Annotated in this window: 49 protein-coding genes (1 of these 49 only partly in view); 26 read left to right on the top strand and 23 right to left on the bottom strand. The window is 36.4% G+C overall.

Features of this window, described 5'->3' with window-relative positions:
• The 4 genes in view from L1967_RS09605 to L1967_RS09590 are tightly spaced (at most 25 nt apart) and all read right to left on the bottom strand, a layout consistent with a single transcriptional unit that may run on beyond the window.
• Nucleotides 1-235: the 5' end (the start) of a Maf-like protein gene (locus tag L1967_RS09605; RefSeq protein ID WP_249601446.1), read on the bottom strand. Its footprint begins 365 nt before the window's first position; the window shows 235 of its 600 coding nt (coding positions 1-235); the start codon lies at nt 233-235; its stop codon lies beyond the left edge, outside the window.
• Nucleotides 236-241: 6 nt separating this feature from the next.
• Nucleotides 242-1,153 carry a geranylgeranylglycerol-phosphate geranylgeranyltransferase gene (locus L1967_RS09600; RefSeq protein WP_249601445.1) on the bottom strand — a complete coding sequence of 304 codons (912 nt, stop codon included), beginning with the start codon at nt 1,151-1,153 and terminating at the stop codon, nt 242-244.
• Nucleotides 1,154-1,178: 25 nt separating this feature from the next.
• Nucleotides 1,179-1,688: a KdsC family phosphatase gene (locus L1967_RS09595; RefSeq protein ID WP_249601444.1), complete on the bottom strand. Its 510-nt coding sequence runs from the start codon at nt 1,686-1,688 to the stop codon at nt 1,179-1,181.
• Nucleotides 1,672-2,433, bottom strand: coding sequence for a Rossmann-like and DUF2520 domain-containing protein (locus L1967_RS09590; protein ID WP_249601443.1), 762 nt, complete (start codon nt 2,431-2,433; stop codon nt 1,672-1,674). The genes L1967_RS09595 and L1967_RS09590 overlap by 17 nt, the downstream gene beginning before the upstream one ends.
• A gap of 127 nt (nt 2,434-2,560) precedes the next feature.
• Here L1967_RS09590 and L1967_RS09585 point away from each other — a divergent pair, with 127 nt between their 5' ends.
• Complete coding sequence (locus tag L1967_RS09585; RefSeq protein WP_249601442.1) at nt 2,561-5,758, top strand: cytochrome c biogenesis protein CcsA; 3,198 nt, start codon at nt 2,561-2,563, stop codon at nt 5,756-5,758.
• Nucleotides 5,759-5,975: 217 nt separating this feature from the next.
• Here the strand turns inward: L1967_RS09585 and fumC are convergent, their stop codons facing one another.
• Nucleotides 5,976-7,373 carry a class II fumarate hydratase gene (fumC, locus tag L1967_RS09580; RefSeq protein WP_249601441.1) on the bottom strand — a complete coding sequence of 466 codons (1,398 nt, stop codon included), beginning with the start codon at nt 7,371-7,373 and terminating at the stop codon, nt 5,976-5,978.
• Nucleotides 7,374-7,558: 185 nt separating this feature from the next.
• On the opposite strand from fumC, the gene L1967_RS09575 reads away from it, so the two are divergent.
• Nucleotides 7,559-7,738 (top strand): hypothetical protein, encoded by a 180-nt coding sequence (locus L1967_RS09575; protein WP_249601475.1) that lies wholly within the window; start codon nt 7,559-7,561, stop codon nt 7,736-7,738.
• A 67-nt stretch (nt 7,739-7,805) separates the two neighbouring features.
• Here L1967_RS09575 and L1967_RS09570 read toward each other — a convergent pair whose 3' ends face one another.
• From L1967_RS09570 to L1967_RS09540, 7 genes are all read right to left on the bottom strand, one after another.
• Nucleotides 7,806-10,334 carry a TonB-dependent receptor gene (locus tag L1967_RS09570; protein WP_249601440.1) on the bottom strand — a complete coding sequence of 843 codons (2,529 nt, stop codon included), beginning with the start codon at nt 10,332-10,334 and terminating at the stop codon, nt 7,806-7,808.
• A 121-nt stretch (nt 10,335-10,455) separates the two neighbouring features.
• Complete coding sequence (locus L1967_RS09565; protein WP_249601439.1) at nt 10,456-10,830, bottom strand: hypothetical protein; 375 nt, start codon at nt 10,828-10,830, stop codon at nt 10,456-10,458.
• Between the two features lie 31 nt (nt 10,831-10,861).
• Nucleotides 10,862-11,203 (bottom strand): arsenate reductase (glutaredoxin), encoded by a 342-nt coding sequence (gene arsC / locus L1967_RS09560; protein ID WP_249601438.1) that lies wholly within the window; start codon nt 11,201-11,203, stop codon nt 10,862-10,864.
• A 101-nt stretch (nt 11,204-11,304) separates the two neighbouring features.
• Nucleotides 11,305-12,402: a peptide chain release factor 2 gene (prfB, locus tag L1967_RS09555; RefSeq protein WP_249601437.1), complete on the bottom strand. Its 1,098-nt coding sequence runs from the start codon at nt 12,400-12,402 to the stop codon at nt 11,305-11,307.
• A 63-nt stretch (nt 12,403-12,465) separates the two neighbouring features.
• Complete coding sequence (locus L1967_RS09550) at nt 12,466-13,329, bottom strand: transglutaminase-like domain-containing protein (protein WP_249601436.1); 864 nt, start codon at nt 13,327-13,329, stop codon at nt 12,466-12,468.
• A 44-nt stretch (nt 13,330-13,373) separates the two neighbouring features.
• Nucleotides 13,374-14,318, bottom strand: coding sequence for an alpha-E domain-containing protein (locus L1967_RS09545; protein ID WP_249601435.1), 945 nt, complete (start codon nt 14,316-14,318; stop codon nt 13,374-13,376).
• Nucleotides 14,319-14,328: 10 nt separating this feature from the next.
• Nucleotides 14,329-15,795 carry a circularly permuted type 2 ATP-grasp protein gene (locus L1967_RS09540; RefSeq protein ID WP_249601434.1) on the bottom strand — a complete coding sequence of 489 codons (1,467 nt, stop codon included), beginning with the start codon at nt 15,793-15,795 and terminating at the stop codon, nt 14,329-14,331.
• A gap of 200 nt (nt 15,796-15,995) precedes the next feature.
• Here L1967_RS09540 and L1967_RS09535 point away from each other — a divergent pair, with 200 nt between their 5' ends.
• The 3 genes from L1967_RS09535 to L1967_RS09525 all read left to right on the top strand — a co-directional run bounded on the left by L1967_RS09535 (nt 15,996) and on the right by L1967_RS09525 (nt 20,045).
• Nucleotides 15,996-18,395: a zinc-dependent metalloprotease gene (locus tag L1967_RS09535; RefSeq protein WP_249601433.1), complete on the top strand. Its 2,400-nt coding sequence runs from the start codon at nt 15,996-15,998 to the stop codon at nt 18,393-18,395.
• An 18-nt stretch (nt 18,396-18,413) separates the two neighbouring features.
• Nucleotides 18,414-19,442 (top strand): threonine aldolase family protein, encoded by a 1,029-nt coding sequence (locus tag L1967_RS09530; RefSeq protein ID WP_249601432.1) that lies wholly within the window; start codon nt 18,414-18,416, stop codon nt 19,440-19,442.
• A gap of 87 nt (nt 19,443-19,529) precedes the next feature.
• The gene (locus L1967_RS09525; RefSeq protein ID WP_249601431.1) at nt 19,530-20,045 is read left to right on the top strand and encodes a redoxin domain-containing protein; all 516 of its coding nucleotides are present in this window, start codon (nt 19,530-19,532) and stop codon (nt 20,043-20,045) included.
• 237 nt (nt 20,046-20,282) lie between these two features.
• Here the strand turns inward: L1967_RS09525 and L1967_RS09520 are convergent, their stop codons facing one another.
• A complete protein-coding gene (locus L1967_RS09520) occupies nt 20,283-20,609 on the bottom strand; it encodes a YbaB/EbfC family nucleoid-associated protein (RefSeq protein WP_249601430.1) in 327 nt (108 codons plus the stop codon).
• A 147-nt stretch (nt 20,610-20,756) separates the two neighbouring features.
• On the opposite strand from L1967_RS09520, the gene L1967_RS09515 reads away from it, so the two are divergent.
• The 3 genes from L1967_RS09515 to capB all read left to right on the top strand — a co-directional run bounded on the left by L1967_RS09515 (nt 20,757) and on the right by capB (nt 25,340).
• On the top strand, nt 20,757-22,805 hold the full coding sequence (locus tag L1967_RS09515; RefSeq protein ID WP_249601429.1) for a S9 family peptidase: 2,049 nt from the start codon (nt 20,757-20,759) through the stop codon (nt 22,803-22,805).
• Between the two features lie 89 nt (nt 22,806-22,894).
• The gene (gene capA, locus L1967_RS09510; RefSeq protein WP_249601428.1) at nt 22,895-23,935 is read left to right on the top strand and encodes a cysteate synthase; all 1,041 of its coding nucleotides are present in this window, start codon (nt 22,895-22,897) and stop codon (nt 23,933-23,935) included.
• A gap of 139 nt (nt 23,936-24,074) precedes the next feature.
• On the top strand, nt 24,075-25,340 hold the full coding sequence (gene capB, locus L1967_RS09505; protein ID WP_249601427.1) for a cysteate-C-fatty acyltransferase: 1,266 nt from the start codon (nt 24,075-24,077) through the stop codon (nt 25,338-25,340).
• A gap of 70 nt (nt 25,341-25,410) precedes the next feature.
• On the opposite strand, the gene L1967_RS09500 is transcribed toward capB, so the two are convergent.
• Entirely contained in the window at nt 25,411-26,352 is a 942-nt protein-coding gene (locus tag L1967_RS09500; protein ID WP_249601426.1) for a transporter, read from the bottom strand.
• 206 nt (nt 26,353-26,558) lie between these two features.
• On the opposite strand from L1967_RS09500, the gene L1967_RS09495 reads away from it, so the two are divergent.
• The 4 genes from L1967_RS09495 to L1967_RS09480 are packed head-to-tail and all read left to right on the top strand — an operon-like array spanning nt 26,559 to nt 32,076.
• A complete protein-coding gene (locus tag L1967_RS09495) occupies nt 26,559-26,855 on the top strand; it encodes a DUF4834 family protein (RefSeq protein WP_249601425.1) in 297 nt (98 codons plus the stop codon).
• Nucleotides 26,856-26,913: 58 nt separating this feature from the next.
• On the top strand, nt 26,914-29,328 hold the full coding sequence (locus L1967_RS09490; RefSeq protein WP_249601424.1) for a YfhO family protein: 2,415 nt from the start codon (nt 26,914-26,916) through the stop codon (nt 29,326-29,328).
• A gap of 3 nt (nt 29,329-29,331) precedes the next feature.
• Nucleotides 29,332-30,612, top strand: a complete 1,281-nt coding sequence (locus tag L1967_RS09485) for a glycosyltransferase family protein (protein ID WP_249601423.1) — start codon at nt 29,332-29,334, stop codon at nt 30,610-30,612.
• 3 nt (nt 30,613-30,615) lie between these two features.
• Nucleotides 30,616-32,076 (top strand): oligosaccharide flippase family protein, encoded by a 1,461-nt coding sequence (locus L1967_RS09480; RefSeq protein ID WP_249601422.1) that lies wholly within the window; start codon nt 30,616-30,618, stop codon nt 32,074-32,076.
• A 98-nt stretch (nt 32,077-32,174) separates the two neighbouring features.
• On the opposite strand, the gene L1967_RS09475 is transcribed toward L1967_RS09480, so the two are convergent.
• Together L1967_RS09475 and uvrA are read right to left on the bottom strand one after the other, a co-directional pair.
• Nucleotides 32,175-33,398: a hypothetical protein gene (locus L1967_RS09475; protein WP_249601421.1), complete on the bottom strand. Its 1,224-nt coding sequence runs from the start codon at nt 33,396-33,398 to the stop codon at nt 32,175-32,177.
• A 171-nt stretch (nt 33,399-33,569) separates the two neighbouring features.
• Nucleotides 33,570-36,359: an excinuclease ABC subunit UvrA gene (gene uvrA / locus L1967_RS09470; RefSeq protein ID WP_249601420.1), complete on the bottom strand. Its 2,790-nt coding sequence runs from the start codon at nt 36,357-36,359 to the stop codon at nt 33,570-33,572.
• A 228-nt stretch (nt 36,360-36,587) separates the two neighbouring features.
• On the opposite strand from uvrA, the gene L1967_RS09465 reads away from it, so the two are divergent.
• The 3 genes from L1967_RS09465 to wrbA all read left to right on the top strand — a co-directional run bounded on the left by L1967_RS09465 (nt 36,588) and on the right by wrbA (nt 38,218).
• Nucleotides 36,588-37,172, top strand: a complete 585-nt coding sequence (locus tag L1967_RS09465; protein ID WP_249601419.1) for an RNA polymerase sigma factor — start codon at nt 36,588-36,590, stop codon at nt 37,170-37,172.
• A 61-nt stretch (nt 37,173-37,233) separates the two neighbouring features.
• Nucleotides 37,234-37,386: a hypothetical protein gene (locus L1967_RS09460; RefSeq protein WP_249601418.1), complete on the top strand. Its 153-nt coding sequence runs from the start codon at nt 37,234-37,236 to the stop codon at nt 37,384-37,386.
• A gap of 232 nt (nt 37,387-37,618) precedes the next feature.
• Nucleotides 37,619-38,218 (top strand): NAD(P)H:quinone oxidoreductase, encoded by a 600-nt coding sequence (gene wrbA / locus L1967_RS09455; protein ID WP_249601417.1) that lies wholly within the window; start codon nt 37,619-37,621, stop codon nt 38,216-38,218.
• A gap of 140 nt (nt 38,219-38,358) precedes the next feature.
• On the opposite strand, the gene L1967_RS09450 is transcribed toward wrbA, so the two are convergent.
• Nucleotides 38,359-39,027, bottom strand: coding sequence for an endonuclease III domain-containing protein (locus L1967_RS09450; protein ID WP_249601416.1), 669 nt, complete (start codon nt 39,025-39,027; stop codon nt 38,359-38,361).
• Between the two features lie 31 nt (nt 39,028-39,058).
• Between L1967_RS09450 and bcp the strand changes: the two genes are divergently transcribed.
• Nucleotides 39,059-39,508 (top strand): thioredoxin-dependent thiol peroxidase, encoded by a 450-nt coding sequence (gene bcp / locus L1967_RS09445; protein WP_249601415.1) that lies wholly within the window; start codon nt 39,059-39,061, stop codon nt 39,506-39,508.
• Between the two features lie 194 nt (nt 39,509-39,702).
• On the opposite strand, the gene L1967_RS09440 is transcribed toward bcp, so the two are convergent.
• From L1967_RS09440 to porX, 6 genes are all read right to left on the bottom strand, one after another.
• A complete protein-coding gene (locus L1967_RS09440) occupies nt 39,703-40,083 on the bottom strand; it encodes a hypothetical protein (protein WP_249601414.1) in 381 nt (126 codons plus the stop codon).
• Between the two features lie 28 nt (nt 40,084-40,111).
• The gene (locus L1967_RS09435; RefSeq protein ID WP_249601413.1) at nt 40,112-41,311 is read right to left on the bottom strand and encodes an alanine dehydrogenase; all 1,200 of its coding nucleotides are present in this window, start codon (nt 41,309-41,311) and stop codon (nt 40,112-40,114) included.
• 67 nt (nt 41,312-41,378) lie between these two features.
• Complete coding sequence (locus L1967_RS09430) at nt 41,379-41,738, bottom strand: hypothetical protein (RefSeq protein ID WP_249601412.1); 360 nt, start codon at nt 41,736-41,738, stop codon at nt 41,379-41,381.
• A 160-nt stretch (nt 41,739-41,898) separates the two neighbouring features.
• Nucleotides 41,899-42,045, bottom strand: a complete 147-nt coding sequence (locus L1967_RS09425; protein WP_013071785.1) for a hypothetical protein — start codon at nt 42,043-42,045, stop codon at nt 41,899-41,901.
• Between the two features lie 297 nt (nt 42,046-42,342).
• A complete protein-coding gene (gene tsaE / locus L1967_RS09420) occupies nt 42,343-42,747 on the bottom strand; it encodes a tRNA (adenosine(37)-N6)-threonylcarbamoyltransferase complex ATPase subunit type 1 TsaE (protein ID WP_249601411.1) in 405 nt (134 codons plus the stop codon).
• A gap of 114 nt (nt 42,748-42,861) precedes the next feature.
• On the bottom strand, nt 42,862-44,412 hold the full coding sequence (gene porX, locus L1967_RS09415; RefSeq protein WP_249601410.1) for a T9SS response regulator signal transducer PorX: 1,551 nt from the start codon (nt 44,410-44,412) through the stop codon (nt 42,862-42,864).
• A gap of 124 nt (nt 44,413-44,536) precedes the next feature.
• Here porX and L1967_RS09410 point away from each other — a divergent pair, with 124 nt between their 5' ends.
• The 10 genes from L1967_RS09410 to L1967_RS09365 all read left to right on the top strand — a co-directional run bounded on the left by L1967_RS09410 (nt 44,537) and on the right by L1967_RS09365 (nt 57,607).
• Nucleotides 44,537-45,766 carry an HD domain-containing protein gene (locus L1967_RS09410; protein WP_249601409.1) on the top strand — a complete coding sequence of 410 codons (1,230 nt, stop codon included), beginning with the start codon at nt 44,537-44,539 and terminating at the stop codon, nt 45,764-45,766.
• Nucleotides 45,767-45,790: 24 nt separating this feature from the next.
• Nucleotides 45,791-46,819 carry a UDP-3-O-(3-hydroxymyristoyl)glucosamine N-acyltransferase gene (gene lpxD, locus L1967_RS09405; RefSeq protein WP_249601408.1) on the top strand — a complete coding sequence of 343 codons (1,029 nt, stop codon included), beginning with the start codon at nt 45,791-45,793 and terminating at the stop codon, nt 46,817-46,819.
• On the top strand, nt 46,812-48,212 hold the full coding sequence (locus L1967_RS09400; protein WP_249601407.1) for a bifunctional UDP-3-O-[3-hydroxymyristoyl] N-acetylglucosamine deacetylase/3-hydroxyacyl-ACP dehydratase: 1,401 nt from the start codon (nt 46,812-46,814) through the stop codon (nt 48,210-48,212). The genes lpxD and L1967_RS09400 overlap by 8 nt, the downstream gene beginning before the upstream one ends.
• Nucleotides 48,213-48,218: 6 nt before the next feature.
• Entirely contained in the window at nt 48,219-49,004 is a 786-nt protein-coding gene (gene lpxA / locus L1967_RS09395; RefSeq protein WP_249601406.1) for an acyl-ACP--UDP-N-acetylglucosamine O-acyltransferase, read from the top strand.
• A 12-nt stretch (nt 49,005-49,016) separates the two neighbouring features.
• Entirely contained in the window at nt 49,017-49,583 is a 567-nt protein-coding gene (efp, locus tag L1967_RS09390) for an elongation factor P (RefSeq protein WP_013071792.1), read from the top strand.
• A gap of 67 nt (nt 49,584-49,650) precedes the next feature.
• Nucleotides 49,651-50,586 carry a UDP-3-O-(3-hydroxymyristoyl)glucosamine N-acyltransferase gene (locus L1967_RS09385; protein WP_249601405.1) on the top strand — a complete coding sequence of 312 codons (936 nt, stop codon included), beginning with the start codon at nt 49,651-49,653 and terminating at the stop codon, nt 50,584-50,586.
• Between the two features lie 397 nt (nt 50,587-50,983).
• Entirely contained in the window at nt 50,984-51,349 is a 366-nt protein-coding gene (locus L1967_RS09380; protein ID WP_249601404.1) for a BlaI/MecI/CopY family transcriptional regulator, read from the top strand.
• 3 nt (nt 51,350-51,352) lie between these two features.
• Nucleotides 51,353-53,059, top strand: a complete 1,707-nt coding sequence (locus L1967_RS09375; protein WP_249601403.1) for a M56 family metallopeptidase — start codon at nt 51,353-51,355, stop codon at nt 53,057-53,059.
• Nucleotides 53,060-53,668: 609 nt separating this feature from the next.
• On the top strand, nt 53,669-54,541 hold the full coding sequence (gene sucD / locus L1967_RS09370; protein WP_013071799.1) for a succinate--CoA ligase subunit alpha: 873 nt from the start codon (nt 53,669-53,671) through the stop codon (nt 54,539-54,541).
• Nucleotides 54,542-54,643: 102 nt separating this feature from the next.
• Nucleotides 54,644-57,607 (top strand): M16 family metallopeptidase, encoded by a 2,964-nt coding sequence (locus L1967_RS09365; RefSeq protein ID WP_249601402.1) that lies wholly within the window; start codon nt 54,644-54,646, stop codon nt 57,605-57,607.
• Nucleotides 57,608-57,671 lie beyond the last annotated feature (64 nt).

Genomic DNA, 57,671 nt, shown 5'->3' with positions numbered 1-57,671 from the left:
CAATGGTATCACTGGTGATAACAATCTGATTTTCGATAAGATCGTCGAAAGCTTCGGCTTTAAGTTTCGCCAGATAATCGGTAATTTCAGTACCTTTTAAATGTTGGGGATAAACTTCGTTAACCGGCCTTACATCTGCAATAAAAGGAATATGCAAATCCTTAAAAAACTCCTGTCTTCGAGGGGAACCCGAAGCCAAAATAATCTGTTTGTTTTTTAAAATTTCATTCAGCATAAAAAATCAGGACATTAAATATTCTGGAAATCCTAAAGAGAGCAGTCCAAAAAATAACATGAACTTTAAAATAAGGCTAAATTTTGAGTAATCTTTCTTAGAATTTGCTTTTAAAATTCCGGCGACCAAAGCGAGTAGGGGAGCAATAATAAAAACCAATGCATACACCACAGCTTTAGTACTACGGTATAGATCATCTCCTAAAAAAATGATGCTAAAAATCAGCAAAATAAGGCAAAAAATAAAAACAAACATATTGGTTCTCTTTTGGCCAATGAGCAAAGGGAGCGTGTTACTTTGTGTTTTATAGTCGCCATTAATATCTTCCTGATCTTTAATGATTTCTCGTACAAAATTCAACAATGTGGCATACAACGAATAATATACCAGCGTATTAAAAAGCATGCGCTGATTTTTAATATTTTCAGAAGTAATTTCTGGATACAAATCAAAAATCACCGGTAATAAAACAACCAGTCCAACCAGCATGCTTATCACCAGGTTCCCGGCAATAGCAATATGTTTTAAATAGGTGGCATAAAGGTAAAGTAGGGCAGAAGTAAGGATAAAAATAGCAGAAAATGCCGGAGTATCGATTTTGTTGGCAATATAAAAGCCTAGCCCTACCCCCATAATATTAAGTGCAAAAAATAAGTTATAGGCCGATTTTTCACTGATTTTTTCCCTAATGACAAGTCGTTTGGGGGCGTTAATACGATCGGCTTCGTAATCTAAAATATTATTGATCACATAGCCCGATGCTGCAATACAAACCACTGCGATAATCAACAAAATAAATTCTATATCGCTAAGCGCTGTGCTGGCATCGAATTGCTTAAAAAAGCCAAACCTAATTAACAGCAGGCACAAAGCTATAAATAGCAAATTGCCATATCGTACCAGTTTTAAATATGGCATATAGTATTTTGTTTTTTCAGCCTTTTTATTTTTCTATCCATTTCCCCTGAACTTTCATTACCTGCTCGATAACATCCCGAACGCAGCCATCACCACCGTTTTTATGAGAAATGTACTTAGAAACATCTTTAACTTCAGGTACGGCATCTTGTGGGCAGGTAGGTAAACCAATCAATTTCATAGGGTACATATCGGGAATATCATCGCCCATATAAAGCACATTTTCTGCCTTGATATCGTAAATATCAAAAAACTCATCCAGTTGTTCTACCTTATCATCTATTCCTAAATAAATGTCTGTAATCCCCAAATCTCTTAAGCGGGTACGTACGCCTTCGTTTTTACCTCCAGAAATGATACAAACGGTATACCCTGCTTTCACCGCCTGTTTTAATGCATAACCATCTTTAACGCTCATGCTTCTTAATAAATCACCATCTGCGGTGACGTGAACAGATCCGTTGGTTAAAACGCCATCAACATCAAAAACAAAAGTGGTGATGTTGTTTAAGTACTCTTTATAACTCTTTTCCATAGCTTTTTAGTATTGCTTCAGATATTGTTTTATATAATTTTTGCTGGTCTTCATCTAAGTATTCTAAATGTGCCACCATCGTTTTTTTATCATTACGACGGGCAGGGCCGGTTTGCGCTTCTTTAGGAGAAACTTTTTTGATTTTCTGAAAAGTTTCCTCGATTAAAGGTTTTAAAATGTCAAACGGGATTTCGTGCTTCTCGCAAATTTCAGAAGCTTTTGAGAGCATAAAATTACTGAAGTTATTTGCAAAAACCGCAGCCACATGAGATATTCTGCGTTGTTTAGATGAAATATTATAAACCGATGCTGAAATCTGTAAAGCCAGTTGCCTTATTTTTTTAAAGTTTTCTTCAGAATTTGCCTCAATGCAAATAGGAATTTGGCTAAAATCGACTTCTTTTTCTTTAGAAAAGCTCTGTAAAGGGTAAAAAACACCAAAATTAGAATGCTTCGCTAAAATGTTGATGTCTACCGCGCCTGAAGTATGTAAAACAATATTTTTGTTTGCCTGTAATTGTGAAGAAACTTCAGCAATAGCATCATCTTTTACCGAGATTAGATAAAAATCGGCTTCTTTTATTTCAGAAATCAAAGTAGTCGTAGCAACTTTATCTGCAAAGGCCTTTAATTTTTTCTCGTGATGATTAAAAACCTGAACGATTTCTATCCCTGTACTGGCTTCAAAAACCTTAAACAGGTGATGAGCAAGATTTCCGGCGCCAAGAAGTACCACTTTTATCATTGCGCTAAATTATTAAAAAAATAACTCAGGCAAAATTAACATTTGAAACCAGATATTGCTTGGATTTAAGACTTATTAACTAATACAAAATCCTTAAATTTGCAGCCATTTCAAAGATTATCTTTTCATGCAAAAAAAAATTGCTTCTGTCATATTTTCCACTCGTATAATGGCAGTGTTGTTCGTCGTTTTTGCCATTGCAATGGCACTAGGAACATTTATCGAAAACTGGTATAGTATAGAGACAGCGCGTTTAATGATTTATAATACCTGGTGGTTTGAAGCCATAATGGTATTTTTTCTTATTAACTTTTTAGGGAATATTAAACGTTACAATCTGCATAAGAAGGAAAAGTGGTCTTCCCTTTTATTGCACCTTTCTTTTATTCTTATTTTAATTGGTGCGTTTGTGACCAGATATATTAGTTACGAAGGCGTAATGCCCATTCAGGAAGGAGAAACTACTAATAAATTTCTTTCAGAAAAAACCTATTTTACCTTTTTTATTGATGGTGAAATTAATGGTGAACCCAGACGTAGAGTACTACAGGAACCTGTGCTTTTTGGGCCAGAGTACGATAATGAATATGTACTGAATACCGATTATAACGGGCAGCCGGTAAAATTTGAACTTACAAATTTTATTTATGGTGCCGAAGAGAAATTGATTGAAAACCCTAATGGTGATAATTATCTAAAAATAGTGGAAGCCGGCGGAGGTTCACGACATGATCATTACCTTAAAGAAGGGGAAGTAAGCAGTATTCATAATGTGCTGTTCTCCTTAAATAAACCTACCGAAGGCGCTATAAACATACAACTTACTCAGGATGGTGAATATTTAATCGAGTCGCCTTTTGAAGCCGATTATATGCGCATGGCCGATCAAAAAAAGGGAAGTCTGGTGGCCGATTCTATTCAGCCTTTAATGCTGAGATCGCTTTACACCATGGGAAATATGCAATTTGTAATCCCAGATCCCGTCGTGAAAGGAAGTTATGATGTTGTAGCCACTCCACAAAAAGAAAAAAGTCAGCCAGATGCGGTTGACCTTAAAATCAGCAGTAACGGTGAAACTAAAAGTGTGACCTTGATGGGCGGTAAGGGGCTTGCCTCTGAGCCGGAAAAAATCTCGTTAGGAGGGCTTGATATTTTTCTTAATTATGGTTCTAAAGAAATGGAACTTCCTTTTTCGTTAAAATTGGAGGATTTTGTTGCTGAAAAATATCCGGGTACCAAAAATAGCTATTCTTCATTTAAAAGTAAGATCGAAATTATCGAGGATGGCAAAGAGCCAAGGCCTTACGAAATTTATATGAACCATGTTTTAGATTTACACGGCTATCGTTTTTTCCAGTCCAGTTTTATGCCCGATGAAAGCGGAACGGTACTTTCGGTAAACCATGATTTTTGGGGAACCTGGATTACTTACATAGGTTACTTTTTATTGTATACTGGCTTAATGTGGATCATGTTTGCTAAAGGTTCACGTTTTGGGAAAGTAAAAGTGATGCTGGATAAAGTTAAAGCAAAACAAAAATCGCTAGCGGTCCTTTTAGCGATTTTAGGGACTACTTTTGGTGCTTTTGCTCAGGAAACTCAGGATGATCATGCACATATTCAGACTACCCAGGAGCAGCTGGATTCTGTGATTATGGCCAATGCCGTAAGCAAAGAACACGCGGCAAAGTTTGGACGTTTAATTATCCAGGATGCCGGGGGGCGAATGAAACCCGCCAATACTTTTTCTTCGGAATTACTAAGAAAGCTAAGTAAGAAAGACGATTACAATGGGCTTAATTCAGATCAGGTATTTTTATCGATGTCAGAAAGTCCGTTTTACTGGTACGATATTCCGCTGATTTATGTGAAAAAATATAATGATAGTATTCATCATATTACCGGAGTTCCTGAAGGTAAAAAGTATTTGAGTCTGCTTGATTTTATGGATGAGGAAGGTAATTATAAACTTTCGCCATTTTTAGAGAAAGCCTATAGAGCGCCTGTGCCTAACCAGTTTCAGAAAGATTTTATTGAAGCCGATAAGCGTGTAAATCTTTTATGGCAGGCCTTAGATGGTAATATTCTAAGGGTTTTTCCTATACCGGGAGACGAAAATAATAAGTGGGTTTCTCATAAAGAAGCTCAGGATGCTAATTTAAAAGGAATGGATTCGGTGTACACACGGCAAATTATTCCGTTGTATATGAATGCCTTAAAATTGGCAAGACAAACCAATGATTACGAGCAGGCTAACAAGTATTTGCAAAGTATAAAGGATTATCAGCAAAAGTTCGGCGAAGAAGTAATGCCTTCTGAAAGAAAGATAAAAGCTGAAATTCTATATAATAAGTACGATATTTTTAGAAACCTGTTCTGGATGTATATGCTTACAGGTTTGGTAATGCTAGTTTTTGTTGTTGTACAAATTTTTAAAGATCGAAAAGCCATTCGATTAATTATTAATATTTGTACAGTAGCGATTATTATTTTATTTGTGCTGCATACCGCAGGATTAGGCTTTAGATGGTATATCTCTGGGCACGCGCCCTGGAGTGACGCTTATGAGTCGATGATCTATGTAGGCTGGGCGACCATGTTCTTTGGGTTGGCGTTTGGTAAGAAAAGTAACTTAACCATAGCTTCTACAGCTTTTGTAGCTTCTATGATCTTAATGGTAGCGCATTGGAACTGGATGGATCCCGCAATTGCGAATTTAGTACCAGTACTTAATTCCTATTGGTTAATGATCCACGTATCGGTTATTGTAGGAAGTTATGGGCCATTCACTTTGGGAATGATCCTGGGGGTGGTTTCCCTGCTTTTGATGATTATGACCACCGAAAAGAACAAAAAACGAATAGAATTAAGTATTCGAGAAATCACCATAATTACTGAAATGGCATTAACCGTGGGATTAGTGATGCTTACCATTGGAAACTTTTTGGGTGGCCAGTGGGCTAACGAAAGTTGGGGTCGCTACTGGGGTTGGGATCCTAAAGAAACCTGGGCTCTAATTAGTATTATGGTGTATGCTTTTGTAATCCACATGCGTTTAGTTCCTGGTTTGAGAGGACGATGGACCTTCAATTTTATGGCTGTGGTAGCGTATGCATCGATTATGATGACGTATTTTGGAGTGAATTTCTACCTAACAGGGCTGCATTCTTATGCTAGCGGAGATAAAGTGATTACGCCAACATTCGTATATTATTCGGTAGTAGTGGTGGCTATTTTAGGAGCAGTTTCCTATTGGAGATATAGCATTCATTATAAGAAAAAAGCCAAAAAAGAGATTAAAGCGAAAAAAGAGGAAAGAATCTAAACTCTAAACTAATCGTTTTTTGTTCGTAATAGAATATAAAAAAGAGGCTGTCTAAAAACTCAATTTTAGTCAACCTGTTCCGATAGCTATCGGAATTATTTCAGGTTCTCATAACGATTTTTAAATCAATAAGATGAGATTCTGAAACATGTTCAGAATGACGTTTTTGGATGTTTTTAGACAGCCTTTTGATTTTGTACAAAACGAAGCTTCGTTTTTATTTTAAGCTTCCTACCATATCTTTTGGTTGTACCCATTCGTCGAATTCTTCAGCGCTTAGGTATCCAAGGTTTACCGCTTCTTCTTTAAGTGTCGTTCCGTTTTTATGAGCGGTATTGGCAATTTCAGCAGCTTTATAATAGCCAATTTTGGTATTTAAAGCAGTTACCAGCATTAAAGAATTATTTAAGTGCTCCTGAATTCTTGCATGGTTGGGTTCGATTCCCTGAGCACAATGTTCATCAAAAGAAACACAAACATCACCAATCAATTGTGCACTTTGCAATAGGTTAGCGGCCATAACCGGTTTAAAAACGTTAAGTTCAAATTGTCCCTGCATTCCACCAGCGCTAACAGTCACATCGTTCCCAATTACCTGTGCGCAAACCATAGTTAAAGCTTCACATTGCGTAGGGTTTACTTTTCCTGGCATAATAGAAGAACCAGGCTCGTTTGCCGGAATATTGATTTCTCCGATTCCACTTCTTGGGCCACTGGCGATCATTCTAATATCGTTCCCAATTTTATTTAAGGAAACCGCTAATTGTTTTAAGGCACCATGTGTTTCTACTAAAGCATCGTGAGCTGCAAGCGCTTCAAATTTATTAGCTGCCGTGGTGAATGGTAAGCCTGTAAATTCAGCGATTTGTTCAGCTACTTTTACTGCGTAACCTTCAGGAGTATTCAATCCTGTTCCTACGGCAGTTCCCCCTAAAGCCAATTCGCCAAGATGCGGAAGTGTATTTTCCAGGGCTTTAATTCCGTAGTCTAATTGCGCCGCATAACCGCTAAATTCCTGTCCCAGGGTTAGGGGAGTGGCGTCCATAAAATGGGTACGCCCAATTTTTACAACTTCTTTAAATTCTTCAGATTTCTTCTTTAAAGTATCGCGAAGCTGTTTTACTCCTGGCAGGGTTACTTCAACCACTTTTTTATAAGCAGCGATATGCATTCCGGTAGGGAAAGTATCATTAGAAGATTGTGATTTGTTTACATCGTCGTTTGGCTGCAAGGTTTTATCTCCTTCACCTATGGTTTTCCCTGCAAGCTGGTGGGCACGGTTGGCGATCACCTCGTTAACATTCATATTAGATTGGGTACCACTACCTGTTTGCCAGATCACCAATGGGAATTGATCATCGTGTTTACCCTTTAAGATTTCGTCGCAAACCTGAGCGATGAGGTCTCTTTTTTCTTCTGGAAGAACACCTAGCTCGCAGTTGGTATAGGCAGCCGCTTTTTTTAGGTAAGCAAAGCCATATACAATTTCTAGGGGCATGCTTGCCGCAGGGCCAATTTTAAAGTTATTACGGGAACGCTCTGTTTGTGCGCCCCAAAGTTTGTCTGAAGGAACTTTTACTTCCCCCATGGTATCTTTTTCTATTCTAAAGTCCATAATGATAATATTGATTGTTACACAAATTTAAGGTTTCAGCCTCTTTTTAGGTATAAAAAAGCTTTAAAATTGGTTCAAATACATTGAGATTCTACATTGTTGATATATTGTTTAAAAAGTATAAATTAAATTGTGATAAGCTTTATAATGTTTTTATCTTTGTATTCCAAATACTGAAAATTATGATGTTCGAATTCGGTCAATTTCTAGGTTTTTTGGCATTTTTAGCAATCCTTACGATGGGATTCTGGCTAATGATATTCCTAACAACGGTGATCGTTCCTTATTGGTTGGGAGGTTCTATTATGGATCTTTTAAAAGAAAAGAAAGCCAAGAGGGAAGCTGCCAAAGAACAAAAAGCATAAAAAAAGGGACTTTACTAAGTCCCTTTTTTTATGCTTTTTGTTGACAGAAGAGGAAAGGAAGAGTTGATTAAAACTCTCCTTCCATATCTTCATTTTGCATTTCTCTGTTTTCTTTTCTTTGCTGATTCTTTTGTTGATTGAATCTATAAATTAAAGACACATTAACCTGACGTTGTCTCCACTGGAATTCGCTATACTGCTCAAAACGATCTGTTATAGTTGTTCCCTTTCTTTTTCTGGAATTTAACAGGTCTCTTGCATTTACCGAAATTGTTGCATTCTCATTAAAAATATCTTTACTCAATGCAAGGTCGATGGATAAGATACCATCATTTCTACCCTGAATATCCTCTGAAGCTCCGCGGTAAAATGCATTGGTTTGCCAATCTATTGATGCCGGTAAAGTGACTTTAGAACTGAACCTGGCAAACCAGCTGGTATTTTTCTGGCTATAATTGATCCCGTTGTATTCTCCATTAATATCAAACTGAAAAAAGTTTACACTACCGTTTAATCGCAGCCATTTTGCTGGATTATATAATAACCCAAGTTCTGCACCAATACGATCATTAGTTCCTAAGTTTATGGGTAATGTTCTAATCACATCCACTTCGGTATCATTTGGTCCCGGAATGGTAATATTATCCTGTACTCTCTGAAAAGCATCGGTTTCTCTTTGAAAATAAACAGAAGAGGTTAAAGTTAATTTTTCCCATCTTTTTAAATATCCCAAATCAAAAGCGTTAGAATAAGCGGGTTGTAAATTGGGATTTCCCTGAAATATATTTGTTCTACTGTTTCTTGAAGGAAAAGGGTTAATAAACCATCCCCATGGGCGATTAATCCTACGATTATATCCTAATGTGATATTTTCTTCTTTTCCAAGCTCGTAAATTAAATTAACTGTAGGGAAAAGGCCTAAATAATTATTATCGAAATTGGTATTGATTTGGAACCCAAATTCCTCTCTTAATTCCTCTTCGGTTAATTCAGATTCAATTTTACCTTTAAGATGGGTGTTTTCTAATCGTAGTCCTAAAAGAAAGCTGAAATCGCCAAATTTCGATCCGTATTGCGTGTAAAGCGCCTGTACATTTTCGGTATAATCAAAAATGTTGGTTTGGTTTTCATTTACCGCTAAAATACCTTCTTCATTTTCCTGGCGTAATTCATAATCGGTAACCGTGTTTTCAAAATTACCACGATATCCGGCTTCAAATTGAGATCCTTCTCCAATCGGTAAGACATAATCAGCCTGAACTAAATATTCCTTTTGGTCTTCTTTGGTGTTGGTTTCTTCACGCGGAATGCGAATGTTGTCTTTATCAGTATTGTTATAATCTACTAATTCTGAAATAAAAGCGGCCTTTTCCTCTTTATCCATTTCATATTGAAAATCTGCCGTTAATTGGTGTCCCTTATCATTAAATTTATTAATATAGTTTACGGCAAATTGGTAGCTTTCGTCATCTTCGGTCTCTAACTCAGATCTTGTGGTGCCCAGTTGGTCTGCGCCATTTAGAAAGTACTCATTGATGTTGGTTGTAAGGTCTTCATCATCACCTTTTCTATAAAAAATGGAACCTGTGATCGAAGATTGGTCGTTTATATAATACTCTAAACCTATATTGGTATTAAAACCTTTATTTTCACGATCCATATCGCGATCCTCGATGTTACGATCGTAATTAATATCTTCTAAAAGAGGGACTGCTCTTTCTTCAAAATATTTGGTGTCGAAATAACCATTTCCGGGACTTTTTCTATAACGATATCCGGTAGTGTTAAATAGGTTATATTTTTCTGTACGGTAATTAATATTTGCAGAGGCACCGGCATTTGCAGGATCTCCACCGGTTAACGTAAGCGAACCGTTAAAACCTAAGGTTTTCTCTTTTCTAAGAATAATGTTTAAGATCCCGGCAGTTCCTTCAGCGTCGTATCTGGCAGAAGGGGAGGTGATCACCTCTACACGCTCTATAGCATCGGCAGGAAGCTGACTTAAAACATTGGTAGAACCAAATCCGGCCATTGCAGAGGGTTTACCGTTTATTAAGATCTTTACATTTTCGTTACCTCTTAAGCTAATTCCGCCTTCGATATCTACAGAGACAGAGGGAACATTGTTTAGTGCATCACTCACGGTCCCACCAGAGGTAGTAAGGTCTTTACCAATATTGTATATTTTTTTATCTAATCTTACATCAACCTGGGTGGTCTCGGCACGTACAACTACTTCATCAAGACTTGCAGAGCTTACTCCCAGGGCAATCGTGCCTAGGCTAAGATCTGAGTTTACTGTTCTATTATTAAAGACTTTACTTTCGTAGGAGATAAATTCTACTTTGATATTGTATGTCCCTTTGGCAACATCGATAGAAAATTTACCGTTAACATCGGTAACGCCTCCGGTTACTTTACTGGGATCGTTTGTGTTGGTAATACTTACCGTAGCGTATTCTAACGGAACTTTTAAATCATTGTCTATAACTTTACCCGTTATGGTATAATCTGCACCTTGTGCGAAAAGAGTGATGTTTAGGCTTAAAAAAAATAAAAGCACTAAACTGTGTCTAAAATTAAATTTGGCGGTCATTAAAACTTTTTCTTTTATGACCGCCTTTTATCAAAAAGGTTTAACGCGTATTGGTTAAACTTGCGTTAAAGAAGCCTGTGGCGCTTGTTAAAACCACGTCTTATAGATTGAACTTCAGTTACTAAGATTTTTTCCGAATTTCTTTATTTATGTTAAGATATTTTTCGAATTGATCTTTAGAGAGTACTTTCCCCAGATTACGATGCTCGGCTTTTTGAATACTTTTAAGTTTTCTTACCTGCGCAATAGGATTCATACTACTGTTAATAATCTCGTTTTTCTTCAGGGTATATTCGATAATAAGATCTTCCATTTTAATGGTTTGCTCTTCATCTAAAAATAACCGCTCTTTCCATAATAAGGCCAGTTCTTCTGCAATTTCCTTTATTTCTTCCCGGCTTTTTCTATTCATGTAAATTTGTGAGACCACAAATCCTGCAACAAGCATTCCTGCCAGGCTTATTAAAGATATTCTTTGGTTAAGTGTAAGTTTCATGTTTTTAATTTTTAGCAAGGAATAACTCTTGTTAAACTACGTTGTTTATATCTTCAGGAGGTCTTCCTACAACAGCTTTCGTTTCATTTTCTACAATTGGTCGTTCTATTAACTTAGGGTTTTCTACCATAATTCGTACCAATTCGTTTTCACTAAGATCTTTATCTTTAAAATTTTCTTTCCATACTTTTTCATTTTTTCTAACCAACTGAATCGCTGTCATATTTAGTTTTGTTAGTAAAGATTTTAGTTCGTCCTCAGATAGTGGGTCTTTTAAATATTCCCTTATTTTATATTCTTTGCCCGAATTTTCTACAATTTCTAAACCTTCCCTCGATTTTTTACATCGGGTATTGTGATAAATGGTAATCATTTTTTCTTTTTCTTTAAAATAAACAATTTTAGCTTTTAAGTCCTCCTAGTTTTAAAAAGCTAACATTTTTTTATATAAAATACTGTTATTTTCTAACAATATCAATCGTCATTTTTTTGTCCCATCATCATAAGATAGGCTTTTAAAAACGGATCTATATGCCCATCCATTACGCTGTCTACATTTCCGGTTTCTTCAGCGGTTCTAACATCTTTTACCAGTTTGTAAGGATGCATCACGTAATTTCTTATTTGGGATCCCCATTCGATTTTCTTTTTGCTGGCTTCGATATCCTCCCGTTGTTCCCGTTGTTTTTCTAGTTCAATTTCATATAATTGCGATTTAAGCATTTGCATTGCACGATCCCGGTTGTCGTGCTGCGAACGGGTCTCAGAACATGAAATTTGAATTCCGGTAGGGTGATGCACTAATTGCACTTTTGTTTCTACCTTATTTACATTTTGCCCACCGGCACCACTAGACCTTGCTGTGGTAATTTCGATATCGGCAGGATTTATTTCGATCTCTATCGTATCATCTACCAGTGGATAAACATACACCGAAGCAAAAGAGGTATGTCTTTTGGCATTACTGTCAAATGGTGAAATTCGTACTAATCGATGTACGCCATTTTCCCCTTTAAGCCATCCAAAAGCATAATCACCTTCAATCTCCAGGGTCACTGTTTTTATTCCCGCAACATCACCTTCCTGATAGTTAAGTTCTTTTATTTTGAAACCTTGCTTCTCTGCCCACATCAAATACATTCGCATGAGCATTTGGGCCCAATCACAACTTTCAGTACCACCTGCGCCGGCGGTAATTTGTAATACGGCGCTTAAATCGTCACCTTCTTCAGAGAGCATATTTTTAAATTCCAGTTCTTCAACGATATTCAGTATTTTTTGATATTGTTTTACAACATCCTCTTCTTCAGCTTCATCTTCGTTATAAAACTCGAGTAACACCTGCAATTCTTCTAATCCGCTTTTGGCTGCATTATAGTCATTCACCCATTTTTTCTTTCCTTTTAGGGTTTTCATAAACACTTCCGCTTCAGATGGGTTATCCCAAAAGCTGGGGTCGAAGGTTTTTTCTTCTTCGTTCTGAATTTCAATTTGTTTCTGTTCAATATTTAAATGAACTTTTAAATTATCTATTCTTGCTGTTATATCTTTTACCTGATCGGTAGTTATCATAAACCTTAATTTAGTGCAGTATAATTCTTTTTGGGTAATTAAAATTTGAAGAATTTGTTAATTCTATTGTTGGGCGTTTTGCTGAGCATTTACTTCTACACTATATGTTGTTTGGTTGGTGCCTGAAGTATAAACAATCCCTTTAATTGGTGGGCAATCTGAATAATCTTTGCCATGTGCCACTTTTATATGATTCTCTGCAGCAATCAGATTGTTTGTGGGATCAAAACCAATCCATCCACATCCCGGGATAAAAACTTCTGCCCAGGCATGCATTTGCGAATCGCCAAAATAACCATTGCCCTGATGTAAGTAACCCGAAACATAACGCGCTGGGATGTTGTGGGAACGGGCAATCGCACAAAATAAATGGGTGAAATCCTGGCAAACCCCTTGTTTTTCCTCTAAAATGATATCCAGATCGGTATCAACATCGGTTACATCAGTTTTAAAACTAAAACCATCAAAAATCCATAAATTCAGATTTTTCATGTTTTCGAAAATGGATACTTCTTCGGAATAAATAAAATCTATTTCGTGCCATTTAGGAAGCTTGGTAAGCGCTGTTGATTTTAAGAATGTAGCGTGCTCTACTTTAAAGTTTAACGAATTAAGTTGAGAAAATTCGTCCTCTAAATTTGAAGCATTCGTTTTTTCGAATGGATTAATATGATCTTTTATTAAATGAAATTCAGCTTCAAAATCGATAGATGTAAAGCTTTTTTTAGGATGGATCCTAAAGGTTTCAAATCCGTATCCATTAATAGATTTTTCTACCGGAATTTGCAGGGAATTCCTAAATTCTGAACTTATTATTTGCTGAGAACCTGAATTTAAAGGAGCAATTAAAAATTGCCATAGGGCTTCACCTACAAGATTTTCGTAGACGTTTGTTGCTGCATATTTTATGACGTAGTTTAGTGCCATGTTATAAAATAAATGCGAATTTAAAGATTCTCGGTTTTAAACATTCATAAAAAATACTCAATTTCTATTTTTTTTGCAATGTCGTTTAAGGTCTTTAGAATTTTTTCGATAAATCCCTGAAGGTCCTCTTCGATTTCTTCTATCGATTTATACTCGTATTCCGCTCGTACTTTTCCCACCAGAAATTCAGCCGAATTTTTATCGGGATTTTTAGAATGAGAAAGATCACTAATGTGTTTACTCACCTGGTTTAAGCTATTCATTATTGATCTTGGGCAGTTTGGATTGAGAATTAAAAACTCCAGTGTGGTTAAGCTACGCGGCGCTTTTTTATAATATCGCCGCATCATATCATAAGATTCGGCACATTTTAGCAGTGTAGTCCATTCATAACTGTTTTTTAGTTGGTCGCCATAGCTGCCACCGGCCAAATTGGCATCGTTATATTTTGCATTGATGATCCTTATAATCTGGGTAGCTCTTTCGATATTTATGCCTAACATAATGATGCTGTACACATCGTCATGCAATAAAGTTCCTCTTACTTTCGCTCTTAAAATCGAGGTAGATTCTGCTACATGAACTGTAAATTCATATAATCCACTTTTCATAAATTTTTCAGGCGGATAATTAAGCGTATAATGATAAAATTTGTTCAGGGATTCATACAATTCCGTAGAAATTAAATCTCTGGCGCTATTAGCATTTTCCCTGGCATATTGCAAATAATTAATAATAGAATCTGGTTTGTCTTTATTAAGTGCAATATCAAAAAGCACCTGACCTTCATCTAATTGAATATTAGGATCTGTAACAGGATCGCTGGCCATAAAGAGCATCGATCTAAGCACAAATTGTCTGGATTGCGAAAGCTCGTTAGGAGCATCCAGTGAAGAAAAGTAGTTTACATTTAAATATCGCGCTACATGTTCAGATCTTTCTATATAGCGCCCCATCCAAAAGAGGTTATTGGCAACTCTTGCTAACATAAATTTTGAATTATTTTTTTAATACCCAGGTGTCTTTAGAACCGCCACCTTGTGAGGAGTTTACAATAAGATTCCCTTTTTTAAGTGCCACGCGGGTTAATCCTCCTTTTAATACAAAGCTTTTATCTTTTCCCAACAGGCAGAAGGTTCTAAGATCTACGTGTCTTGGTTCAAAGCTTTGGCTATCTTCGATATAGGTTGCATGTACAGAAAGTGACATGATAGGCTGGGCAATGTATTTTCTGGGATTTTCTTTGATAACTGTTTTTACCTTCTCGATTTCTTCTTTGGTGAGTTTATTTCCAATAGAAATTCCGTATCCTCCAGCTTCGTCTACGGGTTTTATAACCAGATTTTCAATATTTTCCAGCACATACTTTAGTTCGTCTGGCCGATTGCAATGATAGGTATGTACATTGTTTAAAATGGGTTCTTCTCCCAGATAATATTTAATGATTTGTGGCATATAAGTGTAAATAGCCTTATCGTCTGCAACGCCTGTCCCAGGAGCATTTACAAGACAAACATTGCCTAGTTTATAGGCCGCCAGCAAACCGGGAACACCAAGTGTTGAATCTGGTCTAAATTCCAACGGATCCATAAAAACATCATCGATCCTTCTATAAATAACGTCTACTTTTTGGGCGCCGTTAATGGTGCGCATATACACAAAATCATTTTCTACGAATAAATCCCTCCCTTCAACCAGTTCTACTCCCATTGCTTTGGCTAAATAAGAATGCTCGTAATAAGCAGAATTATAAATACCGGGAGTAATGACTACGCAGGTGGGTACGTCCACACCACGTGGTTTCACCGATTCCATAATTTCTAAAAGATTTTCAGCGTAATCGGTCACCGTATGGGTCTGATAATGGTTAAAAACCCCAAATAAGGCTCTTTTAAGTGCCGTACGATTGCAAATCACATAACTTACCCCAGATGGGCAGCGTATATTATCTTCTAGGACATAATATTTCCCATCAGAATGTTTTATAAGATCGGTACCACTAATATGATTATAAATTCCGCCGGGAGGATTTAAACCTTGCATCTGGTCTAAATAATTTGCCGAAGAATTGATAAGATCTAAAGGAACAATTCCCTGTCTTAAAATCTTTTTATCATGGTAAATATCCCAGAGAAAATGATTAAGCGCTTTGCTACGTTGTAAGACACCTCTCTCGATATGGCTCCATTCTTTATGATCGATAATTCTGGGGAAGAGATCGAATGGAAAAATTTTTTCTTTGGTTTCATGCTCTCCATAAACCTGAAAAGTAATCCCCTGATTAAAAAACGAGGCTTTTGCTTTTTCGTTTAATCTTGCAAAATCCTGAACAGTATGTTCACTGTAAAGGTTTAACAACGTTTTGTAAACCTCTTTAACTTCGTTATTTTCTGAAAAAATTTCGTCGTAAAAATGATTGTCCCTTTGGTAAGACGAAAAGCTTGGTTGATTAGTGTTTAGTTTCATAAGCACTTATTTTCTCTTAAAATACAGAAAATCTTTAGTTTGTCTTCTAAATTATTCATATTAATAACTATTAGATGCTATTATTTTCATAAAAAATAAACTTGTTTTACGTTGAATTACTAGAAATTGGCTCTAAAGCTTGAAAATCCTTTTTTATCGAATTGAAAAAATTAAATTTGAAGAACATCCAAACTACCCTTATGAAAAAATTACTACTATTTGTTTTATTGTTTTCACAGAATATATTCTGTCAATTCCTGGAGAAAAAAGAGGATCTAAAGAAATACGAAGGTTATTTTGATTTCTATTACAATCCAAAGACCGATGAAATCTATCTGGAAGTAGATAAATTAGATAGCTTGTTTTTATATAATCACGCGCTGAGAAGCGGAGTAGGAAGTAACGATATAGGATTAGATCGTGGTCAGTTAGGTGGTGCTGCGGTAGTAAAATTTCAACGAGCCGGTGACAAATTACTGCTGGTAGAACCCAATCAGCGCTACCGGGCGGTTACCGATAACGAACTGGAAAAACAAAGTATAGAGGAGGCCTTTGCAAAATCGGTAATCTATGGTTTTGAAATTAAAGAGGAGAAAGACGATACCTTTATTATCGATCTTACTCCTTTTATTATGGAAGATGCCCACGGTGTCGCCCAGCGATTAAAGCGGGGTAACTACGGAAGTTATAAAATAAGTAAAAACAAAAGCGCTTTACAGTTAGATCGAACCAAGGCCTTTCCTAAAAATGTAGAATTTGAAAGTTTACTGACTTTTGAAGGTACACCGCAGGGCGGAACGGTGAGAAGTGTGGTGCCAGATGCAGCTAATATTAGTGTTATTCAGCATTATTCTTTTGTAGCCTTACCAGATGATGATTATAAAAAACGAATTTTTGATCCTCGAAGTGGTGTAAACTTCATTTCGTATTACGATTATGCGACACCGGTTTATGAACCTATTTTAAAAAGATATGTTGTTCGCCACCGGTTAGAAAAGAAAGATCCGGATGCAGAAGTTAGCGAAGCAGTAGCGCCCATTATTTATTATTTAGATCCCGGTACACCAGAGCCTGTTCGTTCGGCTTTATTAGAGGGGGCAAGCTGGTGGAATCAGGCGTACGAAAGTATTGGCTATAAGAACGCTTTTCAGGTAAAAATGTTACCGGCAGATGCCGATCCTTTAGATGTTCGTTATAATGTAATCCAATGGGTGCATCGTTCTACAAGGGGTTGGAGCTACGGTGCCAGTGTGGTAGATCCAAGAACCGGGGAAATTATTAAAGGGCATGTAAGCTTGGGAAGTTTAAGGATTCGCCAGGATTTTATGATCGCCCAGGCCCTACTAAATAAACCTTTTGCTGAAAGTGACGAAAATCACGAGAAAATGATGGAAATGGCCATTGCCAGGATTCGACAGCTTTCAGCGCACGAGGTTGGTCATACGCTGGGATTTGCTCATAACTTTGCCGCCAGTGTAAGCGATAGAGCTTCGGTAATGGATTATCCGCATCCGCAGTTCCGTATAGAAAACGGCGAAATTACCGCAGCAAATGCCTACGATACCAATATAGGGGAATGGGATAAATTAATCGTAAAATATGCATATTCTGATATTCCGAAGGGAGTTTCAGAAAGAGCTTATTTAAACACAGTAATTCAGGAAGCTTACAATCAGGGCATTCAGTTTATTAGTGATAGTGATGCCCGTGCGCAAGGTGGCGCTCATGTAAATGCGCATTTATGGGATAATGGCAAAGATGTCACGGAAGAATTAAATGAGGTACTCGAAATTCGTAAAAAAGCGATAGCAAATTTTTCTGAAGATAATTTTAGAACCAACGAAGCCTATTCGGTTTTAGAAGATGTATTTGTGCCTTTATATTTCTTTCATCGGTATCAAACCGAAGCGGTAAGTAAATTGATTGGAGGTTTAGATTATAATTATGCGGTAAAAGGCGGAGATGAAAAAGTGGTCGAAACTTTATCGCCAAAACGTCAAAAAGCAGCTTTGGAGGCTTTAATCAAAACTTTAAGAGCAGAAACTTTGGCGATTCCGCAAGAAAAATTAGCGCTTTTCCCGCCAAGAGCTTTTGGCTATGGGAGATCGCGAGAATCCTTTAAGAGTAATACCGGTGTCGCTTTCGACGCTTTGGGAGCACCGGCCACAGCAAGTGATATGACCTTAGGATTATTACTGAATCCGGAGCGTATGGCGAGATTGGTTCAGCAAAAATCATTAGACAAAAAACAATTGGGGCTAGGGGATATGCTTGAAAAATTAATTGCTAAAACCATCCAATATCAACCCAAAGATTCTTATTTACTTGCGGCACAACAGACTATAAATTATAATGTATTACAGCATTTATTTAATTTAGCCGTCAGTAAAAATAGTACAGCATTGGTGAAAGCAGAGGTTAATAAACAGTTAGCCGAATTAGAGGACTGGTTGGACGAAAAAGACGGAGCGATTTATGAGCAAATGTTAGAAGAAATTGAGCTGTTTTTTGATAAACCAGGCGAATTTGAACCCATGCCCGATGCCCCTAAAATTCCGGATGGTTCGCCAATTGGAAGTTTTATGTGCACGGGATTGTAGAAAAACCACATAGATTTTATGAGTGAAATAGATTTAAGAAGTGATACGGTAACCAGGCCTACCAAAGGAATGCTAAAAGCGATGATGAATGCCCAGGTTGGTGACGACGTGTATAAAGAAGATCCTTCGGTGAATGCTTTAGAAGAGAAATTAGCCAGTCTTTTTGGGAAAGATGAAGCTTTGTTTTTTCCTACTGGGAGTATGGCCAATCAGGCAGCGATAAAGTTGCATACGCAACCAGCCGATCAGCTAATTTGTGATAAATGGGCGCATGTTTATAATTATGAAGGTGGTGGTGCGAGTTTTAATAGTGGCGTAAGCTGTAAACTTGTAGATGGTCATCGTGGGATGATCACTGCTGCGCAGGTAGAAGAAAATATAAATCCGCCAGATTTTTATCATAGTCCGCTTACCACTTTGGTATGTTTAGAAAATACGACCAATAAAGGCGGCGGTGCTTGCTATGATCTCGAAGAAATTAAAAAGATTAGAAAAGTTTGTAATACTAACAAGCTTGGGTTGCATTTAGATGGTGCCAGATTATTTAATGCACTGGTGGCAAAAGGAGAATCACCAAAAGATTACGGGAAACTTTTCGATACGATTTCTGTTTGCCTTTCTAAAGGATTGGGAACGCCAATGGGATCGGTTTTGATCGGGAATAAAGATATCATGAAGGGCGCTATGCGCGTTCGTAAAGTTTTAGGAGGCGGAATGCGCCAGGTTGGATTTATGGCCGCAGCAGGAATATATGCTTTAGACCATCATGTTGAACGTTTAGCGGAAGATCATAAAAGAGCTACAGAAATTGCTGAAACCTTGTGTGCACAAGCTTATATTGGCGAAGTAGAACAGGTTGAAACCAATATCATTATTTTTAATCTGAAAGATGCTTCTGCTGAAGATCAATTCAATAAAATTCTTCAGGAGAATAAGATTAGAATTAGTGCGCTGGGAAAAGGAAAATTAAGGATCGTAACGCATTTGGATTATACCGAAGCCATGCACCAAAAATTTCTTTCAGTTTTAAAGAATATCAGCCTTTAGTTAATCTTAACGCAAGCTTACAAAGCTTTTAATACAATTTTCGTCTATTAATCTTTAGCTTGTTGAGAAATAAAAAAGCTATAAAAGATGAAAAATGTATTGCCAGGAAAGCAAGCGCCTCAATTGACTGTTCAGACAACAAAAGGAGTAGAGTGGAACCTTGTTAACGAAAAACCAGAGAATTTTACAATGGTTGTTTTTTATCGTGGTATTCACTGCCCGGTGTGTAAAAAGTATTTAACCGAATTAAATTCAAAAATCGAGGAATTTCGGGACAGAGGAATAGAAGTGATTTGCATAAGTGCGAATACTGAAGAATTAGCGAAAAAAACAGTAGCATCCTGGGATATCGATCAGCTAAATATTGGTTATGGTTTATTAACCGAAGATGCTAGAAAATGGGATTTATATATTTCTGAAGGGATTAATGATAAAGAACCAGAAGCATTTTTTGAACCTGGATTGTTTTTAATTAAACCCGATAATAGCGTTTACGCTGCAAGCATACAATCGATGCCTTTTGCCAGACCAGAGTTTGACGCCATTTTAAAGGCTGTAGATTTTGTGTTAGACAAAAACTATCCGGCTCGCGGGGAAGCTTAATATTCAGAAAAAAAGAAACAAAAAACCTGCAATATCGATGTTGCAGGTTTTTTATGTGATTATCCAGAATTTGCACTCATTTGTTTTTCGTCATTCCGGACCTGCCTGCCGGCGAGGCGGGCTTGATCTGAAATCTCATGCGGTATTGAAAAATGAAAATCTAAGAATGAGACCCTGAATCGAGTTCAGGGTGACGACCACTTATTATTATAGTTTCTCAGATCTAATTTCTAAATATTATTTAAACATATCACCAAGACCAGGAATATCGGGCATTCCGTCTTTAGCCGCAGCGCCAAGCTCTCTTTCGTTAATATCAGATGCTTTTGCGATGGCTTTATTTAGTGTAAGTACCAAATAATCTTCTAATTGTTCTTTATCTTGTAAAAGTTCGTCTGCAATATCGATGCTTTTTACTTCGCGAGCTGCAGATACAGTTACTTTTAATAGTCCGTCGCTAGATTGCTCATCTATAAGTACCGTTTTTAGACGTTCTTTTGTTTTTTCTACATTCTCCTGGGCTTCTTTGATTTTATTCATCATACCCATCATATCTCCAAACATATGCTGTTTCTTTTTAGTTAGAAAAACAAAATTAGTAAAATCTAAGCTGAAGTTGTTCTAAGAAATTGTGAATCTGTGATTACGATTTTAGATTTGAAGCCTTACCTTTGCGCACGTTAAAAAATTGAATTGATTTTGAATAAAAAAATGCAGCCACCAAAGGCTAGAAAAATACCTGCAGAATTAACGATTCATGGGGATGTTAGAGTCGACAATTATTACTGGATGAATGATCGTGAAGATCCAGAAGTGATTGCTTACCTAAATGCCGAAAATGATTATAACGAAAAACAAACTGCTCATACCAAAGAATTTCAGGCAAGTTTGTTCGAGGAAATGAAGGCCAGGATTAAGGAAGACGACCAATCTGTTCCCTATCGTTTAAATGGTTACTGGTATATCATCCGTTTCGAAAAAGGCGGCGATTATCCAATTTATTCAAGAAAAAAAGGAACGCAGGAAGCACCAGAAGAAGTGATGTTTAATGTAAACATCATGGCTGAAGGCTACGAATATTATCGTTTAGGCGGTTTAAATGTAAGTCCTGATAATAAAATGGTCGCTTTTGGAACCGATACGGTAAGCCGTAGAAAATATACCATCCAGATAAAGAATTTGGAGACCGGGGAATTATATCCTGAAAAAATTGAAAATACTACCGGAGGTTCTACCTGGGCAAACGACAATAAAACATTGTATTATACCAAGAAAGATGAGCAGACGTTGCGAAGCTTTCAAATCTATAAGCATATTTTAGGTACAGATCCTGCCAACGATCAATTGATCTATCAGGAAGATGACGAGACCTTTAATACTTATGTTTATAAATCGAAATCCAAAAAATATATCGTAATAGGATCGCATAGCACCTTAACTACCGAATATCGCGTGTTGGAAGCCGATAAACCGGAAGGTGAATTTAATGTGATTCAGCCAAGGGTACGCGGATTGGAATACAGCATTTCTCATTTTGGAGAGCATTTTTATATCCTTACCAATAAAGACGAAGCTTATAATTTTAAGCTGATGAAAACGCCAATTTCTAAAACTGAAAAGGAACATTGGGAAGACGTTATTGCACATCGTGAAGAGGTGCTTCTGGAGGATATCGATATTTTTAAAGACTTTTTGGTCATTGGGGAGCGTAAAAACGGACTCAATGAAATAAGGATTATTCGTTGGGATGGGAGTGATGATTATTTTATTCCGTTTGATAATGAGACGTATACGGCCTTTACTTCAATAAACCCAGATTTTGATACTGAAGTGCTTCGATATACCTACAACTCGATGACTACGCCAACATCTGTAGTCGATTTTAATATGGTTACCAAAGAAAAAACCGTATTAAAAGAACAGGAAGTTTTAGGAGGAAAATTCAAAAAAGAAAACTATACTTCAGAGCGTATTTGGGCTACTGCCGAAGATGGTACTAAAGTTCCGGTTTCGTTGGTATACCGCAAAGGAATTCAAAAAGATGGAAATAACCCATTGCTTCAGTATGCTTATGGTTCTTATGGTTCAACAATCGATCCTTACTTTTCGGCTGTAAGATTAAGTTTATTGGATCGCGGCTTCGTATATGCGATTGCTCATATTCGCGGTGGGGAATATTTGGGAAGAAACTGGTACGAAAACGGTAAGCTATTTACCAAGCGAAATACATTTACCGATTTTATCGATGTTTCCAAACATCTTATTGCTGAAAAATATACTTCTGAAGAAAAACTATTCGCAATGGGTGGATCTGCGGGTGGTTTATTGATGGGAGCGGTAATTAATATGGCGCCACAATTGTATAAAGGCGTAATTGCGGCGGTTCCTTTTGTAGATGTAGTCACAACGATGTTAGATGATAGTATTCCGTTAACAACCGGAGAGTATGATGAGTGGGGAAATCCTAATGAGAAAGATTATTACGAGTATATGTTGTCGTACTCGCCATACGATAATATAGTTGCGCAGGATTATCCTAATATGTTAGTAACTACAGGTTTGCATGATTCCCAGGTGCAATATTGGGAGCCAGCAAAGTGGGTGGCTAAATTACGAGAATTAAAAACAGATAATAATCTTTTATTATTACATACCAACATGGATACCGGTCATGGTGGGGCTTCAGGAAGGTTTGAAGCACTTAAAGAAGTGGCAGAAGAATATGCCTTTTTATTCGATTTAGTCGGAATTAAGGAATAATTAAAAAAATTTGCCTTAACTTTGAACGGTTTTGAAACATTTTTCCCGGCTTTCAAAAAGCCAACCTTAAAACGTAAAGAACTTCATTTATGAAAGAAGATTTGCAGGTGTACGATAATGTTCTACAACTTATAGGAAAGACACCGCTAGTACAGCTTAATAAGATCACTGAAGGTTTCAAAGGAGAATTCTACGCTAAAGTAGAAGCTTTTAATCCGGGGCACTCCTCTAAAGATCGAATTGCTTTATATATTATCGAAGAAGCAGAGCGAAAAGGAATATTAAAACCCGGAGATACCATTATCGAAACAACTTCTGGTAACACAGGATTTAGTATTGCGATGGTTAGCCAGGTAAAAGGTTACAATTGTATTTTGGCCGTAAGTTCTAAAGCATCGAAAGATAAAATCGATATGTTAAGAACTATGGGAGCGAAGGTTTATGTTTGTCCGGCTCACGTTGCAGCAGACGATCCCCGTTCTTATTACGAAGTGGCTAAAAGACTGCATAGAGAAATTAAAGGTTCTGTATATATCAATCAATACTTCAACGATTTAAATACAGAAGCGCATTACAAGTCTACCGGCCCAGAGATCTGGAGCCAAACTCAAGGTAAAATCACACATCTTATAGCCTGTAGTGGTACCGGTGGTACAATTTCTGGAACTGCCAGATATCTTAAAGAAAAAAATCCTAATATAAATATCATCGGGATCGATGCTTATGGTTCGGTATTAAAAAAATACCATGAAACCAGAGAATTTGATTCAGAAGAAATTTATCCTTATAGAATTGAAGGTTTAGGTAAAAATTTAATTCCTACAGCTACAGATTTTGATGCGATCGATCGTTTTGTAAAAGTTACTGATGAGGAAAGTGCGCATACCGCCAGAGAACTTGCCAAAACCGAAGGAATGTTTGTGGGGTATACCAGTGGTGCTGCAACACAAGGAGTAAAACAATTGGCTGAAGAAGGCGAATTTGATGAAAACTCTAAAGTGGTTATTATTTTTCCAGATCATGGAAGCCGATATATGAGTAAGATTTATAGTGATGACTGGATGGAAGAGCAGGGTTTTTTTGATACCAAAAATGAGGCTGAGGTTCAAGCTATAGAATTTATAAAATAATATTTTGTGTTTATTTACACATAAATGATAAATTAAAGCATCCTTAGCTAGGGATGCTTTGTTTTTTTAAGCTATACAAAATACTTTGTGGAATTGAACCAAAAATCAGTATTTTTGCGGTTCGTATAAAAAATATTCAATGAGAGATCTGTTTGACAAAATATACAAGGATAAAGGACCTTTAGGAAAATGGGCAGAGCAGGCCGAGGGATACTTTGTATTCCCAAAGCTGGAAGGGCCTATTTCTAACAGAATGAAGTTTAGAGGGAGAGATGTAATCACATGGAGTGTGAACGACTATTTAGGTCTTGCCAATCATCCAGAGGTTAGAAAAGTAGATGCCGAGGCTGCGGCCGAGTGGGGTTCTGCTTACCCAATGGGAGCAAGAATGATGAGTGGTCACACCAGTTTGCATGAAAAACTTCAGGACGAGTTAGCTTCTTTTGTACACAAGCAGGCCGCTTATCTTTTAAACTTTGGATATCAGGGAATGGTATCTACAATCGATGCATTGGTATCTAAACAAGATGTGATTGTATATGATGTAGATGCTCACGCTTGTATTATCGATGGTGTTCGTCTTCATTTAGGACAGCGCTTTACCTACAAGCATAACGATATGGAAAGTATCGAAAAAAACCTGCAAAGGGCTACTAAAATTGCAGAGCAAACCGGAGGAGGAATCCTTTTAATTTCTGAAGGGGTTTTTGGTATGCGCGGTGAGCAGGGAAAACTTAAAGAAATTGTAGAGCTTAAGAAAAAGTATAAATTCCGTCTTTTTGTAGATGATGCACATGGTTTTGGAACCTTAGGAAAAACCGGGGCAGGAGCAGGAGAAGAGCAGGGTGTACAGGATGATATCGATGTTTACTTTGCTACTTTCGCTAAATCCATGGCAAGTACAGGAGCATTTATCGCTGGTGATAAAGAAATTATCGATTACCTAAAATATAACCTTAGATCGCAGATGTTTGCTAAATCACTACAAATGCAATTAGTGGTTGGAGCACTTAAACGTCTTGAAATGCTTAGAACAAGACCAGAGCTTAAGAATAAGTTATGGGAGAATGTAAATGCGCTTCAAAACGGATTAAAGGATCGTGGTTTTGATATTGGTACCACACAAAGTTGTGTAACACCGGTATACCTTAAAGGTAGTATTCCTGAAGCGATGGCACTGGTAAAAGACCTTCGTGAAAATTACGGAGTTTTCTGTTCTATCGTAGTTTATCCGGTAATTCCAAAAGGATTAATTTTATTAAGAATGATCCCAACCGCTTCACATACGTTACAGGATGTAGAAGACACTTTAGAAGCTTTTTCTTCAATTAGAGAGCGTCTTGAAAACGGAACTTATAAAAGATTATCAGCTTCTGTAGCCGCGGCTATGGCTAATAAAGCTTAGAAGTTATATAAATACTATAAACAAACCGCTAAATTTTTAGCGGTTTTTTTGTGTCTATTTTTATCGAATTCTAGAAATCGTATTGGTTTTGTGTTCTGGCTTTTCTTTTATCTCCATCTTTGGATAGCGACTTAAATTCAGAGTCTTTATGGAAATTTAATCGTACAGATAATCCTGCCTGTATTTGCCATCTGGATGGTGTGTCTTTGGCATTGGTAAGTCCGGCAACATCGACCTGTAGATAATCGGTAATCAGGTAAGCCCCGCCAGCCCTAAAAATATCGTCGGCATACAAATCTCCTATAATAGCCTGATATTCGCCAAAAACGGCAAATTTAGGAGTAAAAGCGTGGGTTAATGTTCCTATAAATTCATAATTATCATAGGTTTCAGTAAACTTTTCAGCAGTAAAATTCATTACCCAAACCCATCTTCCCCAGTTATGTTGGGTAATTAAGGTGACCTGTGGGGTATATTTACTCTCTCCCTCAAATCTATAAGGATTATCATCCTGTAGGGTCACATTAGCTCCGCCATAAATGGAAACTGCCGGGATTAATCTTCTCCAATCAAACTTTTGATTGGCATCCCAACTTCTAATGTTTACTTCTCTGCGATTATCGCCATTTTTATAGGGATCGTAAAGCAACAATTTTGCTCCTATAGTATTAAAAGGGAAATTATTCATTTTGTATGTACGATTTTGTCCTCCCTGAAAAATGCTTGTTTTTTCTACCTGATATCTTCCCTGAATGCTTAATTCTAATATATCTGTAAGAAGCCCTGCTCTAATCATATAATTGGCTCCATACAAATCGGTATCTGTTTGTCTTAGATCATGGCTGTCATTACCATAAAATCCACCTGCTTCCAGTTGGTAAACTCCTGTTCCAACCGCAAAAGCTCCCTGGGATTGCCCTGGCCGGTTAGAATTAATGGTTTCGGTAAATTGGGCGTTACAAATAGCTGAACTACTTAAAAATAAAAGTACAAAAGCCTTTAGTTTTTGCATGTTTAGTAGGTTTTTATTGGCGTCACCAAAAGGAGATTTTATCCAAAGGCTTGCCTCGAAATAGTAAAAAGGTTTTCTGGTTCATATCCCGTGGGCTTGCCCCGGGGTTCTTGATGGCCAAATATAATTGAATTTATTGTTTATTTAAGATACATAGATTCCGATTCTGAAGCTTAATTTTTATTTTTGCTAAAATTTAGAGTTTTATGTTTCAGGCAGATTTTTCCGGAGTAATAAGAACGATACTTATTGTTTTATTAGTATACTTCGGTTTCAAAATAATACTTCGATACTTTGGTCCCATGTTGTTAAAATATGCAATGAAAAAAATGGGAAGAAAGTTTGAGCAGCAGTTCAACCAGCAATTTAATGGAGCGCAGCAAAGTGCGCAACAACATAATATTAACAAGGAAGGCAATGTTAGTATCGACAAAAAGCCAAGAAATCGTAGAAAATCAAACAAAGAGGTTGGTGAGTATATCGATTACGAAGAAATTGATTAATTTCGGGATTCTTAAATATGTGCGTTTCCTTGTTCAGGAGGCAAAAAATAATCTGTAAATGGCTAAATTAAAACAGTTTCTTCCTCATCTTCTGGTTTTGCTGGGATTTGTGGCAATCGCTATTTTTTATTTTAATCCGGTTTTAAAAGGAAAAGAAATTTTCCAAAGTGATATTGTTCAGTACATAGGGATGGCTAAAGAGCAATCTGATTTTAGAGCAGAAACCGGCGAAGAGCCTTACTGGACAGATGCTGCTTTTGGAGGGATGCCAACCTACCAGCTTGGCGCGTATTATCCGCATAACTACATCAAGAAATTAGATTCGGTTTTACGATTTTTACCCAGACCGGCAGATTATTTATTTCTTTATTTTATTGGGTTTTATATCCTGCTGTTATGCTTAAAAATCGATTATAAACTCGCTTTTTTGGGGGCTATTGCTTTTGGTTTTTCTACCTATTTTATCATTATTCTGGGTGTTGGCCACAATGCCAAAGCACATGCGATTGCCTATATGCCTATGGTTTTAGGCGGAATTATCCTCACTTTTCGGCAAAAACTTATTGCGGGTTTTAGTCTTTTGGCAGTGGCTATGGCCTTAGAAATTCAGGCGAATCACTTCCAGATGACGTATTACCTGCTGCTGCTGGTGATTATTCTTGGAATTGTTTATTTGATCGATGCCTTTAAAAAACAAAAGCTTCCGCAGTATTTTAAGGCTTTAGCGGTTATGATCGTTGCGGTTATACTGGCTATTGGAACCAATGCCACAAATATTATTGCTACACAAGAATATACAAGTCATAGTACACGTGGCGATACCGGCTTAACGATTACTCCAGATGGTAGCGAGAAACCAGAAGCAGGTTTAACTTATGATTATATTACAACGTATAGCTACGGGATTGCAGAAACCTTAGACCTTTTTGTCCCTGGTTTTATGGGAGGAAGTGGGGCTGAAGATGTAGGCGAAGATTCCGCATTATATTCTGAACTGCAAAAAATGGGTGCTTCTCCCATACGGGCAAAGAATTTTACTGAAAATGCACCAACCTATTGGGGGCAACAACCTATCGTTGCCGGCCCGGCTTATATTGGTGCTACCGTTTTATTTTTATTCATCTTCGCGCTCTTTTTAATTCGAGGTCGATTAAAATGGTGGGTCTTAGGCGGAACTATATTGACGCTTTTACTTTCCTGGGGTAAGAATTTTGGTTTTTTTACTGAATTTTTTATCGATTACGTGCCGCTTTACAATAAGTTTAGGGCGGTTTCTTCCATCCAGGTAATTGTAGAGCTTTGCGTTCCTTTATTGGCAATTGTAGGATTATCTTGCTTGTTTACCAATAAACATACCAAAGAGGAAAAAATAGAAGCTTTAAAATGGAGCTCGATCATTACTGCAGGATTAGCGTTGGTTTTAATTCTTTTTAATTCGGTTTTATTTGACTTTAGCGGACTTAGGGATGCACAGCTACGCCAGCAATTGGGGATGGATCTAATGAATGCCCTTAAAGAAGATCGCCAGTCGATGCTTGTTAGCGATGCTATTCGTAGTTTTATATTTGTTGCTTTAAGTGTGTTTTTAATCTGGTTTTATCTTCAGGAAAAAATCTCTAAAAAACTTATTATTGGTGGTTTTGCCATACTATTTTTAGCCGATCTGGTTCCGGTGGCACGCCGTTACGTAAATGCAGATGATTTTGTAAGTGCCCGTAAAATGGAGCAGCCCTATCAGCCAAACGTGGCCGATCAGCAAATCATGCAGGATACTTCGCGATATCGCGTGTTCGATCTTAGTGCAGATCCATTAACAAGTTCCCGAGCCTCGTATTTTCATCATAGCATAGGCGGCTATCATGCTGCCAAACCAGGAAGATTACAGGATTTATATGATTTCTATATTTCACAAAATAACATGAAGATTTTAAATCTGTTGAACGTGAAATATTTTATTATCCCTACTGAAAATGGTGTACAGGCACAGCAAAATCCTGGTGTATATGGTAATGCATGGTTTGTTCGGGATGTTGAATGGGTTGATGATGCAAATGCCGAAATTTTAGCGTTGAAAGAGGTAGATCTTAAAGATGTGGCCGTGATAGACCATCGCTTTAAAGACGATATTAAAATGGACTTTGTATACGATGAAGTCGGTTCTATCGAGTTGGTAAGTCAGCAACCTAACCAATTGGTTTATAAAACGAAAGCTTCAATCAGGCAGCTGGCTGTTTTTTCTGAAATGTATTATCAACCGGGATGGCAGGCTTATATTGATGGTGAGAAAGTAGCCCATGTTCGTGCAGATTATGTGCTTAGAGCGATGAATATTCCGCAGGGTGAGCATACGGTGACTTTTAAATTCGAGCCGCAAGTAATTCAAACCGGGGGAACAATTGCTTTAGCAAGTACACTTATTTTGGTGATCTTGATTGTTGGTGGATTTGTTTTTGCCTATCGCAAAAAAGCCTAGTTTATGAAGAAAGTGCTGATCGTTACGTATTACTGGCCGCCGGCTGGTGGTCCCGGTGTTCAGCGCTGGTTGAAATTCGTTAAATATCTTAGGGATTATGGAGTAGAACCGGTGGTTTATATTCCCGAAAATCCAAATTATCCGTTAATTGATGAATCTTTTTTAAATGAAGTTCCTCAGGATATCGAGATGATTCGTCAGCCGATTTTTGAACCTTATAAGTTCGCTTCTTTTTTATCTAAAAAGGATACAAAAACCATAAGTTCAGGAATTATTAAGCAAAAGGAGAAGCAGAGTTTTATGCAGAAACTCATGCTTTATATTCGCGGTAACTTTTTTATTCCAGATGCTCGTAAGTTTTGGATAAAACCTTCAGTGAGATTTCTAAAATCCTATCTGGAAAAGACCAATATTGATACGATAATTACCACGGGACCGCCACATAGTTTGCATCTTATAGGTTTAGGATTAAAAAAGGAACTTCTATTGAGGTGGATTTCCGATTTTCGTGATCCATGGACGCAAATTGGCTATCAAAAGGACTTAAAACTCACTAAAAATTCCGCCGAAAAACATCAAAAGCTAGAAAAAGAGGTTTTAAAGGCAGCAGATCAAATTATAACCACAAGTTTTACCACCAAAAAGGAATTTGCTTCAAAAACAACAAAACCTATCGAAGTGATTACGAATGGTTTTGATTCTGAATTGAATACCAATTCAATATTAGATGAAAACTTCAGTATTTCTCATATTGGCTCGTTGCTTTCAGGAAGAAATCCTAAATTACTGTGGAAGGTTTTAGCTGAAATTTCCGAAGAAAATGAAAATTTCAGAACTAATTTTAAACTGAAGTTATACGGTGCGGTAAGTGATGAAGTGGTGCAAAGTATCAAAGAGGCCGGTTTGGAGAATAACCTTATTTTAGGCGGGTATATTAGCCATTCTAAAGCTATAGCTGTTCAAAAAGAGAGTCAGTTATTATTGTTAATTGAAATTAATTCCGAAGAGACCAAAGGTATTATTGCTGGGAAATTATTTGAATATCTGGCGGCAAAACGACCAATCTTAGCCATTGGACCAGGAGAATGGGATGTGTCGAAAATTATAGAGGAAACGGCTTCAGGAAAAAGTTTTCAATATCATCAAGATTCGGCATTAAAAGAATATATTTTAAGTTCTTATCAAAAATATCGCGAAAACCAATTACTTTCGGATAGCAAAAATATTGAGGATTACCATCGTAAAAACCTCACAAAAAAATTAGCGAAACTGATCAAGAAGTAAAGTATGGGCGTAATTATTAACCAGTCGGTCAAAAACATGATGACGACCTACATAGGTTTTGGACTTGGTGCGTTAAATACGCTTTTTTTGTACACCTATTTTTTAGATCAGCAATATTACGGACTGGTAAGTTTTCTACTTTCAGCAGCGAATTTAATGTGGCCTTTTATGGCTTTTGGGGTGCATAGTACGATTGTAAAATTTTTTACAAGCTATAAAACCAAAGAGGACAAAGATAAATTATTGAATCTGGCCTTGTATCTTCCCTTAGCTATTTCGCTTATTTTAGGCGTTATTGGACATTTTACCTATGAATTTTTACTGGATTATTTTTCTGACGGAAACGAACTGGTAAAACCTTATGTATGGCTTATTTATTTATTAGCCATTGCTACTGCTTATTTCGAGATCTTTTTTGCCTGGGCAAAGATCTATTACAAAAGTGTTTTTGGGAATTTTATGAAAGAAGTGGTGCACCGTTTGGGAACGACTATTCTTTTATTCCTGGTATATTTTGGCCTTTTAGAAGCCGATAATTTTATGTATGGGGTTGGCGTAGTGTTTCTTGTCCGGCTATTGGTGATGGGTGGTTATGCCTTTAAGTTGCATAGGCCTACGTTTAAATTTAGCTTTCCGTCCAATTTAAGTAGGGTGTTAAAATATACGGCTTTAATTCTCATTGCGGCGTCAGTAGCGACGGCTTTGTTGGATTTGGATAAAGTAATGATCGAATCGTATTTGCCTATAGAAAATGTAGCGATATATGGGATTGGCGTTTATATCGCTACCGTAATTTCTGTTCCTCAAAAAGCGATGCATCAAATTACGAATCCTATTACGGCGGAATATCTAAATACACGCAATTTTAAAAAGCTGGAGGAATTGTATAAAAAAAGCTCGATCAATTTATCCATTGTAAGTGCTTTAATTTTTGTGCTGATTATTACCAATGTTCATACGCTCTATGAACTTATTCCTAAAGAATACTCATTAAGCATTTTAATCGTGCTGTTAATTTCGCTGGTAAAGCTTTACGATAATATATTAGCGATCAATAATAGTATTCTTTTTAATTCTGATTATTATCGATTGGTGTTAGCTATAGGCGTGCTTTTAGTGCTATTGGCCTTTTTACTGAATTTATTTTTTATCCCTCGTTTTGGGATCGAAGGGGCAGCGATTGCCACGTTTTTAGCCTTTTTTATTTACAATACAGCCAAAATTATTTTGGTACAGCAAAAATTTAAAATGCACCCGTTTACCCGGCAAAGTGTTCTTTTATTCGGGTTAAGCCTCATTTTTACATTGGTTTTTTACTTTTGGGAATTTCCTTTTCATCCGGTAATAAGTATTGCGTTAAAGGGCGGGATTACATCGATCTTATATATTTTAGCCGTTTATTTTTTTAATTTTTCTGAAGAAATAAATACAATGCTTAAGGCGATTTTAGTCAAATTGAAGTAATATTTTTTCAAATAAGTATCGTATATAAAGGGAAAACCCCCGGGCTTTTGCCACTGGGGGTTTTCCAACTAACCAACCAAAAAATTAAATTATGAACTCTAATCTCTACTTCTCACATTTCGTGCCGAACTTTGTGAACGAGTAGAATTTTTAGTGTTACTGTTTGATCTAGAGCTTCTTGCTGAAGTATTTTGACTTCTGCTTGGTGCAGCTCTTTTTACCTGATTGCTTTGTTTAGGGCGCTGGGTATTTACTGTTCTTTGCGCTCTAGAAGATCGTTCTCTTTTTACTTCTGCTGTGTTTCTTTGATTCACCGCAGGGGTGTTTCTAGTGCTGGATGATACTCTATTTACATTTGTTCTTTGTGTCCTGTTTTTACCATTAGCAGCATCACTTTTTCGTTCTACTGCTTGTCTATTAGAAATTACATTGTTGTTAGAAGAACGGCTATTTCTTTTATTGATAACGCGACCACTAGGTTGAGAACCTCTTTCGTTTCTTGCACCAATCACAACACGATCTCTTTGTCGGGCAGTGGATCTATTCACATCTCTTCGGCTATTATGATTATTCGCACTTCTTGTTCTAGAGGATACGTTGCTTCTTCCGTAACTGCTATTAGAGCGCAAATTTCGTTTTTGAGTAACTCGTTGACCACGATTATAGCTCCTTACTTTTTGACCAGGACGATAAAAGTCTCTGTAGGATTTATGATGATGGTGCGTATTATAATAATTAACGTGTTTTATATAGGTAATTCGCGTTGGTTGATAATACGCTCTATAAGGTCTGTTAAAAACAATGCTGAAATTGGCTCTTGGTCGTCTGTAATATCTATGCCAGGGACGATACACATACCTACGGTTATAAGCGTTTATATAGCCCCTATAGCCGGCAATTCTATGGTATGGATCGTATTGAACAAAAAGGTTTCCTACACTTAAAACATATCCATAATTGTCGTAATTAATTACAATATTACCAGCCTGGATAATCCTACCATAATAATCGTAATAAATAGGAACATCTTCAATCTGGATAACGGCACCATAATCGTCATATTGAATATATGGATCATAATCATAACCAGAATTAAAACTAATGTTTACATGTGGTACAGATATATTTACAACATTAGCTCTTCTAAATGCGGGGTTATAATAAAAATCAAACTCTCCATTTGGATAAACTGAAAATTCAACGCCTCCTTCAACAAAAATGAAGGAATCATTATAGCCATATCTGCTACCTGCTTCATTGGCCTTGGCAATGCTTACCAGACCTAGAAACAATATTGAAAATAGTAAGGAAAATTTTTTCATGGCTTTATTTTTTAATTAATACTGAAGTAGTAGTTATCTACGCCTTAATAGAAACAAAGCGCATGCCAAAAACAAAAAAGGAGCCATTTACAGGCTCCTGAAGAGGTTATTTTTAATCTTGCTAAAACGAGTTAATATTTTGAAATTAAGCGTTTTAAAAATTGATTAATTTTATTCTAATTTTGGTGCTAAATATTTAGCGGTGTACGAATCTTTGCTCTTTATTATTTGTTCTGGTGTTCCCTGAGCAACCAGATAACCACCATTTTCACCACCTTCAGCTCCCAGATCGATAACGTAATCGGCACATTTCACTAAATCCATATTATGTTCGATAACAATTACCGTATGGCCTTTGTCGATTAGGGCATTAAACGATTTTAATAATTTCTGAATATCATGAAAATGAAGCCCTGTGGTAGGTTCATCAAAAATAAATAACGCTTTATCTCTGGTATTTCCTTTCACTAAGAAAGAAGCCAGTTTAATACGCTGTGCTTCTCCTCCAGAAAGTGTGGAAGAGCTTTGCCCTAGCTTTACATACCCCAGACCAACATCCTGAAGCGGTTGAAGTTTATTTGCGATTTTATCCTCGTTATGCTTGTCAAAAAATTTGATAGCATCATCGATGGTCATATTAAGGATATCATCAATATTTTTGTCTTTAAAGTTTACTTCAAGAATTTCTTTCTTAAATCGTTTACCATCACATGCTTCACATTGTAAATAAACATCAGCCATAAACTGCATTTCTATGGTCACTTCGCCTTCCCCTTTACAAACCTCGCAACGGCCGCCATCAACGTTAAAAGAAAAGTGTTTAGGTTTATAACCTCTTATTTTAGATAATTTCTGCGAAGAAAATAAATTTCTTATATCATCGTACGCCTTGATATAGGTAACAGGATTAGATCGTGAAGATCGACCAATTGGATTTTGATCAATAAATTCAACCGAACCTAAGTTTTTAAAATCTCCTTTAATATCACTAAACTGGCCCACTTTTTCTCCGTATCCACCTAATTGTTTTTGCACGGCCGGATACAGCAGTTTTTTAACCAGCGTACTTTTACCACTACCTGAAACGCCGGTGATCGCAGTAAATATTCCAAGGGGGAACATTACATCTATATTTTTAAGATTATTTTCCCTGGCCCCAAGAAGATTGATTTCCCGTGTCCATTTTCTTCGTTTTTTAGGAACTTCTATACGCTTTCTATCATTTAAATATTGCGAAGTGAGCGAATCAGATTTTAGGATTTCCTTTAAAGTTCCTGTAGCAACGACATGGCCGCCATTAGTTCCGGCTTCAGGGCCAATATCAATAATCTCATCGGCTTCTTTCATAATTTCCTCGTCGTGCTCTACCACAATTACGGTATTGCCCAAATCACGAAGGTTTTTAAGTACCCCAATTAAGCGTTCCCCATCTCTTGGATGTAATCCTATAGAAGGTTCGTCCAGAATATACATCGATCCTACCAGACTACTTCCTAAAGACGTGGCCAGATTGATACGTTGCGATTCCCCACCAGAAAGGGTATTGGATTTTCTATTTAGGGTAAGGTAATCCAGGCCAACTTCAGATAAAAACTGTAATCGGTTATTAATTTCAGTAAGTAAACGTTTTGCGATTTTAGCTTCGTATTCGTCTAATTTTAATTCAGCAAAAAAAGCGCTTACTTTATCTAAAGGCTTAACTACAAGTTCGGTAATACTTGATCCATTAATTTTTACATATTCTGTTTCTTTACGAAGTCTTTTTCCCTGGCATGCCGAGCATTTTGTCTTACCGCGATAGCGAGAAAGCATTACCCGATTCTGAATTTTATAGGCTTTGCTTTCTAAAAATTCAAAAAACTGATATAATCCTTCAAAATATTCATTCCCATTCCAAACCAGGTCCTTTTGTTCCTGAGTCAATTCAAAATATGGTTTATGTATCGGGAAATCGAATTTGTGTGAATTGTTTACCAGCTGATCCCGATACCAGCTCATGCTTTCCCCACGCCAGGGGTAAATAGCATTGTCGTAGATAGAAAGGCCGGTGTTGGGGATTACCAGATCTTCATCGATACCAATCACATCACCATATCCCTCACATTTAGGGCAGGCACCATACGGATTATTGAAACTGAATAGATGAACGTTGGGTTCCAGGAAATTCATCCCGTCCAATTCAAATTTATTACTGAAGTGGTGCAGCTTATTATCAGCAAGTGTTTCGATATAAAGTTCTCCTTTTCCTTCAAAGAAAGCAGCTTCAATAGCATCGGCTAGACGATTAAAGAAATCTTCATCATCTTTTTTAATCACACGATCTACTACCAAAGAGGTATTTTCAGGCTTCGCTTTACTTAAATCGGCTTCATCGATACGTAAAACTTCATCCTCAACTTTTATTCGGCTATATCCCTGTTGTGCAAGAATCTTAATTTTTTCATCTAAATCCCTTCCTTCTTCTACATAAATAGGGGCGAGGAGTAGAAGTTTGGTGCGATCTGGAAATTCTTTTACGAAATTTACGACATCGGTCACCGAATCTTTTTTTACTTCTCTGCCTGAAATTGGAGAAAAAGTCCTACCAATTCTGGCATATAGTAATTTTAGATAATCATAAATCTCGGTAGACGTGCCTACGGTAGATCTTGGATTGGTTGAATTTACCTTTTGTTCTATTGCAATTGCCGGGGCAATACCTTTAATATAATCTACTTTAGGTTTGTTAAGTCTACCTAAGAATTGACGAGCGTAAGAGGATAAGCTTTCTACATATCTTCGCTGCCCTTCGGCGTAAAGCGTATCAAAAGCTAAACTAGATTTACCCGAGCCGGATAGGCCTGTAATGACCACCAGTTTATTACGTGGAATAACAACATTTATATCTTTAAGATTGTGCAATTTTGCACCTTTAATGATAATATTTTCTTTGGGGTTTATCTTTTCTAAATCAATATTCATGTTCAATTTCTAGCAATAAGTATGCAAAGGTACTCAATCTAAACCAGTGCAAAAAGCCATTAAAATCCTATAGTATTGTTAAAATTTTAAGCTTTTATTTGTATTTCTCAAATTTAGTTTACTATATTTGGAACCGAACTCAAAAATAAATTTGCCTATAGTACACAGTTACTTTTATATCTAAATAACCTAATCTAAGACAGGGCCTTGCCCTTTAAAAGTAACTGTATGGAAAAAACTAAGGTAACAGATGCCGTTTTGGTTAAAGAGTACATTAACGGAAACGAGCTTGCTCTCTCAGAACTTATTCGTCGTCATCAACACAGAATTTACAGTTTCATTTATTCCAAGGTATTTGACAAAGATATTGCTGAAGACATCTTTCAGGACACATTCATCAAAGTCATCAATACATTAAAACGAGGAAAGTACAACGAAGAAGGGAAATTTTTACCCTGGGTCATGCGAATCGCGCATAACCTTGTTATCGATCATTTTAGAAGGAATAAAAGAATGCCCAAATTTGATAATAGTGGCGATTTTAATATTTTTTCGGTATTAAGCGATTCGGGATTGAATGTTGAAAAACAAATTATTAAAGATCAGATTGAGAGTGATTTACGAGAAGTGATAAGAGAACTTCCAGAGGATCAATTAGAGGTCTTAACGATGCGTATCTATAAAGAAATGAGTTTTAAGGAAATTTCTGAAAGAACGGGAGTGAGTATAAATACCGCTTTGGGCCGTATGAGATATGCACTTATAAATCTTCGGAAAATAATAGAGAAACATAATTTAGTTTTAACAAATTAGGTTTACAATATTCTAAATTAAGCTGCGTTATTTAATCATAACCATCAAAATAGCGTATTTAATGAGGAATATTTACTTTGAAAAAACTTCGAAAGAAGAAAAATTACAAGATTTGAAACCTAAAGAAGAAACCATAACGTTTCTATTAAATTATTCGAAAGCATTAAAAATATTACCTGGTGAAAAGGATGATTTTGAGATGCTATTAAACTAAAATTAAGCCTGCTAAAAAGCAGGCTTTTTTATTCTAGGAGGGTAAATACCCCGAGACTTGTCTCGCTAGTAAATTTTGATAGTTTGAAAACGTGTTCTGCTAAAATGCTCCGTGGGCTTGCCCCGGAGAAATTTACGCTGTTTAAATTAATTTAGATAGAATTATAAAAATTTTAAAATTTGTTTTTCCAAAGGTCTCTCTTATAAACCGTAAATTGGTTTAAAAATAAATTATGAAAGACGTAAAACTTGCTATTATTTATTATAGCTCAACCGGTACCAATTATAAACTATCTAAAGCCGCAGAAGAAGCTGCTAAAGAATTAGATGTAAAAGAGGTTAAACTTTTAAGGATAGCAGAAACAGTTCCTGAAGAAATAATGGAAAGGAATGAAGACTGGATAAAGAACTTTAAGGCAACAAAAGATATTCCCGTTGCTTCGGCAGACGATTTGGAATGGGCTGATGCTGTAATCTTTTCAGCGCCTACAAGATTTGGAAATTTGCCGTCTCAATTTAGTAGTTTTATCGATACTACCGGCCCGTTATGGCAAAAAGGAAAATTGGTAAATAAGGTTATAAGTGCGATGACCAGTGCAGGAAATCCTCACGGTGGGCAGGAGGCGACCTTACTTTCTTTATACAAATCGATGATGCATTGGGGTGCTATAATTGCCAACCCCGGTTACAGCGATCCTGTGATTTTTGAAACAGGAGGGAATCCTTATGGTTTTAGTACAGTAGGAGGAAGTGACTTATCAGAAAAAGATAAAGAAGCTATTAAAGTTCAGGTGAAACGTGCTGTGGACATTGCCGCTAAAATAAAGGCTTAAAAACTGGCAAATAAACTATATAAAAGCTCCGATAATCCGGAGCTTTTATCTTTTTACTCGATATCGAGATTAAACATTTTCATTTCAATAGTGGATGTATAGAAATAATAAATGAATCCATGGGCTTGCCCTAAGATCGTTTACTTCTTCTTTTTAGCCAATTTCGCTTCATATTCTTTAATGACTGATTTTCGGCCAATAGTTTTAGTGATGATATCTTTTTCAAGATCCCAGCCTCTGGCTGGCGAGTACTGGCGGCCGTACCAGATAATTTGTAAATGAAGATCATTCCATAAATCTTTAGGGAAAATTCGCTTGGCGTCTTTTTCAGTTTGCGCTACGCTTTTTCCATTAGAAAGGTTCCAGCGGTACATTAATCTATGAATATGGGTATCTACCGGGAATGCCGGTACATTAAATGCCTGAGCCATCACCACACTCGCCGTTTTATGGCCAACAGCGGGTAAACTTTCTAAAGCTTCAAAATCTGCAGGCACCTGTCCGTTATATTTTTCTAAAAGAATTTCAGAAAGTCCGTGAATCCCTTTCGATTTCATGGGTGATAAGCCACAGGGTTTTATAATTTCCCTGATTTCTTCGACACTTAATTTTACCATTTTTTGGGGCGTATCGGCCACTTCGAATAAAAGAGGTGTTATTTGATTCACCTTAACATCTGTACTTTGGGCAGAAAGTAACACAGCAATTAAGAGGGTGTAAGGATCTTTATGATCTAACGGAATAGGAATTTCAGGATAAATATGTTGTAAAGTGTCAATTACAAATTGCACTTTTTGTTGTTTGTCCATAAAGCTTTAATTTTAAACAAAAATAAGAATTATGACAACATTAAAAGCAGGAGATAAAGCCCCAGATTTTGCAGTAGAAGATCAGGATGGAAATCTGGTAAAACTTTCAGATTTTAAAGGAAAGAAACTGGTCTTATTTTTCTATCCAAAAGCCAGCACGCCGGGTTGTACGGCAGAAGCCTGTAATCTTCGTGATAACTGGGAAGTTTTTAAAGAAAAAGGCTATGCTATTTTAGGGGTAAGTGCAGATTCTAAACGTAGGCAAACTAATTTTAAGACTAAAAATGAACTTCCGTTTCCTCTGTTAGCAGATGAAGAAAAAGAAGTGATTAACGCTTATGGGGTTTGGGGACCTAAAAAGTTTATGGGAAAAGAATATGATGGCATTCACCGCACAACTTTTGTGATCGACGAAGAAGGAAAAATAGAAGAGGTCATAGGAAAGGTAAAAACCAAAGACCACGCTGCCCAGATTTTATAAATTTGGAATACAGTTTTTGATTTCTTCGGAATTAATTCTGTAGGACTTATACATAATGCCTGTCGAAATTGTATGATTTGGGCAGGCTTTTTTATTGGCACCGCAAAAGGGTTTAATACCGGAGCGCTATCGGTATGTCTCGGAATCGAAATTTTGTTTCTATTGAATTCCTCGTGGGGTTGCTCCGAGGTAGTTTATTTTTCAGAATAAAAGTCCGCTTCCTGGATGGTAGCGATACTATCACAATTTTCGACTTTAAACTGGATTGGTTTTTTAGGGGTTTCTCCTGAAATTAGATAAACGTTGCAGGAATCTCTATCGGTAATACTTTCACTAAAGTGAACTTCGCCATTTTCTAAAATAGAAGAAACAGTACTGGTATCAATATTATTTTCAGCAAAAAATTTCATCGCATTTTTATCAAAATGCCGCTCTTTAGTACGAATACTTTTTAAGGTACGGGCATTTGGAAAATAGGAACAACTGGTTTTTTTTCCGCTTAAAAAGAAAATGAGAATAATGATTCCCATAAAAAGTCCTACTGAAAAATATCCAAGACGCTGAAAAATGTTCATAGAAAATGACTAAAATCGATAGTTATTGTCAGAAAATCAAGAGGTTAATATCTCGATAGGTGAGATCAAACCAGTCTGCAATAGATTTGTTGGTTAAAACTCCGTGGTAAAAATACAAACCATTTCTTAATCCACGGTCAAAACGAAGTGTGTTTTCTAATCCGCCTTCTTCGCCAATATGCAAAAGATAAGGCGTAAAGATATTACTTAATGATAGTGAGCTGGATCTTGCGTAGCGTGATGGGATGTTTGGGACACAGTAATGAATGACATCATGCTTTGTGAAAATTGGTTTTTCATGACTGGTAATTTCGCTGGTTTCAATACATCCGCCAACATCAATGCTTACATCGATGGCTACTGCACCACGTTTCATCGAGGCGACCATTTCTTCGGTCACTAAAACAGGTGAACGATTGTTACCTCTAACCGCTCCAATAAGTACATCGCAACGTTTTAAGGCTTTACTTAAATTTTTTGGCTGAATGGTGCTGGTATAGAACGTTTGACCTAAAGCTGACTGGAGGTTGCGTAATTTGGTAATAGAACTATCAAAAACTTTAATATTAGCCCCAAGACCAATAGCCGATCTTGCCGCAAAATGGCCTACCGTACCGGCTCCCAGAATAACAACTTCTACAGGAGGCACACCACTAATATTCCCAAATAGCAGTCCATTACCATCGCCATTATTACTCATAATCTCTGAAGCGATAAGTACAGAAGCCGTTCCGGTGATTTCACTTAACGCCCGCACAATGGGATAACTGCCGTCGTCATCTTTAATAAACTCAAATCCCAAAGCAGTAATTCTTTTAGAAGCCAGTTTTTGAAAATAAGCTTTGCTTTGCGTTTTTATCTGAAGGGCAGAAATCAAAATGGTCTGGGGGTTCATCATCTCTAATTCTGAGATTGATGGCGGTTCTACCTTTAAAATCGTAGGACAGGAAAATACTTTTTGGGTGTCTTTAGTAACTTCAGCACCGGCATCAGAATAATCTTTATCGCTAAAATTAGCGTAGTTCCCGGCACCCGACTCGATCATTACTCGGTGACCATGTGCAGTAATGGCTCCTACAGCATCTGGACTTAAACAAATTCTTTTTTCCTGATACGAGGTTTCTTTAGGAATACCTATAAAAAGTTCTCCTTTATTTTTATAAATTTCAAGTTTTTCTTCCTGAGGAATAAGCTCTTCTTTGGTAAAAGGAGAAACCTGTTTGGCCATAGTGATCTTTTCAGCTGATTAGAAAAGTTAAATTACAATTATTTTTGAAAAGGAGTAGAGAGATTTTCTAAAGTTTCGCGTAATAATCTTCTTCGGTCGTTTCAGATTCTTTAAGATCCTCCATTTCTTCTAGTTCTTTATCAGAAACAGGTGAAAAAACAGAGATATGGGTCTCTTCAATTTCACTTAAGTCAATACCGTATATCTTATCGAAAATTTTAATTCGAACCAGATAAACTATGGAAATAATGATGATAAAAAAAGGCGCCAAATATATAAGTTGATTAGTGTCCATCGGATTGATATTAAGGTACATGTCCTGATAGATTGCAGTAACTAATTGATAGGCGTACATAATGGTAGGAACTAATATGACATGGTACCACCAATGTTTACAGGTAAAGAACCAAATCAGTAGTAGGATCAATGGTGTGATTTTACCAAAGTAAGTCCACATGGCAGTCATAACATTTTCATAATAGTTACTTCTGTACGTAAAAAACGAATTTTCCCAGACGGGCCCGTCTGGGAAAATTTCATATAAGTAAAATAAATATGGTGAAAATGCTATTATAATAGCTATGATACTACCCGTTAACAGGAATTTTGATCGTTGATCTGTCAACCGCTTGTTTTTTGATTGGGTCTTTTGCATGATCGTTATCTGTTGTTGAAGTTACAAAAAAAGATGCTCCAAAAATTGCTGCTCCGAATAATAATGCTTTTAATTTCATAATAGTAGGTTTTTTTGATCTTATTATTTTTTAAATCGTATTTCGTTTTGTTTTCTGATACAAACCTACTACGAGATCACCTACTATTGGTAAATACATTAATTGTACTTTTGCGCCTTCTTAGAATATCTTCTTAATTTTTGTAAATTTTTTACTTCTGTCTATTGTTTTAACTATTATACTTAAAAAATATAATTTTTAAATCTATTAATTGATTATATTATTAGCAAATTTACAAAAAAATAGACTCCATTATGTTATTTTTTAGATCCTTAACTAACGAGTATTCACATTTCTTTAACTTAACTTTAACATTCTTGTTTCTGGATCTTTTTTTATCAGCTCTAATTTTTGATGATCTTCCGGAATTAAATTTTTAATTTTCTGTGGCCATTCTATAAATTTCCATCCAGATTGTTCTAGATAGTCTTCAAATCCTATATCGTAAGCTTCGTTTTCGTCTTCAATCCTGTAAAAATCAAAATGAAAAATTTTTTCTTTTTCAGTTTCATATTCATTGACTAAAGAAAATGTGGGACTCGCTACCTGATCTTCGCTGTTTAATGTTTTAACAAGTTTTTTTATAAGGGTGGTTTTTCCAGCGCCCATTTCTCCGTAGAAAAGAATTGTTTTACTTCGGGCATTTTTTAAAATGAATGCAATAGCATCATCGATATTCGATAAATGGTACTCAAACTCCATGATTAGCAAAAAGAAATATTAAGCAAATGTAATAAAAAAACCTAATACGAATATTAGGTTCATTTTCAGTTGTTTATGATAATTACATTGAAAGAAAATTCTTTCAGGTTTTTTCTATTTTGGGGAAAGAACGCTAAAAGGAATAATCATTTCTTCTAAAGAAACCCCTCCATGCTGGTAAGTATTTCTATAATAACTAACATAGTGATTGTAGTTATTAGGATAAGCAAAGAAAAGATCACCTTTAGCAAATATAAAAGAGCTACTCATGTTTATGGTAGGGAGATGTAATGATTTAGGTTTTGTAGCCGCTAATACATCTTTCTTTTCGTAGGTTAAGCTTTTCCCGGTTTTATATCGAAGATTTAAACTGGTATTTTTATCACCAATTACTTTACTTGGGTTTTTTACGTTAATAGTCCCGTGATCTGTAGTGATAATTAACTTAAATCCTAATTGTTGTGCTTGCTGAATAATTTCTAAAAGAGGTGAGTTTTTAAACCAGCTTTCGGTAAGGGAGCGGTACGACTTATCATTAGAAGCTAGTTCTTTAATCACTTCCATTTCAGTCTTGGAATGCGATAGCATGTCTACAAAATTATAAACCACGACGGTAAGGTCATTATTCTTCTGAGTTTTGAAGTTTTCAACTAGTTTTTTTCCAGCTTTTAGATTGCTTATTTTATGATATTCGTGTTTAATTTCTTTACCTAATCTTTTTAGTTGCTCAGCCAAAAACTCGGCTTCATAATTGTTTTTTCCACCTTCATCAGTATCGTTTTTCCAATATTGGGGATAAAGTTTTTCCATTTCACTGGGCATAAGGCCAGAAAAAATTGCATTACGTGCATATTGCGTAGCTGTTGGTAAAATACTGCAAAAAGGCTCTTCTTTCTCCTTCTTATAATAGTTAGATACAATGGGCTCAAAGGCTTTCCACTGGTCATAGCGTAAATTGTCTACCACAACTAATAGCGTGGGCTGATCTTTGCTAATTTCAGGTAAAATTTTTCTTTTAAACAGGGTATGGGACATGGTAGGCGCCTTTGCACCATCTTCAAACCATTCCGGGTAGTTTTTATCGATAAACTTACAAAACTGGCTATTGGCCTCCTGTTTTTGGGTTTCCAATATTTCGAACATACTGCTGTCTTCTATATTTTCCAGCTGTAGTTCCCAATAGATCAGTCGCTGGTACATTTCAGTCCAGTCCTGATATGTGCTAACATTCATTAAATCCATTGCGATTTTTCTGAATTCCTGCTGATAGTTTGAAGTTGTCTTTTCAGAAATTAACCTGGAGTGATCTAAATTCTTTTTAATAGAAAGCAGGATTTGATTTGGGTTTACTGGTTTAATCAGGTAATCTGCAATTTTAGAGCCTATGGCTTCCTCCATAATATATTCCTCTTCACTTTTAGTGATCATCACTATAGGAATATTGGCTTGTTTTTCTTTAATTTCAGAAAGCGTTTCCAAGCCTGTTAAACCAGGCATGTTCTCGTCTAAGAAAACAATATCAAATCGTTCTTCGTCTATTTTTTCTATCGCTTCAGTTCCACTCTGGCAGGTAGAGACCTCATAGTTCTTGGATTCAAGAAATAAAATATGTGGTTTTAAAAGATCGATCTCATCATCAACCCATAATATTTTGATTGTATTCATGTTCGGTTATATTTATAAGCCGGTTAAAAATTTATATTTTTATTGAAAATTGATTCTTTTGAACAATAAATGATCCAAAAGCCAATCAATGTTTACATTTGTTCTATCATTAATTTCATAAAGCTTGGCTTCAAAAAATAAACTCAAGATATTAAACGACCCAATTTACGGATTTATTACCATACCTAGTCAGCGTATCTTTAACATCATCGAGCATCCGTACTTCCAAAGATTACGAAGAATTTCACAAATGGGATTATCGTATTTGGTGTATCCTGGGGCTCATCATACCAGATTTCAACATGCTATTGGTTGCGTTCATTTAATGCAAAAAGCGGTGCGAGTACTTCGCTTTAAGGGAGTTGAGATTAGTGCAGATGAAGAAGAGGCTTTAGAAATAGCCATACTATTGCATGATATAGGGCATGGCCCTTTCTCGCATGCGATGGAACATAGCATCGTAGAAGGAGTAGATCATGAGTCGATTTCACTTCTTTTTATGAAAGAGCTTAACGCTGTTTTTAACCAAAGTTTAACGCTGGCTATCGATATTTTTACCGGTAAATATCCTCGACGGTTCATGCATCAGCTTATTACCAGTCAGCTAGACATGGATAGACTGGATTATTTAAAGCGTGATAGTTTTTATACCGGTACAACAGAAGGTAATATAAACAGTGATCGCTTAATTATCATGCTAAACGTGGTAAATAACGAGTTGGTTATTGAAGAAAAGGCAATTTATTCTGTAGAAAAATTTCTGGTAGCCAGAAGATTGATGTACTGGCAGGTATATTTACATAAAACCAGTATGGTTGCAGAGCAGCTTTTAATAAGGGTTTTAAAACGAGCAAAAGAATTAATTGCAGAAGGCAAAACACTTGGTGCCAGTAAGGCACTCAGCTATTTTTTACATCATAAAGTAACTGAAGAAAGTTTTGATGCCCAAACTTTAGAAGTTTTTTCCTGTCTTGATGACTATGATATTGTTTTGGCGATGAAAGAATGGGCCAATCACGAAGATTATGTGTTAAGCAGCTTGTGTAAGATGGTGATTAACCGTTACCTTTTAAAAGTGAAAATTAAAAAAAAGAAGCCCACCAAAGCGAAGATCGAAAAGCATATGACCGAGCTTAAAGAAAAGCATAACTTAAGTGATAAGGAAGCTTCGTATTTTGTTTTTACTGGAGAAATAGCCAATCTTGCGTATACCCGAGAAAAGAATAATATTAATATTCTTCATAAAAACGGGAAGATAAACGATGTAATAAAGGTTTCAGATCAATTAAATTTAAAAGCATTATCTAAAACGGTGACTAAATATTATATCTGTTACCCCAAGTCTAAACATTAACGCATTTTTTTTACTTTTGCCAGAATGAAATTTAAAGCATCACAAATAGCCGAAATTCTCGAAGGGACAATCGTAGGTAATCCTGACGCAGAAGTTTCAGAATTGGCAAAGATTGAAGAAGGAAAAGATGGATCGCTTACTTTTTTAAGTAATCCAAAATATACGTCCTATATATATAGTACAAAAGCATCTATCACCATAGTAAATGATAGTTTTGAAGCAGACCAGCCTGTAAGTACTACGCTAATTAAAGTAAAAGACGCTTATAAAGCATTCTCTACGCTATTAGAATATTACAATCAGGTAAAACTTCGTAAAAGCGGGATAGAGCAACCAAGCTATATTTCAGCATCGGCCGAGTATGGAGAAGACGTCTACCTAGGCGCTTTTACCTATTTAGGAGAGAATGTAAAGATTGGTAAGAATGTAAAGATTTATCCTTACGCCTATGTGGGTGATAATACCGTAATTGGTGATAATTCAACACTTTTTGCGGGGGTAAAGGTATATTCAGAAACTATTATTGGTGAAAATGTAACCTTGCATGGCGGCGCAATTGTTGGAGCCGATGGATTTGGCTTTAGCCCTAACGAAAAAGGAGAATATGCTAAAGTGCCGCAAATAGGGAACGTTGTAATAGAAGATAACGTAGATATTGGCGCAGGCACTACAATAGATAGAGCAACCTTAGGTTCTACCATTATTAGAAAAGGGGTAAAGCTAGATAATCATATCCAAATAGCCCACAATGTAGAAATTGGTGAAAATACCGTAATAGCAGCGCAAACAGGAGTTGCGGGCTCTACAAAAATTGGCAAAAATTGTATCATTGGAGGCCAGGTTGGGATCGTTGGACATATCACCATTGGCGATAGGGTAAAAATTCAGGCGCAAAGTGGTATAGGAAGAAATGTAAAAGATGATGAAGTATTACAGGGATCACCCGCTATAGGATATTCAGATTATAATAAATCCTTTATTCATTTTAAGAACTTACCAAAAACTGTTGATTTATTGCATCAGTTAGATAAAAAAGTAAATAAGAATGGCTGAAAAAGTATTGAAGCAGCAAACTATTCAGAATGAAGTTTCCTTAGAAGGAGTAGGGCTTCATACCGGAAAACAAGTAAAACTTACCTTTAAACCAGCTCCCGAAAATACGGGCTATGTGTTTAAACGTGTAGATCTTGAAGGGACACCTATTATCGAAGCTGATGTTAGCTATGTAACCGATACGAAAAGAGGCACCAACCTAGAGAAAAATGGTGTTAAAATTCAAACATCAGAGCATGTTTTAGCCGCATGCGTAGGTTTAGAAATCGATAATATTATTATTGAATTAGATGCTTCAGAACCACCAATTATGGATGGTTCTTCAAAGTATTTTGTTCAGGCTTTGGAAGAAGCGGGAATTAAAGAACAGGAAGCCGAGAAGGAAGAATATGTAATTAATGAAGTGATTTGCTATCGCGATGAAGAGACGGGTAGTGAAATCGTTGTAATGCCGGCAGATACATATAAGGTAACCACTATGGTCGATTTTGGAACCAAAGTCTTAGGAACGCAAAATGCTTCTATAGAAAATGTTTCAGAATTTAAAGATAATATTGCCAATTCCAGAACATTTAGTTTTTTACATGAAATTGAGGCACTTTTAGAACACGGACTTATAAAAGGTGGGGATCTAAACAATGCGATTGTTTATGTAGATAAAGAAATAGGAGAGGAAACCTTAAAAAAACTAAGAGTTGCTTTTAACAGGGATGAGATCTCGGTAAAACCAAACGGAATTTTAGACAATCTTACTCTACATTATCCCAACGAAGCGGCAAGGCATAAATTGTTAGACGTTTTAGGCGATCTTGCACTTATAGGAACCCGAATTAGAGGAAAAGTAATTGCTACTAAACCGGGGCACTACGTAAATACCGAATTTGCTAAAAAACTAGCGAAATTCATTAAAGAAGAAAAGCGCAACAAAGTGCCTAAAATCGATTTGAGCGCAAAACCTATCATGGATGTAAATGCCATTATGGAAACACTTCCGCATCGTCCTCCATTCTTATTGGTAGATAAGATTTATGAGCTTACCGATTCTACGGTGATAGGAGTTAAGAATGTAACCATGAACGAGCCTTTCTTTGTAGGGCACTTCCCCGGGAAACCTGTAATGCCCGGCGTACTACAGGTAGAAGCGATGGCGCAAACCGGTGGTATCTTAGCTTTAAAATCGGTTCCAGATCCAGAAAATTATCTTACCTATTTTATGAAAATCGATAATGTAAGGTTTAAACAACAAGTGGTACCGGGAGATACATTAGTATTTAAATTAGAACTTTTAGCGCCCATACGAAGAGGTATTTGCCAAATGCAGGCGTACGCGTATGCAAACGGAAAACTGGCGACAGAGGCGGTGCTTATGGCACAAATTGTAAAATCAAAATAAAGAAGAATGAATCAACCTTTAGCATATGTGCATCCGGGAGCGAAAATCGCCAAAAATGTGGTTATCGAGCCGTTTGCAACGATCCATAATAATGTAGTGATTGGCGAAGGAAGCTGGATAGGTTCTAACGTAACCATTATGGAAGGTGCGCGTATTGGTAAAAATTGTAGTATTTTTCCTGGTGCGGTGATTTCTGCAATTCCGCAGGATAAAAAATTTGACGATGAAGATACGGTAACGATCATTGGAGATAATACCACGATTAGAGAATGTGTTACCATTAACAGAGGGACTACAGATCGTATGAAGACGGTAATTGGCCAAAATTGCTGGATTATGGCCTATTGCCATATAGCTCACGATTGTATTGTTGGGGATAACTGTATTTTTTCAAATAATAGTACGCTGGCAGGACATATTAATGTAGGCGATCATGTGGTTTTAGCAGGTATGGCAGCGATACAGCAATTTTGTAGTATTGGTAAGCATGCTTTTGTTACCGGTGGATCTTTAGTTAGAAAAGATGTTCCCCCTTTTGTAAAAGCCGGACGTGAACCATTATCTTACGTGGGTATCAATTCAATAGGCTTACGCCGTAGAGGATTTACTACTGAAAAAATAAGGGAGATCCAGGATATTTACAGAATTTTATATCAGAAAAATTACAATAACTCGCAGGCCGTTGCTATTATTGAAGCAGAAATGCAGGCAACAGCAGAGCGTGACGAAATATTAGAATTTATTAAAAACTCTCAGCGAGGTATCATGAAGGGATACTTCAGTTCAAACTAAATAAGAAAAGGAATGGCAAATACAAGTGATATTAGAAACGGACTTTGTATACGATACAACCACGATATTTTTAAGATTATTGAATTTCTTCATGTAAAACCGGGAAAAGGACCTGCTTTTGTAAGAACCAAACTTAAAAGTGTGACTACCGGTAAAGTAATAGATAATACATTTTCAGCCGGACATAAAATAGAGGATGTTCGTGTAGAAACTCATAAATACCAGTTTTTATATCAGGATGGTGAGTTTTATCATTTTATGCATGTAGAAGATTATACACAGATTCGTCTTTTAGAAAGTGCTTTAGATATGCCACAATTGTTGAAAGAGGGAGAAGTACTTACCGTAATTATCAATACAGAAGATAATATGCCACTTTCTACAGAGATGCCCGCAAGTGTGGTGTTAGAGGTAACACATACCGAGCCTGGTGTAAAAGGGAACACGGCTACCAACGCCACTAAACCTGCAACCGTAGAAACAGGTGCTGAAGTTAACGTGCCGCTTTTTATTAACGAAGGAGATAAAATTCGTATAGAAACCGAAAAAGGGACCTATAAAGAACGAATTAAAGAATAAGATTTATAGTGAAAATTGAAAAAGGAAAGGTAAATTTATCTTTCCTTTTTTTATATTTAATATTGAAATGAAATTTCCACAAACTCATACCTTAGAACAAATTGCAACCATTATTTCCTGCGATTTTGTAGGGGATAAAGATTTTCCCGTTGAAGGAATTAACGAAATTCACGTGGTAACCCCCGGTGATATTGTATTTGTAGACCATCCTAAATATTATGATAAAGCATTAAACTCTGCCGCGACCATTATTTTAATTAATAAAGAAGTGGAATGTCCAGAGGGGAAAGCGCTGTTAATTTCAGACGATCCTTTTAGGGATTTTAATAAGCTTGCTAAGTATTTTAAACCTTTTCTAAAAGCTGAAAAATCGATATCAGATTCCGCAGTAATAGGAAAAGGAACGCATATTCAGCCCACTGCTTTTATAGGTAATCATGTAAGTATTGGTGAAAATTGTATCATTGGTGCTAATGTTACGATAAGTGATCATACTGTAATTGGCGCCAATGTCATTATTCAGGCGGGAACAGTTATTGGCGGTGACGCATTTTATTATAAAAATAGACCAGAGGGTTTTGATCGTTTGCTTTCTAGTGGACGTGTAGTTATAGAAAATGATGTAGAAATTGGTTGCAATTGTACTATCGATCGTGGAGTGAGTGGTGATACTACCATAAAAGAAGGTACTAAAATAGATAATTTGGTACAAGTTGGTCACGATACCGTGATTGGTAAAAAATGCCTTATCGCTTCTCAGGTAGGTATTGCTGGTTGTGTTATCGTAGAAGACGAAGTGACCCTTTGGGGACAGGCCGGTGTTAGAAGTGATGTGACGTTGGGTAAAGGAGGGGTGTTTATGGCCCAAACAGGAGTAAGCAAAAGTACACAGCCCGGAATTACCTATTGGGGAACACCGTTTAAAGAAGTTAGAACTTTTCTTAAAGAACAGGCCAGTCTTAAACATTTACCCGATTTAATAAAGAATGCCCAAAAGAAATAAAGGCGATAAGTTTACACTAGAGTAGTACAGCAGTATAGGTTATCGTAAACGTGATAAGGCTAGCCTGACAGATTTGAAGGAACAAATGAATGCTGCTTACAAAGTCTTAAGGTTACATATTCACGATGCCCTAGAGCAAGAACAAAATATAGAGATTTATGCTCCCTATAAAAACTATGGAAAATCCTTATAAGGGATTAGTTTTTGTCCATATTTATGGCGATTTAGAAGATCAGGGAAAATATTTTATATAAATTCTGTAACTAAGTTAGTTGTTGATTAAAAATGATATAACCGTCACAAGAATATGACGGTTTTTTGTTAAATATTTGTTCTATGGTTGTAGAATTAAAATTTTATTCTACATTTGTAGAGGTACTTCTAATTAAGTAGAACAATGAAACTTTCCAATGCAGAAGAAGAATTGATGCAAATTTTATGGAAGCAGAAAAAAGCTTTTATGAAAGATTTAATCTATGCTTATCCAGAGCCTAAACCGGCAAACACTACCGTTGCCACGTTATTAAAAAGAATGCGGGATAAAAAGTTTGTTGATTTTGTGCAATATGGCCGTTCCAGGGAATATTTTCCTTTGGTGAAAAAGAAAGATTATTTCTCTAAACAAATGAACGGACTCATAAAGAATTTCTTTAATAATTCTGCCTCCCAATTCGCTTCCTTCTTTACAGAGGAAACAGATTTATCTGAGGAGGAGCTAAAAGAGCTACGAAAAATCATTGACGAAAGGATCAAAAATCAATAGCCTATGCTTCTTTATATTCTAAAATTTACAGGCTGTCTTTTGGTATTGTATTCTTTTTATCGGCTGTTGCTCGAAAACGAAAAAAATCACAATTTCAAACGATTTTATTTATTGTTTGCTTTGGTGGCATCGGTGATCATTCCATTTATTACCATCACCTATCAGGCAGAAACACAACCAGTATCACAAGCAACGATTGTAATTCCAGAGTCCATTACTAAGGGAGAGGAAGTTAAAGCAATTTCCTGGACAGATTGTGTTCCGTTGGTATTGTGGGCGGTATATGCCATTGGTGTTGTAGTTTTTTTGATACGATTTATAAAAAATCTTCTGTATTTAAAAAAACGAATTCAGCGGTACGAGCATGTTATAGAGCCGCTAAATACAAAGGTGTTACTGCCATTTCAGCAAATTCCATATTCCTATTTCAGGTATATTTTTGTAGAAAAGCAGGCCTTTGAAAAGAATGCCATTCCGCAGGAAATTTTAAAGCACGAAGAAGCACATGTAAACCAAAAACATACGCTGGATTTGTTGATTTTGGAAGTTTTACAGGTTATTTTTTGGTTCAATCCGCTGTTTGTTTTCATTAAAAAATCCATACGCTTAAATCACGAATTTCTGGCCGATGAAGCCGTTTTAAAACAAAATATAAGCGCATTATCATATTCAACTTTATTGCTCAACAGCTCGTTTGGCAAACATCAGGCTGCAATGACGAGTTCATTTAAACATTCATTAATCAAAAAACGAATCGTTATGATTTCAAATTCATTTTCAAAAAAGAGAGTAGGGCTAAAAATGGGATTTTTAGTACCGGTATTATGTTGTTGCATTTATTTTTTCAATAATGCTATTGTTGCTGAAACGATGCAGCAAGAACCGCCTATTGTTACTGAAACATTAGAAGCTTTTACCCTGAAAATTCATGGAGAACAGATGGAACTAAACGGAGAGAAAATTAGACTAAACGAATTCGCTTCGAAATTAGATAAAATCACCAATCAATATCCGGATAAAGATTTGCTAAAAAATAATATACGCTTAGCATTAAGGAACGTTCCTGAAGATTTTAAACAGAAGGTAGAGAAGGAGTATCGTAAAACTCATTATTACCAGTTAATGAAGAAAAATTCTAGAAACACATCTTTGTTTCCTGATTTACCAGCGCCACCGCCACCACCGATCCAGAACAAAGAACAAATGCCGATAGCTTCACCCGTTTCCCCAAAAGCACCAAATACAGATGGTATAGTGGAAGTTATTGAGGTAGTTGAAGATGTGCCCACACCGTCAAAACCAGAAGTGATTGAAGTGGTAGAGGCAGTTCCAAGTCCACCAGCTAAACCAAAACATCCTGAAGTGATCGAAGTGGTTGAAGAAATTTCTGAACCCAGTAAAGAAAATGAAATTATCGAGGTTGTAGAAGAAGAACAGGAAACGGCAGAAAAGGTAGAAGTTCATACTTCTACCCAACAAAAATCGGTTAAAGAATTACTTAAAGATTATAATGCGCAGCTTAAAAAAGTAAAGTCGCTGCTACCTGAAGGTTACCCAGAAGTTTATCCAACATTAGATAAAAAAGAGCAGGAGCGAATTAATAAAAATCTAAGTAAGCTTTATACAATTTATACCCAACTTTCTGAAAAAGGAGTTCAGGATAAAGTAGAATTATTACCACCGCCGCCACCTGCTGCCATAAAGCAATAAATAAATCTTTCTATTTGCTAACGTCTATTATAATTTACCCTTAAAAAAGGATAGTTTTCGCAACTATCCTTTTGTTTTTTATTGAACAATAATCTTTTTACACTATCCAGAAATTAGGTGTTATTTTAACATTTTTAGAAAATCTCAATCAATAGAGTCATATTATTAGATTTTTTTAAAAAATCACTATTGCTAAACCGATTAGATGTTTAAAAATTAATAAATTTTCAATTTTAACACTTGTTTGTTGAGAATTTTAATTTTTTAATTCTAATTTTAACTATTGTTTATGGAAATTTATATGGAGCATATTATTTTGATAATGATAGTTTTAGAGGTGGTAATCGCAGCGCTCCTTATGATGATATTCTTCCAAATAAAATCCAAATATTTTCAGGATCTTAAGAAAGAAAAACGAATCTATCATTTGCTCAATGACTTTATAAAAAGAAAAAGAGGTTTCTAAAACATACATAAAATAATAATGGATGGTTTTTAGCCAATGCTTATCGTTTTTATTGATTTACAAATCATTGAATAAATATCAAAAAAGCTTTATGTTTTATCTTTAAAAACCTACTTTTGTGTAGCTAATTACAATAAATACTTATGAGCGTTTTAGTAAATAAAGATTCAAAAATAATCGTGCAGGGATTTACCGGTAGCGAAGGTACTTTTCATGCAGAGCAAATGATAGAATATGGTTCCAACGTTGTAGGAGGTGTAACTCCGGGCAAAGGTGGACAAAAGCATTTGGATAGACCGGTATTCAACACAGTTTCAGATGCTGTTAAAGAAACCGGCGCCGATGTTACCATTATTTTTGTGCCACCAGCATTTGCTGCCGATGCTATTATGGAAGCCGCAGATGCCGGTATCAAAGTAATCATTACTATTACCGAGGGTATTCCTGTAGCAGATATGGTAAAAGCTTCTAATTATATTAAAAACAAAGATTGCCGTTTAATTGGGCCTAACTGTCCAGGGGTTATCACTCCCGGTGAAGCTAAAGTTGGGATCATGCCAGGCTTTGTTTTCAAGAAAGGAACTGTTGGTATCGTTTCTAAATCTGGTACCTTAACTTACGAAGCTGCAGATCAGGTTGTAAAAGAAGGATTAGGAATTACCACTGCAATTGGTATTGGCGGAGATCCAATTATCGGAACGACAACCAAAGAAGCAGTAGAGCTTTTAATGAACGATGATGAGACCAAAGCGATCGTTATGATTGGTGAAATTGGTGGACAGTTAGAAGCCGATGCTGCTAAATGGATCAAAGAAAACGGTAATAAAAAGCCTGTTATTGGATTTATCGCTGGTGAAACTGCACCCGCAGGTAGAACAATGGGACATGCTGGTGCTATTGTAGGAGGTAGTGAAGATACTGCACAAGCTAAAAAAGCGATCTTAAAAGAAAACGGAGTTCACGTGGTAGATTCTCCTGCCGAGATTGGTAAAAAAGTTGCCGAGGTTCTTGGGTAAAAGTTAAAATTTAAGATAATTTTAAATAAATTTAGTCCGTAAGCGTTATTTGCTTACGGACTTTTTTATTTTTATAAATATTTATCAATCAAATTTTTAACTATGAGGAAATATTATATGCCTCTTATGGCAATCCTTTTTCTTGTCCTTTCATCCTGTAAGAAAGAGAACGACGCAAAATCGAATATTCATACTGATGCCAATGGTTTCTCCTACGAAACTTTTGAAGATGACCCTACTGGTTTACGACTTTACACGTTAGATAACGGCTTAAAAGTTTACCTGAGCCAGAATAACCAGGAGCCTAAAATTCAAACCTTAATTGCGGTACGAGCCGGTTCTACTTATGACCCTGCAGATAATACCGGGCTGGCGCATTATCTGGAGCATATGGTATTTAAAGGCACCAGTAAAATAGGGACTCAGGATTGGGAGACAGAAAAAGTGCTTCTCGATTCTATTTCAGATCTTTACGAAAAACATAAAGCCGCAACCGATCCTGAAGAAAAAAAAGCGATCTATCGCCAGATCGATTCGGTTTCTCAGGAAGCTTCAAAATATTCCATTGCCAACGAATATGATAAAATGGTAAGTTCTTTGGGGGCTGAAGGTACCAATGCATTTACCTCTAACGAGCAAACGGTTTACGTAAATAAAATCCCATCTAACGAATTGGATAAATGGCTAATGGTAGAAAGTGAAAGGTTTAACGAACTTGTATTGCGTTTGTTTCATACCGAATTAGAAGCCGTTTACGAAGAATTTAACCGTGGGCAGGACAGTGATTCCAGAAAGCAATATTATGCCGTTTTAGAAGGACTTTATCCTACACACCCTTATGGTACACAAACTACCTTAGGGAAATCAGAGCACTTAAAGAATCCTTCTATGGAGGCAATTCATAATTATTATGAGAAATATTATGTGCCCAATAATATGGCCGTAATCCTTTCAGGGGATTTAGAATTCGATAGTACCATTCAAAAAGTAAATGATTCTTTTGGGGGATATGACGCTAAAGAAGTAACTCACCCTACATTCCCAGAGGAAAAACCTATCACGGCGCCTATCGAAAAAGAGGTTTTTGGACCAACTTCAGAATCTGTTTACGTAGCTTTTCGCACCGATGGTGTTGGTAGTAAAGATCAAAAGATTGTTTACCTGATCGATTATATTTTGGCCAATTCTCAGGCCGGTTTAATAGACCTGGATCTTAACCAAAAACAAAAAGTACAGCAAGCCTCTTCATATACCAATTTTGATAATGATTATGGTTTCCATTTGTTATACGGTATGCCAAAAGCCGATCAGACTTTAGAAGAAGTAAAAGATTTATTACTGGCTGAAGTAGAGAAGATCAAAAAAGGAGAATTTGATGACTGGTTAATCGATGCCGTAATTAATGATTTAAAGTTGTCTGAAATTCGTGAATACGAAGATGCTTCTTCAGTCGCTTATGCACACATGGATGCGTTTGTTCATTTTCAGGATTGGCAGAATGTAATCGATTTTACAGACGATCTGAAGTCGATTACCAAAGAAGAACTGGTAAATTATGTTAACGAGCATTATAAAGATAATTATGTGGCGGTTTATAAGAGAATAGGGGAAGATCCTAACATCGCCAAAGTAGAAAATCCCGGTATAACGCCGGTTCAGTTAAATCGCGATAAGCAATCAGACTTTATTACCGAATTCAACAAATCTGAAGCACCAGCATTAACTCCGCAATATGTAGATTACGAAGAAGCAATTAAAGAATCCAAAACTGAAAATGGATTACCGGTTTCTTATATTCTGAATGAGAATAACGACCTTTTTAACCTGTACTTTATTTTCGATATGGGGCAGGATAATGATAAAGAGATCTCTCTAGCCACTGGCTATTTGGATTATCTGGGGACCGATAAATACACTCCTGAAGAATTAAAGCAGGAATTTTACAAACTTGGTATTAGTTATTTTGTAAGCGCAGGTTCAGATCAGATTTATGTTGGTATTAGCGGCTTAAAGGAAAATTTACCTAAAGGTTTGGCGTTACTGGAGCATCTTTGGGAAAATGCAAAACCAGATCAGGAAACTTACGAGAAATACGTAGCTTCTATCATGAAAGGTCGTGATGATGCCAAAACCCAAAAGGGAAATATTTTGTTTAACGGTTTAATGAATTATGGTAAATACGGTGAAGATTCCCGATTACGGAATATCTATACTGAAGCCGAATTAAAAGCTTTAGATCCGGCAGAATTGGTAGATAAGGTAAAAGATCTTCGTAATTACAAACAACGAATCCTTTATTACGGGAAAGATCCTGAAGCCGCGGTAGCCACAGTGAGTGAAAAGCACAATGTCCCTTCAGAACTTAAAGAGTATCCTGAAGCACGCGAATATAACGAAAAAGAAACCGGTGGTAATGTGTACTTTGTAGATTACGACATGGTACAAAGCGAAATGATCTTTTTAGCTAAAGGAGATATTTTTGATGCCGAAAAGATGGCAGCCACGCAATTATTCAACACCTATTTTGGTAGCGGATTATCCTCTATTGTATTTCAGGAAATACGCGAATCTAAGTCGTTGGCCTATTCCGCATTCTCAAGCTATCAAATGGCTAGCGAAGTTGATAAACCAAACTATACTATGGCTTATATAGGTACACAGGCTAATAAAATGCCGCAGGCCGTAGATGCCATGATGGAGTTAATGACCAATATGCCTGAAGCAAAAGAACAATTTGAAGCGGCTAAAGAAGCAACTTTAAAGAAAATTGCTGCCGAGCGGATCACCAAAACCAATATCTTTTGGAGCTACGAGCGATTAAAAGACCGTGGTTTAGATCACGATACCCGTAAAGAAATGTACGAGGCTATTAAAGATATGAGCTTTAAAGATTTACAAAACTTTTTTGATAGCAATATTAAAGGACAGGATTACAATATTTTAGTAATAGGAAATAAAAAAGATGTAGATATGCAGGCACTTCATAAATTAGGGGATGTACAAGAGCTGGATATCGATTATCTTTTTAATTACGAGAAAAAAGAAGAGAAAGACTTAAAACTGTAATTCAGTATAAAGAAAAAACAAAGACCTCCTTGAAAAAGGAGGTTTTTTTATACCTAAACAATGC

The sequence above is a fragment of the Zunongwangia pacifica genome (genome assembly GCF_023499215.1).
Lineage (GTDB): Bacteria > Bacteroidota > Bacteroidia > Flavobacteriales > Flavobacteriaceae > Zunongwangia > Zunongwangia pacifica.
Note: the sequence above shows the minus strand (reverse complement) of the source record. Positions and strands in the feature narration are given on the sequence as shown.

What these genes read in the sequence shown, in the direction of transcription:
- L1967_RS09600 (WP_249601445.1), bottom strand. Translation starts at nt 1,153, where the DNA reads ATGCCATATTTAAAACTGGTACGATATGGCAATTTGCTATTTATAGCT.
- L1967_RS09595 (WP_249601444.1), bottom strand. Translation starts at nt 1,688, where the DNA reads ATGGAAAAGAGTTATAAAGAGTACTTAAACAACATCACCACTTTTGTT.
- L1967_RS09590 (WP_249601443.1), bottom strand. Translation starts at nt 2,433, where the DNA reads ATGATAAAAGTGGTACTTCTTGGCGCCGGAAATCTTGCTCATCACCTG.
- L1967_RS09585 (WP_249601442.1), top strand. Translation starts at nt 2,561, where the DNA reads ATGCAAAAAAAAATTGCTTCTGTCATATTTTCCACTCGTATAATGGCA.
- fumC (WP_249601441.1), bottom strand. Translation starts at nt 7,373, where the DNA reads ATGGACTTTAGAATAGAAAAAGATACCATGGGGGAAGTAAAAGTTCCT.
- L1967_RS09575 (WP_249601475.1), top strand. Translation starts at nt 7,559, where the DNA reads ATGTTCGAATTCGGTCAATTTCTAGGTTTTTTGGCATTTTTAGCAATC.
- L1967_RS09570 (WP_249601440.1), bottom strand. Translation starts at nt 10,334, where the DNA reads ATGACCGCCAAATTTAATTTTAGACACAGTTTAGTGCTTTTATTTTTT.
- L1967_RS09565 (WP_249601439.1), bottom strand. Translation starts at nt 10,830, where the DNA reads ATGAAACTTACACTTAACCAAAGAATATCTTTAATAAGCCTGGCAGGA.
- arsC (WP_249601438.1), bottom strand. Translation starts at nt 11,203, where the DNA reads ATGATTACCATTTATCACAATACCCGATGTAAAAAATCGAGGGAAGGT.
- prfB (WP_249601437.1), bottom strand. Translation starts at nt 12,402, where the DNA reads ATGATAACTACCGATCAGGTAAAAGATATAACAGCAAGAATAGATAAT.
- L1967_RS09550 (WP_249601436.1), bottom strand. Translation starts at nt 13,329, where the DNA reads ATGGCACTAAACTACGTCATAAAATATGCAGCAACAAACGTCTACGAA.
- L1967_RS09545 (WP_249601435.1), bottom strand. Translation starts at nt 14,318, where the DNA reads ATGTTAGCAAGAGTTGCCAATAACCTCTTTTGGATGGGGCGCTATATA.
- L1967_RS09540 (WP_249601434.1), bottom strand. Translation starts at nt 15,795, where the DNA reads ATGAAACTAAACACTAATCAACCAAGCTTTTCGTCTTACCAAAGGGAC.
- L1967_RS09535 (WP_249601433.1), top strand. Translation starts at nt 15,996, where the DNA reads ATGAAAAAATTACTACTATTTGTTTTATTGTTTTCACAGAATATATTC.
- L1967_RS09530 (WP_249601432.1), top strand. Translation starts at nt 18,414, where the DNA reads ATGAGTGAAATAGATTTAAGAAGTGATACGGTAACCAGGCCTACCAAA.
- L1967_RS09525 (WP_249601431.1), top strand. Translation starts at nt 19,530, where the DNA reads ATGAAAAATGTATTGCCAGGAAAGCAAGCGCCTCAATTGACTGTTCAG.
- L1967_RS09520 (WP_249601430.1), bottom strand. Translation starts at nt 20,609, where the DNA reads ATGTTTGGAGATATGATGGGTATGATGAATAAAATCAAAGAAGCCCAG.
- L1967_RS09515 (WP_249601429.1), top strand. Translation starts at nt 20,757, where the DNA reads ATGCAGCCACCAAAGGCTAGAAAAATACCTGCAGAATTAACGATTCAT.
- capA (WP_249601428.1), top strand. Translation starts at nt 22,895, where the DNA reads ATGAAAGAAGATTTGCAGGTGTACGATAATGTTCTACAACTTATAGGA.
- capB (WP_249601427.1), top strand. Translation starts at nt 24,075, where the DNA reads ATGAGAGATCTGTTTGACAAAATATACAAGGATAAAGGACCTTTAGGA.
- L1967_RS09500 (WP_249601426.1), bottom strand. Translation starts at nt 26,352, where the DNA reads ATGCAAAAACTAAAGGCTTTTGTACTTTTATTTTTAAGTAGTTCAGCT.
- L1967_RS09495 (WP_249601425.1), top strand. Translation starts at nt 26,559, where the DNA reads ATGTTTCAGGCAGATTTTTCCGGAGTAATAAGAACGATACTTATTGTT.
- L1967_RS09490 (WP_249601424.1), top strand. Translation starts at nt 26,914, where the DNA reads ATGGCTAAATTAAAACAGTTTCTTCCTCATCTTCTGGTTTTGCTGGGA.
- L1967_RS09485 (WP_249601423.1), top strand. Translation starts at nt 29,332, where the DNA reads ATGAAGAAAGTGCTGATCGTTACGTATTACTGGCCGCCGGCTGGTGGT.
- L1967_RS09480 (WP_249601422.1), top strand. Translation starts at nt 30,616, where the DNA reads ATGGGCGTAATTATTAACCAGTCGGTCAAAAACATGATGACGACCTAC.
- L1967_RS09475 (WP_249601421.1), bottom strand. Translation starts at nt 33,398, where the DNA reads ATGAAAAAATTTTCCTTACTATTTTCAATATTGTTTCTAGGTCTGGTA.
- uvrA (WP_249601420.1), bottom strand. Translation starts at nt 36,359, where the DNA reads ATGAATATTGATTTAGAAAAGATAAACCCCAAAGAAAATATTATCATT.
- L1967_RS09465 (WP_249601419.1), top strand. Translation starts at nt 36,588, where the DNA reads ATGGAAAAAACTAAGGTAACAGATGCCGTTTTGGTTAAAGAGTACATT.
- L1967_RS09460 (WP_249601418.1), top strand. Translation starts at nt 37,234, where the DNA reads ATGAGGAATATTTACTTTGAAAAAACTTCGAAAGAAGAAAAATTACAA.
- wrbA (WP_249601417.1), top strand. Translation starts at nt 37,619, where the DNA reads ATGAAAGACGTAAAACTTGCTATTATTTATTATAGCTCAACCGGTACC.
- L1967_RS09450 (WP_249601416.1), bottom strand. Translation starts at nt 39,027, where the DNA reads ATGGACAAACAACAAAAAGTGCAATTTGTAATTGACACTTTACAACAT.
- bcp (WP_249601415.1), top strand. Translation starts at nt 39,059, where the DNA reads ATGACAACATTAAAAGCAGGAGATAAAGCCCCAGATTTTGCAGTAGAA.
- L1967_RS09440 (WP_249601414.1), bottom strand. Translation starts at nt 40,083, where the DNA reads ATGAACATTTTTCAGCGTCTTGGATATTTTTCAGTAGGACTTTTTATG.
- L1967_RS09435 (WP_249601413.1), bottom strand. Translation starts at nt 41,311, where the DNA reads ATGGCCAAACAGGTTTCTCCTTTTACCAAAGAAGAGCTTATTCCTCAG.
- L1967_RS09425 (WP_013071785.1), bottom strand. Translation starts at nt 42,045, where the DNA reads ATGAAATTAAAAGCATTATTATTCGGAGCAGCAATTTTTGGAGCATCT.
- tsaE (WP_249601411.1), bottom strand. Translation starts at nt 42,747, where the DNA reads ATGGAGTTTGAGTACCATTTATCGAATATCGATGATGCTATTGCATTC.
- porX (WP_249601410.1), bottom strand. Translation starts at nt 44,412, where the DNA reads ATGAATACAATCAAAATATTATGGGTTGATGATGAGATCGATCTTTTA.
- lpxD (WP_249601408.1), top strand. Translation starts at nt 45,791, where the DNA reads ATGAAATTTAAAGCATCACAAATAGCCGAAATTCTCGAAGGGACAATC.
- L1967_RS09400 (WP_249601407.1), top strand. Translation starts at nt 46,812, where the DNA reads ATGGCTGAAAAAGTATTGAAGCAGCAAACTATTCAGAATGAAGTTTCC.
- lpxA (WP_249601406.1), top strand. Translation starts at nt 48,219, where the DNA reads ATGAATCAACCTTTAGCATATGTGCATCCGGGAGCGAAAATCGCCAAA.
- efp (WP_013071792.1), top strand. Translation starts at nt 49,017, where the DNA reads ATGGCAAATACAAGTGATATTAGAAACGGACTTTGTATACGATACAAC.
- L1967_RS09385 (WP_249601405.1), top strand. Translation starts at nt 49,651, where the DNA reads ATGAAATTTCCACAAACTCATACCTTAGAACAAATTGCAACCATTATT.
- L1967_RS09380 (WP_249601404.1), top strand. Translation starts at nt 50,984, where the DNA reads ATGAAACTTTCCAATGCAGAAGAAGAATTGATGCAAATTTTATGGAAG.
- L1967_RS09375 (WP_249601403.1), top strand. Translation starts at nt 51,353, where the DNA reads ATGCTTCTTTATATTCTAAAATTTACAGGCTGTCTTTTGGTATTGTAT.
- sucD (WP_013071799.1), top strand. Translation starts at nt 53,669, where the DNA reads ATGAGCGTTTTAGTAAATAAAGATTCAAAAATAATCGTGCAGGGATTT.
- L1967_RS09365 (WP_249601402.1), top strand. Translation starts at nt 54,644, where the DNA reads ATGAGGAAATATTATATGCCTCTTATGGCAATCCTTTTTCTTGTCCTT.